Source organism: Nostoc sp. UHCC 0252 (assembly GCF_034931145.1).
In the GTDB taxonomy this organism is placed as follows: Bacteria; Cyanobacteriota; Cyanobacteriia; order Cyanobacteriales; family Nostocaceae; genus Nostoc.
This window is the reverse complement of sequence record NZ_JAYGHE010000048.1, coordinates 1-57,671: the sequence shown is the minus strand read 5'-3', so window position 1 is coordinate 57,671 and position 57,671 is coordinate 1. Positions and strand designations below refer to the sequence as shown.

The following is a 57,671-nucleotide window of genomic DNA, read 5'->3' as shown; positions in this document are numbered from 1 at the left end:
TGGAAAGATGATAAAGGTGCTGGCGGTACTAACTCCCATCATATTGTTATCTCTGGCAATAAAGTCAGTAATTTCCCGGGTGGAGGGATAGCATTTGGCAATACAGACTACATTACCGTTGAGAAAAATATTGTTTCTGGGAACGCTTGGTACTCGCCTTGGGGTTGTCAAGGAATCAGTGCTCTCCGTAGTTTTAATTACGATAGTAATACTACTGACTACAGAATGATTTTTCGAGACAACATTGTTTACGACAATCAAAGTCTAGTTCCGTGGCACGAAGCTGGCAAAATCACTGAAGGTCACGGTATTATGCTTGACACTACTATTAAGACTAATAATAGTACCGCTTATAGCGGTAAAGCTCTAATTACCAATAATACAGTCTATAACAATGGTGGCTCTGGCATCAATGCTTTCAAAGCGACGAATGTAGATATTGTCAACAACACGACTTATCAGAATGCTCGTGTTCTTACAACGAGTGGAGAGATTTCTACAACTTTCTCAGAAAATATACGTGTCTACAACAACATCATGTATGGGAGCGACGATAAAAGGGCCAACGTTATATACGATGCTAAAAATATAACTTACGATCGCAACCTTGTTTATAACTCTTCTGAATTCCAAGCCTCAGATAATTTAAAAGCCACATTACAGAATATTTTGGGTAAAGATCCCCAATTTGTTGATGCCGCCAAAGGAAATTTTGCACTCAAAACTGGAAGTCCTGCAATCGATGCTGGTTCCAATCTTTTCAATAGTAGTAATACAAATACTCCCCAGGATGGTGATGGCAATGGCAGTGCATTGATTGATATTGGTGCCCACGAAGCCCCTCGCATTACTAGCGCTCCCGAAATTCAACTTCTCAATGGCACAGTTGACATTGCAGATGGCAGCACTACAGCCATTAACTTTGGCAATGTCATTGCTGGTAGCACCTTGACCAAAACTTTTACTATCAAGAACACTGGTACAGCTGCACTCAACCTGAGTACTCTGAAACTTCCCGACGGATTTAGTTTGGTCGGAACTCTTCCGACGAGTGTGGCTGCGAATGCTTCCACTACCATCAAAGTGGCACTCAATACCACTACACCTGGAACTTATAGTGGCACTCTAATTTTAGGCAACAACGATAGTAACGAAAGCCCCTTTGACTTTGCCATTAGTGGTACAGTTCAAACCAAAACTCAAGTTATTAATGGCACAACCGGAAAGGACACCTTTGTTACTAAGCTAAACAATGGCAATGACATCATCACAGACTTTGGTGGTGTAGGTACTAACCCAAACCCTTCGGCGGAGGTGATTGCCAAAGTAGACACCTTACAATTTATTGGGGCTGGCTTGACCGCGAGGAATCTGCAATTAACTCAAAATGGCAACAATTTAGAAGTCACCTTTGAAAATGTGGCTAATACCCAAGTCACTCTACAAAACTTTCAGTTAGAAAACCTGGAAAACTTAGGCGCATCATCAACAAGAGCCGCCGTCGGTAATATCATATTTGACGGGCAAACCAGTCTTACTGACAGTTTTGATGTGATTAATGCTAACTCTACTCAAACTAGCATTTTCACTGCAAATACTGTCACCTTCCTGAATGACTTGAACAATAACATTGTTGGTTTTGACAACTCCAACGATGTGATTAATGGACAAGGAGGTAATGACACCATCAATGGTAAGAGTGGTGACGACCTACTGCGAGGTAATACTGGCAATGATCTTCTGATTGGTGGGAAAGGTAATGATACTCTTATGGGTGGAGAAGGCAATGACACTCTTATGGGTGGAGAAGGCAATGATCTTCTCATTGGTGGTCTGGGTGCTGATGCTTTCAGCTTCAACAGCAATGCTGCTTTTTCGAGCGATGGTGTGGGTATTGATACTATTGCTGACTTCAATCGTTCTCAAGGTGACAAGATTGTTTTAAGTAAGACTACCTTTAATGCCATTACTTCGGTTGTGGGAACTGGTTTTAGTAAGGCTAGTGATTTTGAAAGCACCAGTTTAGGGGCAGCTAGTAATGCTGTGATTGTCTATGACCCGATGACTGGGCAGTTACTATACAATCAAAATGGTAGCGCTGCTGGTTTCGGTACTGGTGGTCAATTTGCACAACTTACTGGTACGCCCACTCTAACCGCCTCCGACTTCATCATTCAAGCATAGTTGCGTCGGGTCAATTGAGTGGAAGTATAATCTAAAGATGAATCGATTTTCAAGGCGGTTTTCAATCAAATAGATCATACATATAGGGGCACAAAGAAATATATTGTGCCCCTATAATTTTGCAATTTAATGGCAATGGAATTTGTCGTTTCAGGGTAACTACTGCTGTGGTTCTGAGCGCAAGTCTTGTAATGCTCCCTGCAAAAACTTGCCCCATTGTGCCGCTAAAGGGATTTCCGTAAATGGAATACGTACTGAGTTAGTAGATTCGGAAAATAGAAATTCTAATTCTATAGAACGGCCTTTATCAGGTATATTTTCCATATCTACTGATTTATCATTTACTAAAAGGTGAATTTGTTCGACATCAAGCAAAGAGAATGTTTCTAGTTTAATAGGCCCTTTAGGTGTGGGTTTTCCCCAAGTTATATTGTTATTTTTTTGACCTAATACTGAATAGATATCGTACTTCGCCCTTTCAAATTGCTCTGCCCAAGCACGATAGGCTTCAACTTTTTGATACTCTTTCGAGCCTTGCCAAGCTAACCAGAAAAACATTACTAACAAAGGCAACCACAAAAGACCACGTTCCATTGTTTAAAAAATCCTGAGTCGTGAGTGAAACTTGTAACTAAAAGTGCAAAATCCACCAACAAGGGATGCAGATAAGTTATGGTAGTGAGCAAACTGGCAAAAAGCGGTGATGAGTTAATATGAGAAAACTTATATTATTGTGCTTGTTTGTCATTGGGTTGGGATCTGCCATATTTGGTTTCCTGAATTTCCAGGGACTGGCAGCTAGAGGAGAGTTTGAGACGATTTTGCTTGATTTTCGGGAAGATATTCCATCAGGTGTGGTAGAGGAGAATCTGCAAGCGATCGCCAAACAATACAACGTTACACCCCAATTAGACAACAAGTTTTCCAAAAAAGATAATGTGTATATTGTCAAAGGCGATCGCCAGCGACTCCAAGAACTGAAAAAATCTCAATTTGCCAAAGCTACAGAATTCATTGAACCAAATTATATCTACAGTAAGATTCCACAACCAGGCGAAGCTGCTTGGCTGGGTGAATTTTTGAGACCCCAAGAAGATGATGAAGCAAGTCCTTCATTGACTGGCCCCAATGACCAATATTACAGTAAACAGTGGAACTTGCACAAAATCGGTATTGAAGGCGCATGGAGTCAAACTAAAGGTAGTGGTATCACAGTCGCGGTAATTGACACCGGGATTACCAAGGTGCGTGACTTATATGAGACAAAATTTGTCAAAGGCTATGATTTCGTTAACGACCGAGAAGAAGCCACAGACGATAATGGTCATGGTACCCATGTTGCCGGAACTATTGCCCAAGCCACAAATAACAAATATGGCGTAGCTGGGATTGCTTATGAAGCCAGTCTGATGCCGTTAAAGGTACTCAGTTCTTATGGCGGCGGTACAGTTGCCGATATTGCCGAAGCGATTAAATTTGCTGCTGATAAAGGTGCAGATGTAATTAACATGAGCTTGGGCGGTAGTGGTGAAAGCAAGTTGATGAAAGAAGCGATCGACTACGCCCACAGAAAAGGTGTAGTTATTGTTGCCGCAGCTGGTAATGAAAACGCCAGTGGAGCAGGCTATCCAGCCCGCTATCCTTACGTCATCGGCGTTTCGGCAATTGGCCCAGATGGCGAAAGAGCGCCCTATTCTAACTTCGGCGCTGGGGTAGATATCTCGGCTCCTGGTGGTAGTGAAGCTGGTAAGATTCTCCAAGAAACTATCGATGAAAAGGGCGAAGGTGTCTTTCTGGGCTTCCAGGGTACAAGCATGGCTTCTCCCCACGTTGCTGGTGTTGCAGCATTAATCAAAGCTGCTGGTATCAAAGAACCAGATGAAGTTTTAAAAGTCCTCAAGCAGTCAGCGCGAGTTATCCAGGATGATGGTTTGAACTATTATGGCGCTGGACAACTCAATGCAGAAGCAGCAGTCAGATTAGCCTTTGGGGGGCAAATCAGTTTTCAAGATTTCTTTCGCTGGTTACGGGATAGCGGCTATCTTAACCCCGGTTTTTGGATTGATGGTGGTGCAGTGGCGCTGTTACCCAAGGTTCTAATGGTAGTTGGTTCCTATCTGCTGGCTTGGTTTTTACGGGTTTACTTCCCCTTCGCTTGGAGTTGGTCTTTATCCAGTGGACTAATTGCCGGCAGTTCTGGGTTATTTTTCCTCAAGGGAATCTATATTTTTGATATTCCCCAATGGCCTTTCCGGGTTTTAGGCAGTTCAATTCCCGAACTAGGTAATACCCTCCAAGGAACTGATGCGTTGAATCCCCTATTTGCTAGCGTACTGATTCCTATTGTATTAATGGCATTGCTGCTGGGACATCCTAGTTGGAAATGGTTTGCTGTTGGTTCAACATTAGGTGTAGCGGCGTGCTTGACAGTAAGTGCGTTTTTCGATCCAGCCGTTTGGGGTTTAGGAAATGGCAACTTAGCACGCCTATACCTCATAACCAATGCCCTAATTTGTTATGGACTTGTTCGTTTAGCATTGAAAAACGAGGAAAAAGTAGCATAAATGGGGAATGGGGAAGAATTCTTAATAACTCCCTACTCCCTACTCCCTACTCCCTACTCAGCACTCAGCACTCAGCACTTTTATGAGCATTACACTTACAGGCACAATCGAACATCGTGATATTGGCACAGGCGCATGGGCGTTAGTTACAGAAGAGGGCGTTACTTACGAAATCCTTAAAGGGGCTGACAAAGGCTTACTGAAAGCTGGACAAAAAGCAAAAGTTAAAGGACAGGTGCGTGAAGATATCATGACTATTGCCATGATTGGCCCTGCCCTAGAGGTCAAATCTTTTGAGGTACTTTAGTTCTGATCATCTGTGGAATTTAGAACCTCTTGAAGACGGCTTCTAAATTCCCCTTTGGGATGACCCCCTTTTACTTCACCCATAATCTGAAATTCCCCTTCTGGAGAATTGCAGATGATGTAAGTAGGCCATCCCATTTCTGATTTGTCAGGATACTGAGTCAATAAAATCTTGCGATACTTGCGGTAAGCAGCCGTATCTTGCATCTTCACATCAATAAATTCTAAACCCAGTTCTTCAGCCACTTTTTTGTCATAAAAGGACATTTTGTGGCAAATGCCGCACTCTTCAGAAGAGAACTTAATCACAGCTAAACTCATGGGTCGGTAACTCTTTGGTTTTAGGCAAAGTTTTTTAGCATAACGCCATGAAATACTATCATATAGCTGGCCATTAGTGTCAACTTCAGGCTGCAACCTTGATTTGACATCTTTTTTCTAGCAGAGATCCGCTTTGAGAGGCAGTAGCCTTTAGAATTGCAGCAAAAGTCAGGAAATTTCTTTAACGGGTGCAGCTAATGTCTAGCTACCTTCCGCTAGATGTTTGAGGAAAACTGGGTTGACAGCAGTGCAGGCGTTGCTTCTGCGGTAGTACTTACGACCTTAATGCGATCGCTTTCTCTCACGTATTTACGAATTTTGACCAATGTGTACTTAGCTACCTATATCATTACCATTGATTATTGATGTCAACTGTGACTCGACCGCATTTACATAACCTCGATCGTTCAAAACTTGTGCTGGTAACTTGTTAGCTTTGATAGCAGCCTGAACCACATCTTTCGCAGTCAGGTTTCCTACTTGAAATTCAAATATCAAAGTACCCGCGCTGGGAATACCTTGCTCTCTTAAAGCACCTTGATAAGCTAGAAAGGCAATATTGAAAGGTTGCAAGTAGCTGGCATTAGACGAATCTGTATTAATTTGTCCGTTACTATTATTAACTGTTTGAGCGTCAGCAATTACAGGTAGACAAGCAACAGAAGTAACGAGAAGTACAGAATTTATTAAGTTTGTAAGTTTCATGATTTTCTCCTCTAATGGATTAAGTTAAAATGATTTAATCTGCAATTCTAAATTGCAGAGGGAACTTAGATTATTCAAAATTACTCAGACCCATCATTTGATATGCAATAAAAGCAGGATCAAATGATTTGAGAGAATTTACGTTCGGGGCATAACTAGATATGTCAGATTTGACGGCTGTATTTATTGATGCGCCACTATTATGATCGTCGGCGATATGAACGCTAGTAATTTTAGAAATAGAATTAATCAAAGCAACAATATGTGCAGAATTTATCAATTTTGTAAGTTTCATAGAGTTATACTCAACTAAAATAAAGTACAATCAGTCAGTCTTTCCTAGTGATAGAGTCCACTGTTTTATAAGTTTAAAGATGCTCCGTTGAGTTGATTTGATAGATTTATTAATTACACAAGCGGCTAAGTCAAATTAACCCAACTATCAAAAATTGAAACTTCGCAAAATTTAAGTATTAAAAAACTCATAAAAAGCAAAAGGGCGCTAAGTAAAGTATTTTGATTTCTAGCATCTCTAAAAAAGGCGATCGCTCATATAGATGTAATGATGATCTTCTCTTTTAGATAGGTTTTACTTTCGCTATAAACATAAATTCAACTTTTATTAGCTCATTAACTTTCTATGTCAATATGCTAGAAAATGTTTATGATAGAAGCAAATACTTTTAATTTTCAATTTGATAAACAAAAGTGATGCCAGTATTAATTGGCATTGCAAAGTTTTCTATAAACCTTACTGAATATTCATTTGAGCTTGGATGCACCTGGTATAAGTTCGGCATTCAGCAAAATAAAATAAGCCGATCGTGTCAAAATGTTAAGTGTATAGTTTATTTGCAAGCTCACTTATGCCAAAAGCAATTTGGAATGGCGCAGTTTTAGCCGAAAGCGATCGCACCGTAGTTGTGGAAAACAACCATTATTTCCCTGCTGACTCCATTAACAAGGAGTACTTCACAGACAGTAATACCCACACTACTTGTCCTTGGAAAGGTATCGCTAGCTACTACAGTGTTGAAGTTGATGGACAAATCAACAAAGATGCTGCTTGGTATTATCCCAGTGCCAAGGAGAAGGCTAAGAATATTGAAGGTTATGTGGCTTTCTGGAAGGGTGTAAAAGTAGAGGCTTAAAAAAAGTTCCTAGAAGCATTTGATTTCCAGGGAATTGATTAAGTATTTACAGCCATCATCCAACTAAATTTTGTGGAGGTTGATATAAGCCAACCTCCACAGTCTTAAAATATTTGCTGATTTATTATTAACTGCTGCTACTTACTGAAGCGATCGCAGTTTTTCAATTACAGATTCAGAAGTATACCCTAATAGTCATTTAGAGGAAATCTCATTCAGAGCCTTTGCTAAATAAATACTTGCTTTCTCTTCACTAACCAAGCCAGACCACCAGCAAGTATAACACCAGCGATCGCACTGGGTTCGGGTACTCTTGTCAGTGTAATATTCCCGGCTGTAATACTTATACTACCTCCATTATTACTACCACCGTTGGTTTGCCCAGAATTGCCAACGATAATGCTGCCTCCTGCTCCTGAAATATTCCCGCCACCGTTGATTTGCCCAGAATTGCCAACGGTAATGCTGTCTCCTGTTACTGAAATATTGCCGCCAACGCTGATTTGCCCAGCAGTGCCAGTGCCGTTGTTAGTTGGAACCGTTACGTTAGCACCATTATTGATAGTCAGTCCACTAGCATTGATCTCTACACTATTGTTGCCGTTTATAGTGCTATTGATAAATGTTACGTTACCAGTACTGTTATTTATCTTCACATCTTCACTGCTAACAGTACTATTGATAAACGTTACGTTACTAGAATCGTAACCATTGATATTACCAGCGATCGCCAGCCCGGAAAGTGTAACATCGGCGGCGGTAATGTCAAAGACGGGAAATTGATTATTGGCATTAATGGTAAGTAAATTAGCACCTGGGCCATTAATTGTTAGGTTTTTAGCGATCGCAAGTGCCCCACTCGTCAGGGTAATTGTACTGGGATTACTACCCAATAAGAACTCTACCACGTCATTGCTACTTGCAATGTTGATAGCATCTCGCAAGGAGCCAACACCACTGTCGTCAAGATTGTTAACCGTCAAAATCGCAGCTTGGGCTGATTCCACTTGCATTATCACCAAACCCAAGGCAACGGCTGTGAAAATAGCTTGAGCAACAGCCTTTTTTGTATTGCTTTTTATCACCAAAAGCTCCTCGGATTAATTTGTCAAAATTCAAAAAGTCTGAAATATTAGTCTTATATCTTTTAACTGAATATTAATCATCTTTATAAACTATTTTTTTGGTTTTAGCCATGCAAAAATCTGTGTAACTGTTAAATTAAGTTGCAAAAATTCAGGTACAGGCAAGACTTCATCCCCAGTCATCTCAATAGGTTGCTGCCCTGGCAAAAATACTAATACTAAGCGCTCATTGGGATCGAGCAACCATCCTAATCGAGTACCGTGTTTTAGACAGTGAAGAATATTTATAATTACCTTGGTTGTATTCTGTTCTGGTGAAAGAATTTCAATTGTCCAATCAGGATAAATACCAAAGGTATTTTCAATTTCCCCATTAGCATCAAAAGGAATCCGTTCCCAAGCAAATACACTCACATCTGGTACAATGGAACGTCCGCCAAAAGTACAGCGTAATTCTGGAAAAGCCAAAGCAATTTCTTGTTCTTCAGCAACTTGGCTAATTGCGTTACAAAGTTTTAGTTGTAGCCGGGAATGTTTGCCTTGTGGCATTGGTTTCTGGTAGATACGACCATCGATAAATTCACTAGCAGGTTCTGTTTCTGGCAGTTTGAGGAACTCTGCCAAGGAGATTGATTTGTGCAGCGTGGTTGTCATAGCTGTGCAAATGCCATATTTGATTGGAATCTTAGCATTTTCTGTTCTTGGATTTTAGGATGCTAACGATCGCACAAGCGTTGTCACAAATAGATAAGCGTTCTTAACGAAACAACTTAATTGATAAGTTTTGTTTAAGCGTTGTGAACGAAGACATAAGTTTTGTCAAAAAAACACAAGCATTCTGGACAAAACAACTTGTGTTCTGGACAAACAAACAAGTTTTCTGTAACAACGGATAAGCATTCTGAACCAAACAACTTGTGTTGTGAACAAACGGACAAGTTTTCTGTAACAACGGATAAGCATTCTGAATCAAACAACTTGTGTTGTGAACGATCGCACAGGTTGTGGTAAAGAAAACAACTTTATTCTTAACGTCCGCTTCTGTCTGGCAAAGTGTATCGTCATCAACATCTTGGGAGTGCAGTAATTGCACCAATGCAGTGTGGTCAGCCAAACGTGACTGGGCCGTTAAATTGATTGCCTTGGAAGACATTCTGAATTTCATCTGCTAACTTTGCATTGTTGACAACTGACGGGTGCGAGTTGATTTGTTCTACTAATTTTTTAATTTCCTTAGCAGTCTCAGACTGGTCGTTGTTGACTGCTGTTTCTACTTCTACAACTGCTTGAGCAATTTCTGGGTCTGCGTCTGCTGCTGCTTTCAGTTCTAGCACTGCTTGACCATAATCTAAACGCTGCGGTTCATTTCCCTCTACAGCATTGGTGAGTAATGGCGATTTATTCTTTTGGCGGAGCTTTTCTATTAACTTGCCAGCTAGCGCCCATGTAGCATCACCAATATTTTCGCCGATTTTCTCCTGTGCTTTAGTCCAAAGCGTAGTTGCGATCGCAGTAGCTACAGCCGTCAGTGTTACAGTTACCATAAATTCACTACAAATTGAGTTTATGTAGAGATTATTTCAATTCACACAAATAGTATGACGCAAAAGCTAAGTCTTTTAACCCACGAAGGTGGGTTTTGTCTGTGTAGCCGCGATTTCTAATCGCCAAGGCACTATAAAACAAATGGCGCGTCAGCCTTTGGCGTAACGCACCCTACAAAAATATATGAAATCTAATTATGAATTATCAATTTTTAATTAGAAGCTGCTTTTTCTGCCACATTACGAATTATCTCTTCCAACGTTTGAAGTAACTCTTGCTCATTATAAGGTTTAGAAAAATAAGCCCGCGCCCCCAATTGCATAGCCAATTGCCGATGTTTATTGCTGCTACGAGAAGTCAGCATGGCAACCGGAATATTTTTTGTATCAACATCTGAATTAACCTTACCTAAAAAGCCATAACCATCAAGACGAGGCATTTCAATATCACAAATTACCGCCTCAACTCTCAATCCACTATGGAGTTTTTCTAAAGCATCTTGACCGTCTTTAGCTTGCTCTACTTGATAACCTCCCTTTTCAAGAGTCAAAGCTAAAAAGCGGCGAACATTAATTGAGTCATCTACGATTAAAATTGTGCCTTTCTGCTTAACAGATGCGGCTGACATTTTATTTTCATCAAATATTAAAAACGGTGTCTTTAACCTTGCTGATGGTAGTTGAGTACCTTTAGAAGTCCGCCGATTTGTAGCAATCCAATACAGCAATTCATTAACATTAACTAGTGGTACTACTCGACCATCACCGAGAATTGTGCAGTTGCTGAAGCCTTCTGGTAAAGGTATATTTCCCTCAACTTGGCGAATCGCAACTTCTTGTTCACCCCAGCAACGGTCGATTTGGATTGCTACTGACTGATTATTTCCTTTGACTACTAACACGCTGTTAGCATTAATAGCTGCTGGAGTCTCTAATTCTGAAGTATCGTAGCGCAGGCAATTAAACTCTAAATAACGAGTTAAGCGAATCAGTGGCAACATACTTCCTTGCCAACTTAGAACTTCGCTACCTGCCATTTCAAAAACTCGCTCGTCTTGAAGTAAAGATATTTCTGAAATGACATCTGTAGGAAATGCCAACAGCATTTTGTTGATTTCTACCAGCAGAACTCGTGCAACGGAAAGTGTAAATGGTAATGATAGGGTGAAGGTAGTCCCAACTCCTGGTTCCGTATCAACTTTCACATCTCCTCGAATCAGTTTCAGGTTGTTACGAACTACATCCATGCCGACACCGCGACCAGATAATGCTGTAACTTGCTCGGAGGTGGTAAAACCTGGTTCAAAAATTAGTGATAATAGTTCTTCGTCACTAGCATTTGCGAGTAGAGAAGCATCTAATCCCATAGCTAAAGCACGGGTGCGAATTTTCTCCAAAGAAATGCCCCAACCATCATCACGAATAGTAATGAGGGTGCGATTACTGCGGTGACTAGCTGTAATTTCAATCAATCCTTGTTCTGGTTTACCCAAAAGACGACGAGTGCCAGAGTCTTCGATGCCATGATCGAAAGCATTCCTTAAGAGATGCATTAAAGGTTCGTTTAATGCTTCTAAAATGCTGCGTTCAATTAAAGTATTGCCACCTTCAATTTTTAACTGGACATTTTTCCCATACTCTACATTTAAATCGCGCAATGCTCTAGGAAAACGTTCGGTTAAATCGGATAGCGGCCGCATCCTGATGTGATTTAGTTTTGTCTGTAATTGTTTGGATGTTTTATTTAGTTTACGAGCAATTTGATCTGTATCATCTACACTGAGTTGCACATCAGTTGTAACTTCCTGTACCTGAACAATGGTTTCCATAACTTCCTGCGATCGCAGGTTTAAATCGTTATAGCGATCCATTTCTAAAGCATCAAATTCTCTGTCTGTGCCTTGTGTTTGGTTGCCATTATCAGCTTGTACTCGCAGCCCGGCAGACGTAGCAGCTTGAGTAGAAATTTTGTCATAAGCTATCCGCAAATCCTGGTTTTCTCGGTCGAGAACTTGTACTCGCTGGTTCAGGTTACGAACCAGTTTGCGTAATCTTTCTAGTTGTGAGTTTAAGCCATTTCGCTGAACAATCAGTTCGCCAAATAAATCATTAATTTGCTCTAGTTGTTTGCTGGGAACTCGAACGCTATTTTCATGAATTTCCCGATCTTTAAAAACGCCATTTGACTCTCCTTTGCCTTCGCTAGACTTAGCATCGGGAGAATTATTTTCTCTAGCAAATATGGGATTTTGCTCTGTGACATTGATAGCATTAACATCATCTGCAAATTCTGCATCTACAAATGTAAAATTAGCAGCAATTGCTTCATGATTAGTCCAATTTTCGCTAGTGTTTTCTGGTTGCCAAACAGGTGCTGGCACTACTTCTGTGTCTGCGGTAGGAAGTTGTGGTATTACTTCTGCTGGTGGTAATAGTAACTGTGATTGTGTGGAATTACTATCAAGTTCTGTAGGTAAGTTATCTAGTTGATTTGTCAGCACCAAAGCTTGCGATCGCCGCCATGCTTGCAATGCTAACTGAGCAATTTCGGGAATGCGATCGCTGCTAACCGTTTCCAATTGCTGCGTTACCGACTCACAAAGCTTGCTAAAAGCTGGCAATTGGAGCATTTCACCCAAACCACCCAATTCAGCTGCCATAATCACAATTTCTTCATGCAAACCGGGCTGTTCCCTATCTGCCAATATAGATTCTAAACGCTGCAAACACTCTTCTACTTCTGTGGCAAATAGCAAGGGAATAACATCTTGCCCATCCTCTGGGGATAGCATAGATGAGGCATCTTCCGGGGTGGGGTCGCCCAAGCGATCGTGCAACTCATCAAAAACCGGGTAACAAAAGGTTGCTAACCACGCATCTTCGACAACATTTCCTTCTGCAAGCAATTCGACAATCTGACGCAGCCAATCAACTCCAGATAGCAATAAACTTTGTAACTGGGTGTCAATTTCTAGAGAATTTTTTTTAGTTTTTAAAACTTTAAAAGAATCTTCCAAACGGTGAGATAAATCACTTAGTGATTTAAATCCCATCATTCCCGCACCACCTTTAATAGAATGAGCGGCCCGGAGTGCAGCATTGATTTTCTCTAAATCGATGCGGTTACTAGTATCGATTTCTAGCAACACCCCTTCTAAGGTATTTAAGTAATCAGTTGCTTCTTCCAGAAACTGCATCTGAATTTCTAATTCTTTGTCTTGTAGCATAGTTTTTCTCCTTAGTTATTGGTCATTGGTCATTGGTCATTAGTTATTGGTCATTGGTCATTGGTCATTAGTCATTAGTAAAAGGACAAATGACAACGGACAAATGACAAATGACAACGGACAAAGGACAAATGACAAAATTAACTAACTTTGAAAGCTTCGACAGTCTCTTGCAACTGTTGGGAAATCTCCACAGTTTGTTGCAAAGATGCAGAAACTTGGTGAGAAGAATCGCTGGTGCGTTGTGATATGGCAGCGATATCTTTCATCAATTGGCTAACACTTTGCGATGTTTCAACCTGAGATGCAGTTGCAATGGAAATCGACTGCACTAAGGAGTCAATTTGGCACGACACATCCAAAATTTCATTCAGACTTTGTTTAGCCTCCTCTACAATTCGAGTTCCTTCCACCACTTGAGTTGTGCCTATTTCCATCGCTAGTACCACTTCACTGGTTTCTCGCTGGATATTTTCAACAATTTGTTCAATTTCTTGGGTTGCTGCGGCACTCCTGACTGCTAGTTCGCCGACTTCTTCAGCAACTACGGCAAAACCTTGACCTTCTTCACCTGCACGCGCTGCTTCAATGCCGGCGTTAATGGCTAGTAAGTTAGTTTGAATAGCGATTTGGTTAATCAAAGAAACTACGCGGGAAATTTGTTGCGAAGATTCTCCCAAACGTTTGACTTTTTTAGCAGTTTCACCCACGGTTTCCCGCAAAGATAGGATGTTTTGTACTGTTAAATCCATCGCGTGTCCACTCTTGGTAGCGGTGTGAGCCGCATGATTAGCCACAAAAGCAGCTTTTTCAGCACTTTCGGCTACGGCTTTCATGGATTGGGTCATTTGGTCAACAGCGTCAAGGGTGCGGTTGATTTCGGCAGCTTGGGTAAGCGCTTCTTCTGCTAAGTGGCGGATGGCTCCTTCGTTAGAGCCAATGGCAGTATTAACATGGGTGGCAGCTTGTTGAACTTGGGTAACAATATCGCGGAGGCTTTCGACAATTGAGTTGAAAAAGTCGGCAACAGTGCCTATTTCTCCCGCCGTTACGTCTGCACGCACTGTCAAGTCGCCTCTGGCTGCACCTTCTACATCGTTAAGCAGTTCTAAAAGTTGCTGTTGCAGCGTTTCTTTTTGATGCCGTTCATCGTCAGAATCGGTGACTGCAATATTCTTAACTCGTTCTATTTCTTCTAATAACTTAGCTTGTTCTAAGGCGTAACCAACTTGAATTGCTATCTGTTGAAACAAATCAATTTCCGGCTGTTGCCAAACACGAGGAGTTTCGCAATGATGAGCAATTAATAAACCTAAGAGTTTTTCTTGGGCAAGAATTGGTACGATCAAATTACCTTTGACAGCAAATTTATCCAAAAACTGGATGTAATCGTTGGCATTTTTCAAACTTTGGTCTTGATGAATATTTGCAACTGCTTGCACCTGTCCATCATGAGCAGTTTCTATATAACGTTGCCGAAAATAAGGAGCGTCGATTTTCACTCCGAGCATTTCTGGCCAATTACCAGTTACCGATTCAGCAACAACAACGCCATCCCGATTATTTTGATTCAAACTATAAATAATTACTCGGTCTGTTTTTAGCACTTGCTGAACTTCTTTCACTGCTGCATGATAAATATCTTCAGTTTTAAGGCTTTTCCGAATTCGGAGAGTAATATCTGCTAGTAATTTTGCCCCTTCAATGTCTATTTCTTGTTCTTTAACTAAAACCTGTAATTGTTCGGCCATCAGGTTGAGGTTTGCACTCAATACTCCTAATTCGTCTTCACTTTCGATTTGCACACGGGTATTGAATTTACCTTGGCCAAGTTTTGCTAATGCCGCAGTTGCAGTCAGAATTGGCTGTGTAGTCAGTTTAGCTAACCGAGATGCGATCGCACCCACAATTAACGCTGTCAGTGCTGTACCGATGGCTATAGTCCACAACAATTGTCTTTGCGGTTCAAATACAATTGCTGTATCTGTGGATAAAAGTACTTGCCAGTTCAAATCTGGTAAGCCATCTAGCTTACTAGCTGGTACGTAGCTGACTAATTCTTGTTTTTTGTCAGTTTTGGGAACATCTATAAAACTAGCTACCTTGTTTGCTGCCAGCAGTTTAGGTAAATTAGCATACTCTCCCTTGGCCTCTTTCCCCAATAATGCTTTTTGGGGACTTAAGAAAACTCTTCCCGCATCGAGCAAATAGTATTGTTGTCCATTGGCTACGTAGTTTTTGATGACTTCCTCTAAAGATTTTACGGGCATCCGCGCTCTTACCACGCCGATGGTTTGGCCTGTCCTTGTCTCTTTCACAGGTGCAGCTATATAAATACTCACTACACCAGTATTTTTTGCTGCTTCCGGTTTACTGATGACAGGAGTATCTTTTTGTAAAGCGTCTTGAAAGTAGGTAAAGTCTTTTTGGTTATCTAGAGGTTCACCTGTGGATTGGACAATCAAGTTACCTTGAGGATCAAAAACAGCAACGCTGTCATAAGCTTTGTAGGCTTCGACAACTCGATCTAGGACTGCTTGTTTTTGTGAATTGCTAGTACTACCTTGGGAACTTGTCAAAAAAGGCAAACTTGATATTACCTGAATATCACCGTAGCGTCCCAACATGAAGCGGTTAATTTTATCACTTAAGCCAGTGGCTTCAGCTTGTTGAGACTGGGTAATTTGCTTAGTAATGGACTTGTTGGCAAAAGTAAAAGCGATCGCACCGATGCCCAATACTGGTATTGTACCGATTGCGATCGCTAAAATAGTCGCTTTCTTAGCCAATCCGAGTTTTGTAAAAAAGGCAAAAGCTTTATTTAGGGAAGAATTATTAGCCGTTTCGTTACTATTCTTAGTTGGTAGCTTGATGACACTACCAGTTATTTGGGATGAAATCAATGAAGCTCGATTGTGAGCGCTACTACCTTGATTTCCGTTGGTTTTATTAAACATAAAATTAATTCTCCTAAGTATATGAATAAGAACACTAAAAATCCTTTTTAGTAGTACATTCTAATCACTGCGGAGAATAGAAGACTGACCAATTGCCTGTGCATCTAATACCAGCAAGATTTCTTCTTGTTGGACAACACACCCACATAAATAAGGAACTAAACTAGATGCCACTTGTCCTATAGGAGAATGAATTTCATCAGCAATGAACTTAGTTGTACCTTTTATTTCTTGCACAACTAAAGCCAACACCAATGATTCCACTTGGATAACGATCGCGCTGTATTGCCGCAACCGATAATCTAGAGATTCTAAATTGAGCATTCTTGGCAAATCGACTACCCAAATTATCCGACTCCGCCAGTTCATTAATCCTAATATACAGGTGGGCATATTAGGCATTGAAGTTACAGCTTCAATAGGTACAATAATTGCTTCTTGCGTATGTTTCATTGATAAAACAGCAGCAGTCTGTTGATTTAGTTGAAACTTCAAATAACTATCTGCTAAATTATTTTGATTCGGTTTTAAAGGAAGTGTAATATTTGTACTAGTCATTGATTTAAATTACCACTGATTTAATAGTACGCAGGAGATGCTCGCGGGTGTAAGGTTTAGTTATGTAGGCATCTGCACCTTGTCTCATCGCCCATAAACGATCAATTTCTTGATTTTTTGAACTACAAACTACAATCGGTACTTTTGCAGTAATCGGATTTCTTCTCAGAGAACGACACAATTCAAATCCGCTCATTTCTGGCATTACTACATCAGTAACGATCGCGTCTGGCTTTTGTAACACAGCTTTTTCTAAACCTTCTTTTGCACCACTTGCTTTAATTACGTTGTAACCACTCTCTTTGAGATAATGGCTCATTAATTCCAATTCGCTGGGAGAATCTTCTACAACCAGAATTGTGCCGAGTAAAGTGAGGCTCACTATTAAATCTCCTAAAAAAATAAATTAAACATATTAGAATTCAGGAGTCAGGAGTCAGAATTCAGAATGGAATTAGCATAGCTTGTTAGTAGCTTACTAACTTCCTCAAGTTTAAGTTTTAATTCTGAAGTCTCACCATATTCCAAATCATTTGAAAGAATTAGATAATAACGACATTCTTCTAAAGAACCTTGTGCAATATTTAAAAAGCGTCCTTTATCTGCTGATCCTTTTTTCTTAAATCCCTCTGCTATATTTGCTGGTATAGAAATTGCTGCTCGTCGGAATTGAGAGGTAAGCCCATATATTTCTGATTTAGGAAAGTTAGCAGTAAATGGGTACACTAATAAAATAAATTGATGTGCTTTCTGCCAAACTATCAAATCTTGAAATGTCTTAGCGGGCTGTCTCATTCTTTCTAACTCCTGAATTCTGAATTCTGACTCCTGACTCCTAAATTAACCAAGATGTTTAAAAACCATTTTTAGTAATTCTGATTGGGTAAAAGGCTTAGTCAAATATCCCGATGATCTGACCATCTTCGCCTTTGCTCTGTCAATAAATCCTGTTCTACCAGTCACCATAATGATAGGTGTATGTTTAAAAGCTGAATGTTTTCGTAATAAAGAACATAGCTCGTAGCCATCTAAACTTGGCATTTCAACATCTAGCAAAATCAGATCGGGCTTACTCCGTAGAATTTGCATAAGAGCTTTTACCGGATCGTTGATCATCACAACTGAAAATGTGTTTTCATCCAAAAAGTGTTTGATAGAATTCAAAACTGTTTGGCTATCATCAATGCAGGCAATTGTATATAGTTTTTTGCCAACATTTGGCTGATTATTTTTATTATTTTCAGGAATGTCAAAATTGATTGGTATTGGTAATTGCCCAAGTTTTATTTTTAGTTGTGGCTGAACTTGAGACGGTTGGATTTTAGATAAAACTTGCGAACCCGCACCAGCTGGAATTGATGACTGGATATTTTGCCGATTTCGCAACTGTTTTTGACAGTGTTCAACAAGTAACCGCAAATCCAGGCGACAGAACTTTGGTAGTTCATCCAAAGAACTTTCCGGGCTGAATTCATAGCTACCTTCTTTTAAACACAGAAATGATTCCAGTACATCTTTTGCCAATTCGTCTATCAGGCTTCCGGCTTGCACAGAAGTAATATAATTTTGATTTACTAACCAACAAATGGCTTGGTAATCCGCATTGGGTATTGATTGATGTTCATTCTTCGTCTCAAACATCAGCCGCATCTGCACGCGAGTAGCACTGTTGAGAGATGGGATTTGCTGGCTTAAGCGTCGCAAATGACTGTCAAGCCGCTCAAACAGTTTATCTGAATAGGAGGCATAAGTAAGTTTACCTTCCTCTAGATAAATTGACCAAGAAACTATTCCAGTAAATATGCTTAAGCACCCTGTAGCACGCCGGCTGGTTAATTGTGCCAACAGAGATAGCGGATGTAGTTTCTGGAACAACCTGTAGCTACCTATAGGAGTTATGCTCATTTTGCTTTTACTTCAGCTAAAATTCGATACGTGTAAACTAAATTCGTATAGAGTTATTCCACAATTTAAAGCAAGTAAAAAGCATCAAATTTTTGTATTTTAAAGTACATCAGCTTACTTCTAGGGTTTGTGGTAAAACTCAACGAAAACAGCGTCATTTTCAAACGATCAAATCTCAGTAAATTGGTAAATTATTATTAATTTACTTTCTGTTACTGAGATTTACAGACATCTTTCGAGAATAAGACATAAAAATGTCAAGACTAGATGAAGCCACTTTCCATTGAGTAACCCCAATCTGACCACAGAAATAATACTGATTTTCTTAAATCAATATATTTGAAGTCCTGTATATACACTTAAATTAAGCTCAGTCTTTAAGCATACAAGTACTAAATAAAGCCACTTTTCATCAAGCAACGGGGTTTCGACTACAGTGATAATACTGATTTGTTTGATAAAAATAAAACAAACTTTATAAGGATGATGACAATATCAAAAAAAGCTATGGAATTAATCAAGCGTCCAGGTGAATTTTTCTGGTTGTCCAAAAAATTTAGCGATCGCCCAGTGGTAGTTTCAGGTAAAAAGAGAATGCGATGCCTGTGACAGGCTACACCAACGCATTTATCAATTTAGCGATCGCAATTGTTATTTATGAATTCTGACTGCTGAATTCTGTTTTAATAAATTTGCTGCCTAGCCTATTGGCTCATGCAATTTTTGGCAATGCAATTATTATAAATGCGGATAAAAGGACTTGAACCTTCACTCCTTTCGGAACTAGAACCTAAATCTAGCGCGTCTGCCAATTTCGCCATATCCGCATCAGTTTTCTATCATAGCATAAGAAATTATTTTTAGGAATAGGGAATGAGGAAGAAGCAGGGGGCAGGGGTAGATGAAGAAGCAGTTCTTGCTGGGGCTAGTGGGGAAAATAAAAAACTACCTCTTTCCCCTCTGCTCCCTGCTCCCTGCCCCCCTGCCTCTTCCCCATTCCCAATTACATAACTGCAACACGAGGCAGACGATGCTTGAATCCACAGAGAATTTCCCACGAAATAGTATTTAATTGTTCTGCCCAATCGTCTGCTGAAATTTGTTCTTTTCCCTGTTCTCCTAGCAAGGTGACTACTTCCCCTTCTTGAATATTGGGTATTGCACTCACATCCAGCATCAACTGATCCATTGTAATTGTCCCAATTTGCGAAACTCGCTGACCGCGAATTAACGCCTGCATTTTATTGGAAAGACTGCGAGGTACACCGTCAGCATAGCCAATTCCCACTACAGCGAGGCGAAGTTCGCGCGGGGCAATAAATTTATGCCCGTAACTGACAGCAGTTCCGGCGGCAATAGTTTTAACTTGGGTAACTCGTGCTTTAAGTTGCAAAACGGGCTTGAGATTGATCGCATTTTGTAAATGCGGTGCTGGGTAAAGTCCGTAAACGGCTAAACCTACTCGCACAATGTCGTAGTGTAATGCCGGATCTGTAAGTGCAGCTGCTGAGTTTGCCAAGTGCAAGCAAGGCACTTCAATTTCCATTGCTTTGATTTGAGCGATCGCTTCCTCAAATCGTCTATGCTGTTGTTTCATTGCCGTGGTATCAGGATCGTCTGCTGTTGCAAAATGGGAATAAATACTAGCAATAGATAGATGTGGTAAGCGCTGCACTAATTGCACAAATTCACCAGCTTGCTGCCAATTAGTTCCCAACCTAGACATTCCCGTGTCTAATTTGATGTGTACGGGTACTGAAGAACCATAATTCAGGGATTCTAGAGTATCTGAAAATACCAAAGCTTGTTTAGGGCTACAGAGTGTGGGCTGAAGTTTCCAATGTGCGATCGCATGAATCTGCTCTGGTGTATGAATTGCCCCTAAAATTAAAATGGGTGCTTCAATCCCACCTTCTCGTAATTGAATAGCTTCTGGAACTGTAGCGACTCCCAGCCAACTAGCTCCCGATTGAATTACACTTTGGGCAACTGTCACCGCACCATGTCCATAAGCATCAGCTTTTACTACTGCCATCAACTGGGTACGCGGCGATAAAAACTGCACTAATTGCTGTACGTTGTACGACAATGCCCCTAAATCAATTTCTACCCAGGCTCGTTGCGAAAACCATGCGTATGTATCGCATTGCTGATTAGGAACTACACCAGAGATTTGTTTGCGACTTAACATTTGTACTGACTCCTATCCCACCACGGCTAAACTTCCAAGTTACCCATCTATACACGCTCACTAAAGCGAGATCAGATTAAATAGGAAGTTTAACCTTCATATTGCAATCGATACAAGATGTTGCAGGAGTAAACTAAAAGTTAAGATTTAAGAGCAAAGAATTGAAGAAGAATTCAGAAGTCAGAATGGGCTAAACGCCCCGCTACCGCTAACAGGAATCAGAATTAATGAGTGGGGGATTCAGACCCACCACTGTCTTATTGATCACTAAATCTCCGATTTATTGGGGGACTTAAACCTGTTTATTCAGACGCTTGTGGACTCGCTCTAAGCGTAGCCATGCCGCAGGCTTTACGCTACGCTATCCGCCACTCGCACAGAATTCAACTCTGTTAGCGGATAGCTAAGGTTTAGCCCATTCTGACTCATAACTCCTGAATTCTGTTCGTTAAAAGTAAATTTTATGGCTCGGTTTTTTACTGCGTTATTTACATAGTCTAAGTAACGATTTTAACGCTAAGTTATAAAATTTACATTTTGACTTTTAAGTACTAACTAATAACTTAATCTCAGAATTATTCCGAAAGTATAATTTATTCTCATTTCTCTAGCAGGATGTATTTGTGTTAACATTTATGTAAAGCTAATACCCTGAGCGCAGATACATGGGGAAGGTTTTAGTCTTAAACGCATCTTACGAACCTCTCAATATAACGAGTTGGCGTCGTGCTGTGGTTCTGTTAATCAAAGGCAAAGCGGAACGCGTAGAACACAACGGTAAATTCTTGTACTCGGATTTTCCGTTACCGACCGTGATCCGGTTACGTCATTACGTGCGTGTTCCTTATAAAGAAATTCCTCTGACTCGCCGAAATATATTGCACCGTGATGGTCATGCCTGTCAATACTGTGGTTACACAGGGGATGAATTGACTCTAGACCATGTAATACCGCGATCGCGCGGTGGGGGCGATACCTGGGAGAACATTGTGACAGCTTGTGTCCGTTGCAATGTTAAAAAAGGCAGTCGCACTCCCCATGAAGCTCACATGCCTTTACGTCATCCTCCCCGCCAACCTTATAGCAGCCTATATTTCGAGGTCAGCAAACATCTTAAGAGTGGACTGCATACAGAGTGGCAAAAGTATGTTATAGGTCTTTGAGCAATATAGAGGAGCAAAGAAGAAAGAAATACCTTCTTGTGGGATACACCCTACAACTAAAGTCGTTGAGTGTTGAGAGATTGGTGGCTATACGACCTCAAACGAAGCGATCGCGTTTCGTAGACGGGCACAATGGATCAACACTCAACCCTCTACACTTGTGTATGGGGTTTCCCTTTTGCTCCCCATCCTCTCTGAATCCTGAAACTTTTCAAAGGAGCTACAAACAGGCGTTGTTAAACAAAAATAATTGTTAATTGCTCAATAGTCATAATAATGAGATTATTGAGCATAAGAATATTTGAATATCAAAGACTAAGCCTAAAGTATAAGATAGAAAATAGACCCAAAGTTAGATAAAGATCCTGCTGGTTCAATTTACGGAAGATGAAAAAAGCTCCTCAAACAAATTTATGCTCCCAAATACAGCCAAATATACTAAACTTTCTTGTCTCCACCACTCATACACCCTTTAGTAGAATTTAGTTGATGTCAAGCGCTGTTACTGATGAAAAATATACTTAGATGTATAGTGCAATGTCTTTATATTTTTGCGAAGATCAAAACAATGTGGCTGAATTCAGTGAATAGCTGATCTTAGTATTTCTGAATTAAAGGAGCCTCACACTAAAAAAAAAGTTCCCTATGTACTTGAATTCTCCCGTTACTCAGTTTGAAAGTTTGTCATTGACCACAGCAGAGCCAAACCCAGAGGAACCTGAAATCGAGAAAGCGCCAGTGGAAGTTGCATTTAAAAGTCCATCATTACCGCCATCGGTAGGTGATGGAGCTATATTTCTTAGTCAACGTGGTAATTCTCTGGCACAACAAAAGTCAGAAGAATTGCAAAAAACCCTTTTGGCACATCGACACGATCGCCAACTGGTAATTTTGCAAGATTTTCCAGACCCTGATGCCCTTTCTTGTGCCTGGGCTTATCAGTTAATTGCCCAGCAATATGATATCAAATGTGAAATCATTTATGCTGGGGCATTGAGCCATCAAGAAAATATTGCCTTGGTAAGACTGACTAACTTACCTATTCAACGCTGGACAACGCAAACCTTGAAAACCAAGGATTTGTCATCTTATCAAGGTTTTGTATTAATTGATAACCAGGGAACCACTTCACAGCTACTATCAGCCGTGCAGCAGGCTGGAATTCCCCTAGTAGTCCTGATTGACCATCACAGTATCCAAGGCGATTTGCACTCAGAGTTTGAGGATATCCGCCCTTATGTAAGAGCGACGGCAACAATTTTTACTCAATATCTCCAAACGGGGTTATTGGCATTAGATACCAGCATAAATCAGCACGTTAAATGTGCCACTGCCTTAATGCACGGCTTGCGATCGGATACAAATCGGTTAATGCAAGCGCAAGAAGAAGACTTTATGGCAGCTGCGTATTTAAGCCGATTTTATGATGCCCAACTGCTGAATGCTATTTTACAGGCGAACCGTTCCAAACGGGTAATGGATGTGATCGAGCGATCGCTAAAAAATCGCATCGTCCAAAATAACTTTTCCATTGCCGGTGTTGGTTACTTACGCTACGACGACCGCGATGCCATCCCTCAAGCGGCTGATTTTCTCGTCACCGAAGAAAACGTCCACACTGCGGTAGTTTACGGCATTGTTCACGATGAAGACGATGAACTAGAAATAGTCATCGGTTCCCTGAGAACTAGCAAACTTACCCTTGACCCCGATGAATTCATCAAAGAAGCCTTTGGACAAGATAGCGCCGGGCGCTTTTTTGGCGGTGGAAGGACAAGCGCAGGCGGCTTTGAAATTCCGATGGGCTTCTTATCTGGCAGTAACGAAAATTCCGCTTATGCGAAAATGAAGTGGGAAGTATTTGACGCTCAAATTAAGCAAAAACTGTTGAGGTTAGTTAATCCTAGAGATAATCCGATTCAGTCGGAGTAGAGAGATATCAAGGAGACGCGGAGAACTCCTAACTAATGCAGCAGTCAAAGTGTTTGTTCAGATAGCATCCCTTCCCGATTTTTGATAAAAGTCGGGAATTTGGATTTTATGACGAATCCTAAACTAAATCAAAGTTAACTTGCGCCTACCAATTTATTTGTGAAGAAGGAGCGCCATGAAGTCTATAAAACTCCAAATCTTACAAACTCTCTATGAGCAAGATTTTTATGCTTGGGTAGAGCAGACAGCAGAGCTTTTGCGATCGCACCATTGGGACACGTTGGATTTAGAACACTTAATTGAGGAAGTGGTGGACTTGGGTAAGAGTCAACAGCGAGCGTTGCAAAGTGCATTACGGTTAGTTTTATCGCATTTGTTGAAATGGAAGTATCAACCAGAACGTCGCAGTCACAGTTGGCAAGTGACCATTACCCGTGAGCGACTGAATATAGATGAATTGCTGCAAGAAAGTCCTAGCTTGCGACGTTTTTTAAATGATGCTGAGTGGATTAATACTACTTATCAGCGATCGCGGCGAGAGGCAATGGTGGAAACAAGTTTATCAGAAGATAACTTTGCGATCGCTTGTCCGTTTTCTGTTGATGAGATTTTAGACTTAGACTTTTATCCTAACGATGACGAATAACCATGTAGAATTTTTGTATAAGTATAGATATGCTCAATATGATAAGGAGCCATCTGTGAAAATTGCTGTAAACTTGTTAACTAATTATCAAGATATGCACTTGGAATGCGAATAATACCTTTTGAATTTCTCATTCCCAGACGGCCTGTTTCATTACAGACAAAGAAAAGAGAAAATCTTCAGGCATGGAAGAATTTTGTGCGCGTTGAAGCCCAAAAGGTTTGGAAAGATAACACACTCATTAAAACAGGTGATCTACAGCTGACGCTTGTCTATCTTTGTGATGATTTTCCAGCTGATACCGATAATATTATCAAACCGATTCAGGATGCACTTGTAGGCTTAGTTTTTGAAGATGATAGTTTAGTATCAGATGTAGATAGCCATCGTAGGTTTATGTCTGACCCAATTGATAGAATAAATCTACCTTCGTTATTACAGCGTGCTGTTATCACAGGTAAAGAGTGTGTTTATGTAAAAATAAGTGAATCTCAACCATTGGAAAAATACTTATGACTAACAATACTGAAATTCTATACGATGAAAAAGTGAAATCTCTGGCACAGAAGTACGAAAGTCAAGGATTTCATGTTTTAACTGGACTCCAAACAGATGAATTACCATTTGATCTGGGTAACTACCAGCCAGATTTAATTGCAATTAAAGACGGTTCAGGTTTAGTAATTGAAGTAAAAAACAGCCTCAGCCGTCTGTCGGTTGATCGTTTACAAGTTTTAGCAGAGGAAGTGAGCAAACATCCAGGCTGGCGTTTTTTATTGGTAACGCTTGAAGACATAGAAGCTAAGTCATTACCTGGAATATCTGAAGAACTTCCTTCATGGCAAGAACTAGAGGAGCAGTTTGACCAAGCACATAAACTTACTGAAAATGAGGAAATTCAGTCTGCTTTTGTTTGTTTAGGGAATATTTTTGAGAATGCTTTAAGAAAGCGAGCAATCGATGTGTCAATTCCTATTGAACGTTTCCCAGTTATAGGTTTAATCAAACATCTGTACTCTTTAGGAGAGTTATCAATCTCTCAATTCGACCTTGCTCAAGCTTGTTTTGAAGTTAGTAATCGTCTTGCTCACGGATATATTGAAAACTTAAATTTGCCATTGGTACGTAATTTGGACAATTTGGTTGGTGAATTGTTAACTAAATGGAAAGTCGAATTCGATGTTAGTCAACTTTCATCAGAGGGTCTAGCTGCTTTTTATGCCTGGTTTGCGGAATTCGATGTAGCAGACCAGGATAAACGACAAGAATTAAGGCAAAAATTATTCAATCGAATCCTTGATTTATCACTAGGAAATGAGAAACTAAATAAGGAATTAAACGTAAACGACGAGCAGCTTATAAATGTCGAATTCGATGTTAGTAAACTTTCACCAGAGGCTCTGGCTACTTTTCGTGGCTGGTTTACGGAATTCTATCCAGTAGCCTGGGATAAACAGATTGAAAAAGATGTGACTCAACAAGAAACCCTATTGTCTATTACTGACAGTAAAACCTTAGAACCTTTAACTGACTCTGCCTCTCAGCTACCTGACATTGACTTGATAAATGATAACTTTATTGGGATGTGGAGCGATCGCCAAGATTTAGCTGATAGTACTGCTTGGATGCGCGGTGTTCGAGAAAATGAGTGGTCGAAATCACATGACTAACTCAACCATCGTTGATACTGATATTCTAATTGATACAGGTCGCGGTGTTCTCGAAGCAGTAAAGTGTTTACAAAATCTGAAAGCGAGTTCTGGCTTGGCAATTAGCATAATCACACAAATGGAACTAATGGTTGGTTGTGCTAACAAAGCAGAGCTACAAACACTAGAAAATTTCCTTAAGCAGTTTTACATTATTAAAATTGACCAGGCTGTATCTGACACAGCAGTTGATTTATTGCGGTCTTATCGGCTTAGTCATGGTTTACTTATTGCTGATAGTCTCATTGCAGCTACAGCAATAGTATGGAATTACCCATTTATCACAAAAAACCAACGGGATTACAGATTTATTCAAGGTTTAAACCTGTTGCCATATCCATAACATAGAATACCTAACCTCGCGTTGCACCAGACAGATGGCAGATCAACGAATAGGTAATAATGATTAAGATTAGGATAGGTTAATTGACAGCAGACGTAAATCCTAACTAAGCACGGGCTACGCCCCGCTACGCTAATAAAACTCAAATTATGGAACTCTACTTAATTCGTCATGGCATCGCCGAAGACAAGGGATTAGGCATCAAGGATGAGGAACGCAGCCTTACCAAAGAAGGAAGGCAAAAAACTGAGAAAGTTGCTCAGAAACTTGTTAAATTGGGTTTAAGCTTTGACTTGATTCTCACCAGCCCATTAGTGCGGGCCCGCCAAACGGCTGATATCCTGATAGCAGAAAAATTAAGCTCCCAGTTAGAGGAATCTAGCCACCTCGCCCATGATGGTCAAATTTCTAGTTGGCTAAAAGACTGGTTAGAGCCAAGAAATTATTCCCAAAATACCCAACTAGCACTGGTTGGACACGAACCTGATTTGACTAGTTGGGCAGAAATTCTTCTGTGGGGAGAAGTCAAAGAAAGCTTAGTCTTGAAAAAAGCAGGTATGATTGGGATAAAACTACCAGAAACAGGTTCTCCTTTGGGTCGTAGTCAGATGTTTTGGTTGACACCACCCAAGTACCTGCTATAACAGTTTTTCAACATTTTCGATTGTTGTTAGAACGGCTACTGTTATGGCGATAATAAATTTCTGGTAAGTTAGCTTGATCAGATATTTCACAAAGCGAATGGTGTTGCCATGATGGTGTGCGAATACAAGCCTGGTTTAGAAGGCATTCCCGCCGCTCAATCAAGTATCAGCTATGTTGATGGGCAAAAGGGAATACTAGAATATCGTGGCATTCGGATTGAAGAACTAGCAGAAAAAAGTACATTCCTAGAAACTGCTTATCTCTTAATCTGGGGCGAACTGCCAAGTAAGGAAGAACTAAAAACATTTGAGCATGAAGTTCGTTTCCACAGGCGAATAAAGTACCGCATTCGGGACATGATGAAATGCTTTCCAGAAAGCGGCCACCCAATGGATGCTTTACAAGCCTCTGCTGCGGCTTTAGGCTTATTTTATTCGCTCCGGGATTTACATAATCCTGAGTACATTCGAGAATCCGTGGTGCGCCTGATAGCAACTATTCCCACGATGGTGGCGGCATTCCAACTGATGCGAAAAGGGAATGACCCGGTACGTCCCCGTGATGACTTAGACTACTCCGCCAACTTTCTATACATGCTCGATGAGAAAGAACCCGATCCTCTGATGGCGCGGATTTTTGATATCTGCTTGATACTTCAAGTTGAGCATACAATGAATGCTTCTACTTTCAGTGCCAGGGTGACAGCTTCCACCTTGACCGACCCTTACGCTGTGGTTGCTAGTGCCGTAGGAACTTTGGGTGGGCCCTTGCATGGTGGAGCCAATGAAGAAGTAATTCAGATGTTGGAAAAAATTGGCTCTGTGGAAAATGTCCGTCCCTACATAGAGCATTGTCTACAAACTAAATCTAAAATTATGGGCTTTGGACATCGTGTCTATAAAGTCAAAGACCCACGAGCCATAATTTTGCAAGGACTAGCAGAGCAACTGTTTGAGAAGTTTGGGCATGACAAGTTCTATGACATTGCTCAAGAAATGGAACAAGTGGTAGGGGAAAAACTAGGTAGCAAAGGGATTTATCCTAATATTGACTTTTACTCAGGTTTGGTGTATAGGAAGATGGGGATTCCTACAGATTTGTTTACGCCAATATTTGCGATCGCTCGCGTTGCCGGTTGGCTAGCCCACTGGAAAGAACAACTAGCAGAAAACCGGATTTTCCGTCCTACCCAGGTTTACAACGGTTTGCACGAAGTTACTTATATCCCCATTGACCAACGGTAAATGGGCAGGGGGCAGGGGGGCAGGGGGCAAAAGGCAGAGGGAAATGAAGAAGGAGGAAAGTAGAGAGCAGGGGAAACGGGAAACTTTCTCCCCGCCAAAGAAAGCGCACCTTGCCCCAATTCCTCTTTTCCATCTCCCCTGCTCCCTGCTCCCTGCTCCCTGTTCCCTGCTCCCTGCTCCCTGCTCCCTGCTCCCTGTTCCCTGCTCCCTTGCTTCTTCCCCCGTCTCCTCAATAGCAATCTCAATGCCAACCATAAGTAGAAGTTCTCATATCGCTTCAGAGGGCTAAAACCATCCAAGGATATACTAGGCATGGGAATTAGCGACAAATCTTCAATCAAGCATCATCTGGGCAAAAATTAAAAATGGGTGAATTTACAGGTATTAATTTAACTAATAGTTGTAACTCACCATGACTCGATGTCTTAAAGAGTGGAAACATGAACTCAGGAATTGACCTCCAAGGAACTTTTATTGAATCCCTCCGGGATTTAGGTTTACCAGCAGGAACAGCCAAAGCGATTTGGATGCCCCTGCCAATGATACTGATGCTGATTGGGGCAACAGTGGGGGTATTAGTTGCTACTTGGCTAGAACGAAAAATTTCCGCCGCCGCACAGCAGCGAATTGGCCCAGAATATCAGGGGCCTTTTGGGTTGTTAGTGCCTGTAGCGGATGGTTTGAAGTTGGTATTTAAAGAAGACATAGTACCAGCCAAATCTGACCCTTGGCTGTTTACCCTTGGCCCAATTATTGTTGTAATTCCGGTATTTCTGTCGTTCCTGATCGTCCCCTTTGGGCAGAACATCGTAATTAGCAATGTGGGCATGGGCGTATTCTTGTGGATTGCCTTGTCAAGTATTCAACCCATTGGTTTGCTGATGGCTGGCTACGCATCTAATAACAAATACTCTCTCTTAGGGGGCTTGCGGGCAGCAGCGCAATCTATTAGTTATGAAATTCCTTTGGCGTTAGCGGTGTTAGCGATCGCTATGATGTCTAACAGCCTCGACACCGTTGATATTGTCAATCAGCAATCTGGCTACGGTATTCTAGGCTGGAACATTTGGCGACAACCAATCGGTTTTCTGATCTTTTGGATAGCCGCCCTCGCTGAATGCGAACGATTACCCTTTGACTTACCTGAAGCGGAAGAAGAAATCGTTGCAGGCTATCAGACTGAATATTCAGGCATGAAATTCGGTCTGTTCTACCTGGGTTCCTACGTTAACTTAATCCTTTCTTCCTTACTAGTAGCAATTCTCTACCTGGGCGGTTGGGACTTTCCCATTCCCCTCAACCTCATTGCTGGTTGGCTGGGAGTCAGTGAATTAAATCCCGTGTTCCAGATAGTAACTGCGGCTTTGGGCATCACGATGACTGTCTTTAAAGCCTATTTGCTAGTGTTTGTCGCCATCCTGTTGCGCTGGACAGTGCCACGGGTAAGGATTGACCAACTGTTAGATTTAGGATGGAAGTTTTTGTTGCCAGTTGGCTTGGTTAATCTTCTATTAACTGCCGCGCTGAAACTAGCCTTTCCCTTCGCCTTCGGGGGTTAGTCATTAGTCATTAGTCATTAGTCATTTGTACTAATGACCAAGGACAAAGGACAAGGGACAAGGGACAAATAAAAAGAGAGTGAAACACAATGCTAAAGTTCCTGAAACAAGTTGGCGATTACGCCAAAGAAACGGTACAAGCTGCGCGTTACATTGGTCAGGGGCTTTCTGTCACCTTCGACCACATGCGGCGACGGCCGATTACTGTACAGTACCCTTACGAGAAACTGATTCCTGGCGAACGGTTTCGCGGTAGGATTCACTTTGAATTTGATAAGTGTATCGCCTGCGAAGTTTGCGTTCGTGTTTGTCCAATTAACCTGCCTGTAGTAGATTGGGAATTCGACAAAGCCAGCAAAAAGAAAAAACTCAATCACTACAGCATTGACTTTGGAGTTTGTATCTTTTGCGGTAATTGTGTGGAATTTTGCCCAACTAACTGTCTATCCATGACAGAAGAGTATGAACTTTCCACTTACGATCGCCATGAATTAAATTATGACAGCGTAGCACTAGGTCGTTTGCCCTACAAGGTAACAGATGATCCAATGGTTACACCACTGCGCGAACTAGTTTATCTACCCAAAGGTGTCCTCGAACCCCACGGACTGCCCGCAGATGCGCCACGTGCAGGTGCGCGTCCAGAAGACCTGGTAGAACAAACGGAAAAATAAATGTCATTTGTCATTTGTCCATTGTCATTTGTCCTACCCTGCGGGAAGCCCTTCTCTACGAGAGGCTGCGCCAACGGGTTCAGCAGTCGCTCATGGGGAAACCCCCAAGACCGCGCTGCTTCACCGCAGAAGCGTCTATGTTATTTGACCAATGACCAATGACCAATGACTAATGACTAATGACTAATGACTAATGACCAATGACCAATGACTAAGGACAAAAAACAGTGAATCTAGCAGAGGGAGTACAGTTAGTATCGCTTGGCATATTAGGCGTGATGATGATTGGGGCAGCCATTGGTGTGGTGCTGTTCTCCAACATCGTTTATTCTGCCTTTTTGCTGGGGGGTGTGTTCATCAGCATATCGGGAATGTATCTGTTGCTAAATGCTGATTTTGTTGCCGCCGCACAAATATTAATTTACGTTGGGGCGGTTAACGTGCTGATTTTGTTTGCCATTATGTTGGTGAACAAGCGGCAGAATTTTGTCGCATTTCCCAATTCTTGGGTGCGGAAAGCACTAACAGGTGTAGTCAGTATTGGATTATTTGGTCTTTTAAGCACGATGGTGCTGGCTACTCCTTGGGCTTACTCAGCTGCTCCGGTGGCAGGTGGTGAGAGCTCTATAGTTTTAATTGGAGAACATTTCTTCACTGACTTTTTACTACCTTTTGAACTGGCTTCCATTTTGCTGCTGATGGCGATGGTAGGAGCAATTATTCTGGCACGTCGTGAATATTTGCCAGATCAACTCACACGATCCGACCTGCGGCAAACTGTTTTGACTTTGCAAGAACGCCCCAGAGAACTGATATCAACAACCAGCGAAACAAAAGAGTAATATTTGCGACTTCATTCGCAGATAAAAAGCCAGATTTTTCAGGAGGGATACCCAGATTCATGCAACTCCAATACTTTTTGTTACTAGCAGCAGCTTTATTTTGCATCGGCATCTACGGTTTAATTACCAGCCGCAACGCTGTAAGGGTGCTGATGTCAATTGAATTACTGCTCAATGCTGTTAATCTGAATTTAATGGCATTTTCCAACTTCCTCGACTCAACATTAATTAAGGGTCAGGTTTTCACAGTATTTGTGATTACCGTGGCCGCGGCCGAGGCGGCGGTGGGTTTAGCGATCGTGCTTGCCATTTATCGCAACCGCGATACCGTCGATATGGAGCAGTTTAATCTCCTGAAGTGGTAATTGTGCGTGCAACTAAAGCAGGTAATCATTGCTTATAAAGCGCGGGATGCCCGGAGTAAACAATGGGCAGAAATCTGTGCTAAACAACTAGAAAGCCGCGAGTGCCATGTGTTGATGGGGCCTAGCGGGCCGAAAGACAACCCCTATCCTGTCTTTTTGGCTTCGGCGGTTCAACCAATCGATCTCGCTTTGGTACTCGGTGGCGATGGTACTGTTTTAACTGGTGCCAGACATTTGGCCCCAGCTGGCATCCCGATTCTGGGAGTGAATGTGGGAGGTCATCTGGGGTTTTTAACTGAGTCGGTAGAAGAGTTTCAGGATACAGAGAAAGTTTGGGATCGGCTGTTTGAGGATCGCTATGCTATCCAACGGCGGATGATGTTACAAGCTGCGGTCTATGAGGGCCACGGGTCTAATTTGGAACCAGTGAGCGAACGTTACCTGGCTTTGAATGAATTCTGTGTCAAACCCGCCTCTGCTGACCGGATGATTACCTCAATTCTGGAAATGGAAATCGATGGTGAGGTAGTCGATCAATACGTCGGCGATGGGTTGATTATTTCCACTCCCACAGGTTCCACCGGTTACACCGTTTCTGCTAATGGCCCAATTATGCACGATGGTATGGAGGCACTTACCATTACTCCCATTTGTGCAATGAGCCTTTCTAGTCGTCCCCTCGTTTTACCCCCTGGTTCTGTGGTGAGTATTTGGCCTTTGGGGGATTACGATTTGAGTACCAAGCTGTGGACAGATGGAGTCTTGGGAACTTCAATTTGGCCGGGACATCGCGTTGATGTGCGGATGGCAGAGTGTCGGGCTAAATTTATTATTTTGCGCGAGAACAATTCCTACTATCAGACGCTACGAGAAAAGTTGCTGTGGGCAGGTACAAGGGTTCACTACAGCAATAATCACCGTAATTAATTAAGTATTTTAGAGTGCATCTACCACAGATTGCGATCGCAACGCCTAATACCGCAGGTATCGCAACCAATACCATCCAAGCCCCTGGATTCATCTAGGGGCTTTCTGCGCTGAATTTGATTTTTTTACCTGATTGGCAAAAAAAAGAATAACTAGGTAGGCATATTTAAATATCAAATGTCATTGCGAGCGAAGCGAAGCAATCGCAAAGTCTCTGGGATTGCTTCGCTTCGCTCGCAATGACGGAACATATTATATTTATTCACGCCCATCATACTTATAAGCTCCTAAATAAATTTAGGGGAATTATTAATTATTAATTTTTAATTCGGAGCAAAGCGACGCGACTTGCATTTATAGCTTATATCAAAGGAAAATTTTGTATCTTATTGCCAGATTTTTTTGGAATTAATGTCCATAATAAAAGCACTCTATCTCTAATCCAAAAGAGTAAGAAAGCTCTCTAGAGGTTATTTTATCAAATACCGTCTCAATCACGATTTGACACATTAATGCATAATGTGAACTATTTGTATAGTGCCTAAATCCTAGTAGAATATTTTCGCAAATCTAAGTAGGAAGATAGATGGAAGTTTCTGGACGCAACATCAATTATTTACTGAATCCTCCTCCGACTATTGAAGATTTTCCCGTCCTTCAAACTGAAAAATATACCCTACGGCTGGCTTCAACCGAAGAAGAATTAGAATCAATCTTTCGGTTGCGCTTCGAAGTTTTTAATCTGGAACTAGGTTTAGGATTTTCTACTTCTAAGTTTACCCAGATGGATATAGATAAGTTTGATGCCGTTTGCCATCATTTAATCCTGATTTCCAAACAAACGGGTCAAGCAATTGGAACTTATCGGATGCAAACCTATACAATGGCTTCTCAAAGACTAGGTTTTGATGCTGCTGATATATTCAATCTTAATGCAATTCCCAATTCTGTGCTTCAGGCATCAGTTGAAATTGGGCGTGCATGTATAGCTAAAGAATACCGCAACAGTCAGGCACTTTTATTATTATGGAAAGGGCTAGCAAATTATCTGATCTGGAGTGAAAATCAATATTTCTTTGGCTGTGCATCATTACTAACACAATGTCCTTTACAAGCTACTTGTACTTATGATTATTTTCAGCATAATGGTTTGATGCATCCGAGTATTTTGGTTTATCCAAATTCACAATCTTGTCTAGAACTGTCTCAAAATTGTTCAGATTCATATAAAGTTGAGATTCCAAAAATTTTGCAGGCATACTTGAATATTGGAGCTAAAATATGCAGCCTTCCAGCTATTGATCGGCAGTTCAAGACTATTGATTTTTTAACTATATCTAATATTGCAGACTTTGGTAGATGGCGTTATCCAAATCCTCTCAAGCAACCCTTACCACTGAGGATTCATAACGATTAATTCCACTGCTGCCGCGTTATCCAACGGATGCGAAAATAGATATCCTTGTCCACATTTACAGTTCAGCTTTTTAAGAAATTCTAGCTGCTCTTTTGTCTCTATGCCCTCAGCAGTCACATCCACACCTATTTTGTGTGCAAGTGTGATAATTGTCTCAACAATTTCTAAATTCTTACCATTAGCATCTATTGGGCTAACAAAGGAGCGGTCAATCTTCAACACGCTAATCGGAAAACTATGGAGGCGGCTTAACGAAGAGTAGCCTGTACCAAAATCATCAATTGATAACCCAATACCCATCTTCCGAAGTTCTAGGAGTGCGGCATTTGTCTCATCGCCATTTTCCATAATTACAGTTTCAGTAATTTCTAACATGAGACTGCCAGGATTAAGACCAGTCGAGTGCAAAATTTTCCCAATCTGCTCAATCAAATCCGGTTGAGAAAATTGCTTAACTGAGAGATTGACGCTGATTTTCTCTAAGGAATTTATTTGGTGGCTCACTCGCCAAGTTTGCATCTGGCGGCACGCCTCATGTAGCGCCCAGTAGCCAATCTCGATAATCAATCCGGTTTCTTCTGCCAGAGGGATAAAGTTTGTTGGACAAATGAGACCACGCTCTGGATGCTGCCAGCGTAACAGAGCCTCAAAGCCTAAGATGCGGCCAGTAGTAAGAGAAACAATCGGCTGGTAATAAACTTGAAACTCGTGGCGTTCGATCGCTCGGCGTAGATCGTTCTCTAACTGCAATCTCGCCAGAACATTAGTATACATCTCTGGGTTAAATAGTTCATAGCGTGCTTTGCCCAGCACCTTAGCTCGGTACATAGCCGTATCGGCGTCCCTTAGCAAGTTTTCTGGTTGGTCATAGTCTACTGTCGAACTCAGGGCGATGCCTATACTTGCCGTTGTAAATACTTCTTGCCCGTCAAGCTCAAGGGGTAATTTCAGTTCTTGTTGAATTTGTTCAGCTACTTTGATGGCATCTGACAAATTCTGAATTTCGTCAACCAGGATTGTAAATTCGTCTCCCCCAAGCCGTGCAGCTGTATCCTTTGAGCGGATGCATACTTGTAATTTATTGGCAATAGCAAGTAAAAATTGATCTCCTTTTAAGTGTCCGAGACTGTCATTGATCACCTTAAACCGATCCAGGTCGAGAAATATTACAGCAAATAAATAATTTTCCTGTCCTTTGGCTCGCTGGAGTGTCTGTTTTAAGCGCTCCATAAAGAAAGCTCGGTTGGGTAGTCCGGTGAGTGCATCGTGAAATGCATTATGTAGCAGCTGTTCTTCTGCGCGTTTGCGTTCAGTAATATCATGAGTGATTCCGAGAATCTGATGAATTTCCCCATGTTCATTTAAAAGCGGCACGTAGGTGGCTACTATGGTGAAAGGTTCAGAATCAGGCAAACTTATTTTGCATTCTCCGGTTTGCAAGGTACGTGTCTCGACAGTTTTTCGCAAGATTGGTAAATAGGTATCTACGACTGACGACGGGAATAATTCTTCGTCTGTGTTACCAAGAAGTGCTTCCTTAGAATAACCACTGCGCTTGACTCCGAAAGCATTGACAAACTGAAACCGTCGCTCGGCATCATAAATCACAAATGTATCCGGGATGTTTTCAATTGCCAATCGAAATCGCTCCTCGCTAAGACGCTGCCTCTTTTCTGCCTGCTTACGCTCGTTAATTTCAGTTTCTAACTGCCTGTTAGCCTGTAATAGTCCAGCAAATGACTCTTGTAATTGAGTAGCCATCTGATTATGAGCCTGAGCGAGGACTCTTAGTTCGTTGATACCCTCTACTGTAACGGTTTGGTCTAATTTCCCATTAGCAATTTCCTTAAAGGCAAAGCTCAAATGGAGAATTGGTTGAGTAATCCAATGAGAAGTAATCACTCCTATGACTGTAGCTAGTGTCAAGGCTCCTAAACACAGCAAAATAGTGGTTCGGGTGTTGGCTTCGATATGCTCCATAAAGTCGGCTTCTGGAACCACCACGATAATCAGCCAATTTAGCCCACAGTCGTCTGTGAAGGGCATCAACTGTACGAATTGCCGCTTATGATCGATTTCAAATTCTAGCTGCTGGCTAGAAGAAATGTTTCTAAAGTTACCAAATCGTGCCTGTAAATACTTTGTGGTCAGATGAGTGATCCGATCGCTGCTAGCGATCGCTCTAAGTCGTTTGTAAGTCTTTTTCCCTCCCTGATCGCTCACAATGAAGGGTTTCTGGGCCGTTGAAGTTGCTACCAAATCTCCAGAATGCTCGACAATAAATGTCTGTCCTGAGCGACCAATCTTTAAACTATGCAAAAACTCACTCAATTGCGAGAGAGATAACGTTGCATTCGTCACTCCAAGCAAAGTACCTGTCTGGTCATAAAGAGGTTGGGTTGCACTGAACGCTAGCCCTGATGAAGAGAAATACGAATAAATTTCTGTGCAAGTAGGTTTACCTGCTTTCACAGCATTAATGTACCAAGGGCGAGTGCGAGGATCAAAGATTTTGTTAACTTGAATTAACTTGACACGATTACCTTGATAGTCTGTGGCATAAGTATGGTAATTTTTACCTGTTGATTGATCTCGTTTTCGGATGACTAGTGAACCATCCTTAAGGCGATCAACTGAATGAATTTCTCCTTGTGTACTTGCAAAAGCGATCGGGTTTAAGGGCTTGAATAACTGTATTTGATGCCATAAATGGTATTCTAAAATTTTTCCATTTTTTAAACTTAACTCACCAACATGGACAGAATTGGCGTTAATCTGAGTGACGAGTTGGGGGATTTTTATGTAATCGGTGACGTGTTGATGAATCCGGGTTGTAACTTCATTCCGCATCTGAGTAGCAACATCATTAACAGCCTTCTGACCATTTTTTAAAGAGAAGAATGCTGTTAACCCTACAGCAGCAGAGATTTGCAGGATGAAAGGTACTACAAGAGCTACACGAAGTGGCACCCTCAATAATTCTTTTGGAATCAAACGCAAAAAATTCTGCTGTGGCATCTGCGCGATCTTAGCCTCAGATATGTTAAAAGCAAGAGTTGATCTTGCCAAGGGAGTATTTTCAATCTGCTGATACAGCTACTTTAAACTGCCACCTCGAATTCTTATCGGTTAACACCTGGCGTAGGCGTAACTTGTGCCCGTTCTACGCCATTGGAGAGAAGAAATAATTTTTGTCTCCAGTATCTGGGGAGAATTAAGAAGCATAACCTACAAAGCGATCGCCTACGTCATGGCCCAATGCACGATAGCTACTGGAGTTGCCCTACCACGGATGCATCTACACTTGGTATATTTTACACTCAATCGATGTCTTGGTTTCAAAACCAAATCCAGTTTTGCGGGATTTGATACAATCTTGCTCATTTATTTTCGTAGTTAATAAAGGGAGGTGTTGATTGCCAACCTTCCCTATTGAATGGCAATGTTTAACAAATAGGCGAAGGTTGTAGCTGCGACACCTCATCCAGCCCGATGAATTAGATGATTTGAAAAAACTTTTTAGGAAATCAACTTATGCACCATCTCAAATTTGCTCCGAGTTGGTTGCGATTTTTAATTATTTTCTTATTGATGATGGGTATATTGTTTCGCTTTTTTAACCTTGATAACAAGGTTTATTCCCATGACGAAACTTATACTTCATTGCGAATTTCTGGTTATACAAAAACTGAAGCACAAGAGAAACTATTTAATGGTCGTGTCATTGGTAAAGAAAGTTTCGCTCAGTTTCAAGGTGTAAATCAAAAAAGCTTAAATGACACAATTATGACTTTGGCTAAAGAAGATGCTTTGCATCCACCGCTTTATTACGTAATAGCCAGATTGTGGATGGAAGTTTTTGGTAATTCGGTGACGGCTATCAGAAGTTTATCTGCTTTGATCAGTTTGTTGGTTTTTCCTTGTGTTTATTGGCTATGTAGAGAATTATTTAATGTGTCGCTATCGGTTCCTGGTGTAGCGATCGCACTCATGGCAATTTCTCCAATTCAACTAGTATACGCTCAAGAAGCACAAGAATATATTCTCTGGTTAGTCACTATATTATTATCTAGCGCCTCTCTGCTGCGAGTAATGCGGCTGGAAGATGAGCTAACAAAAGAACAACAAAAACCAGATTTATTCGCTGCCTGGAGCATTTATGCAGTAACTTTGGCAATCAGCCTTTATACGTTTCTCTGGAGTGGATTTGTAGCAGTTGCTCACGGAATTTATGTGATTGCTACTGCTAAATTCCAACTGTCTTCAACTGTCAGAACTTATTTACTAGCATCATTGGTAGGTTTTTTAGCCTTCATGCCTTGGCTAATGATTATAATAGGTGACTTTTTCCAATTTCTTATTTCAGCAGATAAGACAACAACACAATCATCTTCGAGGTCTGTATTTGGATTTATTTTGATGCAATCAAGCCGAATATTTTTTGATATAAACCTTAGTCAAGAGAATGAATTTAGTTATTTAATTACATTATGCTTTTTAAGTTTTATAGGATATTCAATTTATTTTCTTTGCCTAAAAACTAGCTATAAAGTTTGGTTATTTGTCATTATATTAATTGTAGTACCGACACTGCCGATAAGACTACCAGATTTAATGGATGGGGGTATACAGTCATCTAGTCAAGCATATTTTATCCCATTTTATCTAGGGATTCAATTAGCTGTTGCTTACTTACTAGCTTGCAAAATATATAATGAGAGTGTGTCACGCCGGAGTATTTGGTATGGGGTTGTGGCATTTGTAATTATTTGTGGTCTGATTTCTTCTAGAGTGAATTATCAGGCAGAAACTTGGTGGAATAAGGGTATGAGTTATGACAATCCACAAGTTGCTAAAATCATCAATCAGGCTACGCGCCCACTTTTGATTAGTGATGCCTTGGGTACTAATTACGGAAATATATTTTCTCTAAGCTATCTTTTAGAGCCAAAGGTACGATTTCTGTTGGTTCAAAATCAGAAAGTTCCTCAAATTCCTGATAGGTTTGCTGATATTTTTTTATTCAATCCTTCAGAGACTTGGCGCGAAACGATAGAAAAAAATTATAATGTGAAGACAAAGCTTATTTGTAGTGACAAATATTATTCTGTTTGGAAATTAGCGAAAACTCGTAGTGCGGGTCAACCCCTTCCCTGCGGGATGCTACGCGAACGGTGAATTAAAAATTAATTCCAATACTCACATCTTGCACCTAGCCCTAGCGATTAGAAATCGCGGCTATACAAACGAAGTCCGCCTGCGCGGACTAACATTGGGTGGAATTTCACGACTTATGTGTACACCTTAGCCTTGCAGGAGAGAGATTTTCCAGATCCCGTGAAAAGTCAGCTTAGGCGATCGCATTTGTTGATTTGGAGTTCGCATTTATAGATTTAGGGTTCGCATTTGCTGATTGCACTTATTCTCAAACAACAATTTTATGAAAACGAGCGATCGCGGGAGCGTGTCGGAAAGACTTGCAACGTTTTCGTAACCGCTATTGTCAACTTTCAGGGCAAAAAAATTTTAATATTATATTTGTAAAGTTTAATTTATTACTAGCCCCGGTGAGTATAAGTCTTGACTACACAAGATAAAACCCGTAAAAGCTACTGCAAATATTCTATTGAGTTAGAAAAAATTATATTTTTTGTATGTTAGTAAGTAGTAGCACTCATGATATTATCGATATATTTAATCAATAAGATTATTAGACTTTTGGATAATAGTTTTAATTCTGGTGGATGAAAATTATGAAGCGCCGTAAGTTTGTCTATATAGTGGGACTAGCAACTGCTAGTGGGGGATTAGCGATCGCTTGTAATGCTAATCAAACTTCCACCGATACTGCCCAATCGCCATCAGGACAAGCTACACCGGCTACGGCTGCTAGCGGTACATTAGAAAAAGAGCTAGTAGTCTACTCAGGACGCAACGAAAAACTTATTGGCGGACTTATCAAACAATTTGAGCAACAAACTAATAGTAAAGTACAAGTCCGCTACGGCGATACTGCTGAGTTAGCATCAGCAATTTTGGAAGAAGGGGCAAATAGTCCCGCAGATGTCTTCTTTGCCCAAGATGCTAGCGCCCTCGGAGCTATGCAAAAAGCAAATCGAGCAGTACAGTTACCAACATCTCTTATCAATCAGGTAGATAGTACCTACCGTTCACCAGAGGGGAAATGGGTAGGTATTTCTGGGAGAGTACGTACAGTAGATTACAACACTAAATTAGTAAAACCAGGGGAATTACCATCATCAATTTTTGGCTTCATTGAACCGAAATGGAAAGGTAGAATTGGCTGGGCCCCTACAAATGGTTCCTTTCAATCTTTTGTCACCGCCTTGCGGGTTGCAGAAGGAGAAGACAAAGCTAGGCAATGGTTAGAAGGTATTAAAGCTAACAATGCTAAAGTTTATCCTAATAATAGTGCGATCGTAGAAGCCTTATCTCGCGGCGAAATTGCTGTGGGATTTGTCAACCATTATTATTTAGAACGAGTTAAGCAAGATAATCCTCAAGTTCCAGTGGAGCATCATTTTACCGATGATGTGGGTTCCTTGGTAAATGTTGCAGGCGTAGCAATTCTTAACAGCGCCAAACATCCCAATATTGCTCAAAAGTTTGTCGAATTCATGTTGAATGAAAATGCCCAAAACTACTTTGCTAATCAAACCTATGAATATCCTCTAACTTCGGCTGTTGCGCCTAAAGGGAAGCTGAAATCTCTCCAACAAATTAAAAAACAAACTCAAAAAATCGACTTGAGTAATCTTAACGATTTAGAGACAACACTCAAACTCATGCAGCAAGTACAGGTCATATAACTTGCTATGGACTGAAATGCATCTGGCAAAGGTAAGAAAAATTTAAATTTTTTGAGAGATTTTGTTGCTTACCAGTACACGTTAATGGTAAAGATTGAGAATACCAAGCAAGATTATTGCAAAAACTTCCTGGTAAGTATTAGGGTGGAGGATTGAAGATTGAAAACTTTAACATTGTTGAAAGCGTCAGCATTAGCTCTAGCTGTAACAGTCGGTTGGGGAATTGGGGTAGCTGTAGATGCTCAAACGAAAACCCTCGTGATTTATTCAGGCAGAGACGAGAAACTAATTGGCCCCTTAATTGAGAAAGCAAAAAAAGATTTAAATAAAGATATTCAAGTGCGTTATGGCGATACTGCTGAGTTAGCGATCGCACTTTTGGAAGAAGGCAAAAATAGCCGTGCAGACTTGTTTTTCGCTCAAGATGCTGGTGCTTTAGGCACTTTGGAGAAAAAACAGGTAACACAGCCGATTGCCTCGAAGTTGCTGAATAAAGTTGATTCTCGCTTTCGTTCTGCTAAAGGGCATTGGTTAGGAATCTCTGGACGCGCTCGTGTAATTGACTACAACACCAAGTTAGTGAAGCAAGGGGAACTACCGACATCAATTTCGCAATTAACAGAACCGAAATGGCGCGGTAAAGTCGGCTGGGCCCCAACTAACGGCTCATTTCAGTCATTTATCACCGCAATGCGAGTATTAGATGGAGATGAAAAGACTCTCCAATGGCTCAAAGCCATGAAAGCTAATGGTGTCAAAGATTACGGCAAAAACTCTGCGATCGTCGAAGCTATAGGAAGGGGAGAAGTTCATCTTGGTTTAGTGAATAATTACTACTTGTATCGCTTCAAAAAAGATGATCCTAACTTTCCTGTTGCCCACCATTACACAAGCAAAGATGCCGGATCAATGATTAACGTGGCAGGAGTAGCAATTACAAATACCACAGATCAAAAAGCTGATGTGGAGGCTTTAATTAATTATCTGCTCAACCAGAGTTCACAAAATTACTTTGCTAAAGAAACTAATGAGTATCCTTTAGTAAAAGGAATTCCAGCGCCATCAAAACAAATACCAATCAGTCAGCTTAATCCACCCAATGTTAACTTGACAGACTTAGACGATTTGCCGGCAACTTTGAATTTACTACAGCAGGCAGGAGTTTTGTAACAGTTGAAAGCGGTTCGCCCTCCATTATTTCTCACATTAGCGGCAGGGGTGGTGGCAGTTGCCATTGCCCTGCCATTACTATATTTAGTGATTCGCACCGCAGGTATTGGCGGGGAAGAGTTGCGAGAATTGCTTTCTCGTCCCCGCAATATCATGGTTTTTTTCAATAGTGCGGCAATGGCGGCAACGGTGACGTTATTTTCCACATTAATTGCCGTACCATTGGCATTTTTAACTGTGCGAACAGACTTACCGGGAAGACGTTTTTGGTTAGTGGCGACAACATTACCCTTAGCGGTTCCTAGCTACGTAGGCAGTTTTGCGCTGATTGCAACTTTGGCACCACGAGGTAGTTTTTTGCAACTGTTGCTTCAACCATTAGGAGTAGAAGAATTACCTTCCATTTATGGTTTTCCTGGGACAGTTTTGGCAATTACTTTGTTTACCTATCCTTATATGCTGCTGAGTGTGCGTTCTGGATTACAAGGTATTGATCCATCTCTAGAAGAAGCATCTCGCAGTTTGGGTTATGGCAGTAGAGAAACCTTTTTTAAAGTAGTTTTGCCACAGTTGAAACCATCATTAATTGCAGGTGGATTATTAGTAGCTTTGTATGCTTTGCGCGACTTTGGTACACCTTCGCTGATGCGTTTTGATGCCTTTACACGGGCAATTTTTTTACAATATAAAACTAGCTTTAATCGGAACTCAGCCGCAGCTTTATCTTTGATGTTGGTGATATTGGTGCTGCTGATTTTATGGTTAGAATATCGAATGCGATCGCGTGCAGCTTATTATAGTCGTGGTTCCGCTTCTCTACGTCCACCGAAAATTGCCAAGTTGGGTATTTGGAAATGGCCCGCTTTTGGCTTTTGTCTGCTAATTACTAGCTTTGGTGTAGTTTTGCCAGTAGGTATCACCTTATTTTGGCTAATTCGTGGACTTAACACTGGCTATACTTTCCCCAACTTATTCCCCACTATTCTCAACTCCATTAGCGCAGCTGGACTGGCAGCTTTAGCTACCACCATCTTTGCCCTGCCAGTAGCAATTTTAGCAGTCAGGTTTCCGAGTAAAATCACTGCCATAATTGAACGCTGTTCTTACATTGGTTTTGGAGTTCCCGGAATAGTTGTTGCTTTATCTTTAGTATTTTTTGGTGCTAACTATTTGCCAGCACTGTACCAAACTCTGCCGATGCTGATATTTGCTTATTTAGTTTTATTCTTACCGCAATCAGTGGGAACAGTCCGCAGTTCGCTTTTGCAAGTCAATCCCCAGCTAGAAGAATCAGCCCGTAGCTTAGGTAGGAATGCTTGGCAAACTTTAAGAGAAGTTACCCTACCTTTAGTACAATCAGGCGTGTTGAGTGGTGCAGTGCTGGTATTTTTGACAGCGATTAAAGAACTACCCGCCACCATGCTGTTAGCGCCTATTGGCTTTGGTACATTAGCAACGCAAATTTGGCAAGCTACAGAAAATGTAGATTTCGCCGACGCTGCGGCAGCTTCATTAGCTATGCTACTAGTTTCTATGGGTTCAACTTTATTGGTGCTATCTCAAGAGAACGTCAAAAAAGATAAAGTCATAAGTAACCCGCAAGTGCAAACAAAGTTCTAACCAGCCTTCTGTTATCTACCTTATGCAACAAGCAATTCTCCATTTACAAAATGTCACCAAGCGGTTTGCAGAAAGTGCCTTTCCTGCTGTAGATAACGTATCTTTGACGTTGCAACAAGGAGATATCTTGGGATTGCTCGGCCCATCTGGTTGTGGTAAAACTACGCTGTTGCGAATGATTGCTGGTTTTGAGCGATCGCAAGCAGGAGAAATTAAAATTGGTGGACAGGTAGTTTGCGATCGTTCTACTTCCATTCCAGCCGAACAGCGCGACATCGGTGTTGTTTTTCAAGATTATGCACTGTTTCCCCATTTAAATGTGGCAGAGAATGTGGGCTTCGGGTTGAAACATTTTAGTAAACAGCAAATCCAAAAACGGATAGCCGAAGTTATTGCTTTGGTGAGACTCGAAAGTTTAGAAAAACGTTACCCTTACGAACTCTCAGGTGGACAGCAGCAACGGGTTGCACTCGCCCGCGCTTTAGCACCTCAACCCCAACTTATGCTTTTAGATGAACCTTTGAGCAATCTTGATATTCAAGTTAGGTTAAGGTTGCGAGAAGAAATACGAGACATTCTCAAAGCGGCGGGAACTTCAGCAATTTTTGTTACCCACGATCAAGAAGAAGCATTAGCTATTTCAGATATAGTGGGTGTCATGCGCCAAGGATATTTAGAGCAACTAGGCACACCAGAAGAAATTTATACTCATCCAGCATCAAGATTCGTCGCCGAATTTGTTACTCAAGCTAATTTCCTTCCTGCGCGTCGTCAAGGTAATTTATGGAAAACAGAAATCGGCAGTTTTGAGTTAACAGCGAATCACACCGAAGATATTGGCGAAATCATGATCCGTCAAGAAGACTTTATCTTAAAGCCTAGTACCGATGCGCCTGTAGTCATCCGCACCCGACGGTTTTTAGGACGTGAGTATCAATATTGTTTACAAACTCCCTCTGGTAAAGAAATTCATGCGCGGACATTGAAAGATATGGCTTTACCTATAGGTACAAGGGTGGAGTTATCTATAGCCAGTGACACTGTAAAGGTTTTTCCACAGTAGATTTTTTGGTGCTACTAAATCAAAACATGAATTGAATTAGGCACAGACATAGCTCGTCGTAGATATCGCTCAGTAATTTCCAAGCGTACATTAACTATTTGTTATCTGCTTCATCTTCAAGCAAAATGGTATTGAGAAGATTTAATTCACTGGATGCCATGAAGTAGCGATCGCTAAAAACTGTTGATTCCTAATGAAATTTTAGGGATTTAATCCAGCTTGTTGAAAGATTGTATGAGGGGTAATTTCTAATTCTGGTAGTAAATCATTAGTAATTACTTGATGAGATCGATAAGTAATCGGCAAGGAAGATGGCGCAAATACAGTTACAGTTCTAGCTTTTGTATCGACCACCCAAACACAAGAAACCCCAGCTTTCACATAATCAGTCGCTTTTTCGGCAATTTCACCAAAAGTTTGACCAGGTGAAATGATTTCGATGATTAATTCAGGTGCGACAGGACAAGCTTCGTCTAATAGCCAATCAGCAGGAAGACGGTTATAAGAAATATAGGTCAGATCCGCTACAGGCATCCAATCTTGTTGATTTCGTGTTAGTTTAATTGCCCATTCAATCACAACCCGACCTTTTGCTTGTGCCCATGCAGACAATAGTAGAAATAAAGCACCAGTAGTCGAGCTATGAAAAAATTTTGGTGACATTTCATGATCTTTATATTTTGGTACAGCTTCACCATTAACAAACTCGTATGTAATATTTCCTTCGGGAAGTGCGAGAAATTCTTCTAGGGTTAGGCGTTGATTAGAAGACTGAACCATAGATTGTTATGTGGGTAAAAGATGCTTGCTTTTAGTTTATGCGATCGCAAATATGAGAGACTAAGCCTACTTAGCCCCTATTTCCAGCATTTTCGACAGTGCTGATGGGGGATGTAAGCATATAAATTACACGAGTCAATATTATTCCTCATGCTCTTGAAGTGAACCAAGGCTTATGCAAAACTTGAGATCCTTCGCTTCTAGCCTAATTTTAAGGAATTGATCAATGGCGCGTCTAGCCCTGCTGAGTGTATCTAACAAAACTGGTATAATTGACCTCGCCCGTAGCTTGGTTGAAGAATTTGACTTTGATTTAATCAGCAGTGGGGGAACAGCCCAAGCCCTCAAAGATGCGGGACTCCCTGTTACGAAGGTTGCAGATTACACAGGTTCACCAGAAATTTTAGGTGGTCGAGTCAAAACCCTACATCCCCGAATTCATGGCGGAATTTTGGCGCGGCGAGATGTTCCCGAAGATATTACAGATTTAGAAAATAACCAAATTCGCCCGATTGATTTAGTGGTGGTGAATCTTTATCCTTTTGAGGAAACGATCGCTAAACCAGGGGTAACATTAGCTGAGGCTGTTGAACAGATTGATATCGGTGGGCCAGCAATGCTGCGGGCATCATCGAAAAACTTTGCCCATCTCGCTGTATTATGCGATCCAGCACAGTATGACGAGTATTTGCAGGAATTGCGGCAAAATAACGGCGAAGCATCCCTAGAGTTTCGGCAAAAGGCGGCTTTAAAAGGATTTTCGCATACTGCTAGCTATGATCAAGCGATCGCATCTTACCTCGCAGAAGCACAGCAGTACAACCTTAGCGGTACACAATTGCAATCTCTGCGTTACGGCGAAAACCCTCATCAACCCGCCACTTGGTATCAAACTGGTACTACTCCAACGGGATGGACAGCCGCGACAAAACTGCAAGGCAAAGAACTTAGTTACAATAACTTAGTTGATTTAGAAGCTGCACGCCGAATCATTGCTGAATTCACTGATACTCCAGCAGCAACGATTATCAAACATACAAATCCCTGCGGTACGGCATTGGGAAGTACAATTTCTGAAGCTTACCAAAAAGCTTTTAACGCTGACTCTACTTCTGCCTTTGGTGGAATTGTTGCACTCAACCGTCCGATTGATGCGGCTACAGCTAGCGAGTTAACCAAAACATTTTTAGAATGTGTGGTTGCACCAAGTTGTGACGCAGAAGCCCAAGAAATCCTGGCCAAGAAATCTAACGTGCGGGTTTTGACTCTAGCTGATTTGAGCAGTGGCCCCAAGGATACAGTGAAAGCGATCGCAGGTGGTTTCCTTGTCCAAACCGCCGATGATATTGTTGCAGACACCAGTCAATGGCAAATAGTCACTCAACGTCAACCCACCGACAGCGAATTAGCCGAATTGCTGTTTGCGTGGAAAGTTTGCAAACACGTTAAATCGAATGCCATCGTTATCACAAGCGATCGCACTACACTAGGAGTAGGTGCTGGTCAAATGAACCGCGTCGGCTCAGTTAAAATAGCTCTAGAACAAGCTGGAGAAAAAGCCAAAGGTGCAGCTCTCGCCAGCGATGGATTCTTCCCCTTTGATGATTCTGTGAAAACAGCCGCAGCCGCAGGCATTACAGCCATCGTTCAACCAGGTGGAAGTTTGCGTGATAAGGATTCAATCAAAGCTGCTAACGAACTGGGTTTACTGATGGTCTTAACTGGTGTACGTCACTTTTTACACTAAATCATTGTTTATTGGGTGTGCAGTTTACAAAGTGTCACACTAAATACTTTCTTTATAATTGAAGCAATGATATTATTTAATCGTGTGTGAGGAGCAAGTTAAAAATAAAAAGCGTTTGGGGTGGAAACACGGCAACACTCCCAAGCGCTTTTTAATTTATCGAATAGAATTCAGGAGTCAGAATTCAGAATGAATTCTGTGCGAGTGGCAGATAGCGTAGCAGTAGCGTTCGCACAGCGTCTCGTAGAGAGGCACGAGCGTCTTGATTCTGACTCCTGAATTCTGACTTCTGAATTCTTCTTCAACAGAAATTGGATTGCTTATGCAGTTTTGAAAATGTCACTCAATATACTTGCCATTTAATAGAAGTAGTGATAAGGTCTATTTGTGTGTGAGGAGCAAGTTGAGAATAAAAAATGCCTGGGGTGGAAACACGGCAACACTCCCAGGCATTTTTTAATTTGCATATAAGAATTGGATTATTAGTGCAGTTTTGAAAGTGTCACTTGCTATAATCGCCTTTTAAGTGAACCAGTGATAGTATTTAGCTGTGTGAGGAGCAAGTTAAAAATAAAGAGCGTCTGGGGTGGAAACACGGCAACACTCCCAGGCGCTTTTTAATTGGTATGCAGAAAGACCTTGCAGATGCCCTGGAGTTCAAAATCGAAAATCCAGTAAAACTTATTTACAATCAGAAATTCAGGTGCAAATCAATCCACTGACTCAACAAATTCAATTCATCATCGAAATTGATCGATTGAAACAGGTGATGCGCCAAACCCTGCTTATGGATGGGTCACGCCGAGAAAATAGTGCAGAACACTCTTGGCATTTAGCTGTAATGGCGATCGCATTAGCAGATTATGCTCCAGAGGGTGTTGATATATTCCATGCTATCAAAATGCTGCTAATTCACGATTTGGTAGAAATTGATGCAGGTGACACCTTTTGTTACGATGTGCAGGGTAATGATAGCAAGGCAGAACGAGAAGCACAAGCAGCATTGCGCTTATTCGGACTTTTACCAACAGATCAAGGTAGCGAGTTGCGTTTACTCTGGGATGAGTTTGAAGCAGGAGAAACACCCACAGCCAAATTTGCCGCAGCCCTAGACCGTATACAACCCTTGCTGCACAATCAGCAAACTCAGGGCGGAACTTGGCGCATTCATGGCATTAGGCGCGATCAAGTGATGAAACGGGTAGCGCCAGTAGAAACAGGTGCGCCGGAACTGTGGCCCTTTGTTTTGCAATTAATTGATGATTGCGCGATCGCAGGATATTTAAAAGAGGCTTCTACTCTCAAGATTCAGGGCTGATGCGCCAAAATTTCCTCCCACTCAGAGGGTGAGAGAGGTTGTAACTCGATCTGCATATTAAAACAATCGCTAGCTGCAATAACTAAATCTGCAATAATCTTTTCTACACTCAAATTTTGAGGTAGTTGTACAGTCGTAAGAGATTCTGCACCAAATACTTGAGCAAACAGTTCAGCATCGGGTTGCAAACGGATGGAACCATGTTGCAAAATTGCGCCACTACGTCGCAGTTGAGCGCTACCAACGAGTTTAGCACCATCTGGCAAAACTAAATCTGCACTGGTTGCTGTACCAAAACAGTTAGGATTGTTGATGTAACCTCGCCCTTCTGTACCATAATGTAATTCTACGCCGAGCGATCGCCAGCCTTGAATCAAAAACTCACAAATTTTTTCGTACACCTGGAGGCGATTACCCGTAAGTCCAGATGTTATTACAGCGTAAGTTAAATCACCTTGATGTAACACCGCCCGCCCCCCAGTAGGACGGCGCACTAAATCCAGCTTTTGCCCTTGCCAAGTCAAATTTTGCCAATATTCAGGGTATTGACGTTGATGATAGCCAAGGGAAATGGCAGATGGCGACCAGGTATAAAAGCGCAGAGTTGACGGATGTCCAGACTGGTGTTGTTCTAGTAACCATCGGTCAATCGCCATCTGCACATTGCCGTCTGCCTCTAGCAAAGGAATTAGTCGCCACACTTTAGAATTCAAGAGTTAAGAAACGCGATTAATCGCGTCTGTACAGGAGTTAGAGTAGAGATGCGATTAATCGCGTCTGTTAAAAAGTTTATCAACTTACAACTCAGCACTTATAACTCATAACTAAAGCGAAGCGATTAGTCAAGTTGCACCAAATTCAGTTTGTAAGGCTTCATCGTTGTTATCTGCGATCGTTGCTACAACGGTAATCAGCCGAGAGACTTCGCCAGGAGATAATTCCGCTAAGGTGCGTGTTGAAATCACAACGACTCGGTTTTCAATAATACCAAAACGTGCTTCAAAAGTGCTAGAGCAGTTCAACTCCAACAGATACCGCATCAATTTTGGTTCATCTTTAGCAGGTAAATTTAGCACCGCAGACCAAACCGTTATGGTGTCTTCATCGGTTATCCCATTGAGTTGGACAAATACTTCTACACTTCCATACTTAAACTTCCAAAGATAACCACCCTCTGGAGTATGGCTAACCATTGCACTATCATCTTGTTCTAAAGAGTCGATGACATTTTCAATTACCTCCAGATGGTTAATGCTTGTCGTCTCGGCGATTAGCTCATTAACGGATTCGTTATTAGTTATAGTTTCTTGGTAGCTTGTCATACAGATTTCCTCAACATACTCGCTGTTTTATCTACACATACTTTATAACTTGTGGACGCAGTTAGTTTAAGCTTGCTTCTGCGGGATTCTATATCTGGCAGTAGTATTGACGTAAAGCCTTGTGTCGATACGGCTTCTAAACACTCTTTTAACCCAAAAAAGCCTGCTTAGGCAGGCTTTTTTTAGGTTGCCCCAGACTCTAGTCTGCGGACACTTTCATCTTTTTACAGAAGATGAAATGACTAATTTTAATCAACGTCTCTGACTGTTCTCTTTACTGCCTTGCCTGCATCTTCAGCTGTGCGCTGAACATTTTTACCAGCATCTTCAGCCCCACGCTGAACATTTTTACCAGCATCTTCAGCCCCACGCTGAACGTTTTCTGTCACATCTTCGGCAGCATTCTGGGTATTCCCTTTCAGATTTTCAATTCCTCGCTTAGTACCCTTAGCTACGCCTTCTCCTAATTCACTAGCGGAACTGCCGATATCTTCACCCAGGTTCTTGACTCTTTCACCCAAGGGTGTACCTTGTTTGTAATTGCGACCGTATTGCCCTGGGCTGTCAATTCCCTTCTGCTCAACATTTTTTTGAGAATTTTTCGCCAGCGCATCGGCTCTGTCATTCGCTGCCTTTTCATCTAATTTCCCTCTAGGATCTACATCACTAAAGTTATTCATTCCACCAGCAGGAGAAGAGAGAGGATAATCTTTAGTGGGATCGTATCGTTTGGAATAAGCTGATTGATCTTCAGGCTGTGGTGGCTGTGTTGCTATTCCCGGATCGCCACAAGCTTGTGTCAGAAATATAAACATTCCTGCCAAAAAAACAGTTAAAACTTTCAAGGGACGAATACTTTTGAGCCAATTCATTGATTTTTTCATAGTGCGAAACTCCTTGCATTTTTGTGACTAAGTTAAACTTCAACCAAGTGGCATTTGGAATTATTTTTGCATTCCAAAGTATTCAGACAAAATAAAGATTCTATCTGCCTACTGCTGGATTTTTTTGTAATTCAGGTCTGGCAGCCGCTTCATCTGCCTTATCTTTCAAAAAGCCAGAAGCTTCTTCAACATTCTCTTTTACAATCTCAATCCGATCTTGAACCCGATCTCCTACATTTGGTTCATCCTGAATCAAACCACCTGGTTCAGCTTCTCGGAAATCCTTGTCTGTGATAATTGGCAATTCTGCTTCTTTGTTAATTCTACCTGTTGGTGTCTCAGCACCAGGATAAAGTATTTTGGATTCTCTATCTGTTGTAGCAATCAACAATTCCGAACTTGGTTGTAAGCTAGCTTGGTCGCGTCCCTGATTGCCTTTTGGGTTTGCTAATTTCGGATCGGGAGACATTCTGTAGTTGCCATACTTATCTCCGCCGTTCTTATAGGGATTGTTTGCCCCACCTGCCTGCACAGCAGGATTTTGTGGATTTGCACCTTGAGCATTTGCCCCACTACAAGCAGTACTAACTATCAACAATAGTCCAGCTAAAAAGATAGTTAAAATCTGGCGCAATCTTACTTTTTTCAAGAATAGTCTCACAGCGTTCACGTAATCCTCCTTACCAAAATATTAATAAGTTAAGCTTTTGCTGAATCATTGAATTGGTCAGCAAGTTATTGTGCTTGTTTTGGTTGGCTTAGTTTCGATAACCTCTATTAAGGATATGAATAATAAAATGCTCTTTACCTCTAGCGCAAGCTACATTTTAAGTAGTACATAAATAATATTTTTATCTAACTCTAGAGAGATATAAAATAAAGTAATATATTTTTAGTAAAAAAAACTATATCAGCCTATTTGATACTTCAAAAGATTTGAATAGGTAGCTGATGTACTGTAATATTTGAGGCATTGGCCCCTTGTTACTCTACCTTGAAATTACTAAATTCATGAAGCGATTTTTACGCTGGCTAATTTTGGGCGGAACGCTGTTTTTTTTAGCGAAAGCCTTGAAGGATAATTGGAGTGGAGTGACTGCTATCCGCATTGATGGGGTAGGATGGGCAATTATAGCGATCGCTACAGGGGTAACTTTACTAGCACATACTTGGGCAGGCTGGATCTGGACTTGGATTCTGCAAGATTTAAATCAACCTGTATCATCTCCCCAATTCATCCAAGTTTACCTAAAAACGAACATAGCTAAGTATTTACCAGGTAATATCTGGCATTACTACGGGCGAATTGTGGCAGCCAAAAATGCTAATATTTCTCCTGGTGCAGCTACCTTAAGCGTTTTGCTAGAACCCCTACTTATGCTAGCGGCTGCTTTAATCATCATTGCCCTGTGCAGTAGCCAATTTGCACCAGCAAATACTACCCTTGCTCTGCAAATACTACAATTGCCGAGTTTAGCTGTAATTCTTTGTGCGATTCATCCTTGGGTTTTAAACCCAGTTATTCGCTTTTTGTACAAATTGAAAGCAAAAAAGTCTGCTGCTACAAAACCAACTGTTCCCTTCAATCTTAAAAACTATCCCCTACGCCCTTTGTTAGGAGAATTGGGCTTTATGGGGCTACGCGCCACTGGGTTTATATTAACGATGTTCGCCCTGGGTTCGTTGAACGTAAACCAAATTCCTTTGTTATTAGGGGCTTTTAGTTGCGCTTGGTTATTAGGGCTTGTTATTCCGGGTGCGCCTGGTGGGTTGGGTGTATTTGAAGCGACTGCATATCAACTTTTACAAAGTCACTTTCCAGCAGCCGTAGTATTTAGTGCGATCGCTCTCTATCGCCTCATTAGTATTGTAGCTGAAACTGCGGGCGCTGCTCTCGCTTACCTAGACGAACGCCTTGCTAAATCCTGAATTAGGGGACACCTATTTGTGTTTATATACCTTCATCTGTGAAAACACACGATAACCATCCAAATTCAATTGCGGATTACTGCTTTCTTCTTCCATCTTAATCAAGTTATACTCTACGTTTTCTGCATAAATGGCAAACGTGATATTAAAAATCTCCATAAAATTAATTACATTTTTACATTCATCTTCAGGATAGTTTTCGTAAAAACGAATCAGATGAGCAATTCGAGTTTCTAAATGACGACGAGAATTTTTACAAATTAGAATGATTTTTAAAAGTATAATTACCAATGTTAGAGCATGACCTTGAGTAATTAATAAGATAAATAATGACGAAGGTTCTTTTCCATTTTCTATCGTCAAAGAGTCAATCACTCGATTGCAGGTTCTCAGAAACAATTCTTTCGTGATAAATTCATGATTGTAATCCTTCTTCCATAATGATAAACTTTTTATAAACTGCTGCTTCCAACTTTCGACTGATTCCTGCTTGCCTACAGAAAGAAATAGATATTTTTCGAGGTTAACTTTAAATTCTTCCAAAGTCTGATTTTGAGTTTGCTTGATAAATATATGTGCAATATTCTCATGACTAAAAACACCTCTTTTTAAGACAATTGCTTTTATTAAACGCAGAGCTTGGTCTCCTAAAATACTAGGATTTTGATAGCGCGTTGTGCTGGAAACAGCAGATTGAGAACGAGCAATATACATTGCCAATTCAAACTTAAATTTTTCTTTTATCTGTTTAGAAAGCTTTCTAGCAGCCTCTTGTTGCTCTATGGGATTATTCTTATTAACAGATTGATCGATTAACAAATAGGAACTATAGCGATTAGCCCAATGACCTTTAGAGGATTCATCATATTTAGCAGCAAATAATTTCAATTCTTGGTAGCTTTTGCTGTTGACAAAATTCTCTAACCAAGTTTTACAAGTTTTTACTATGGGAGCATTATTTTCCTTTATTCTTAAATTTTCATCAACAAATAAATTAACTAGTTCTTGGATATATTTGTCTTTGCGCTTAGTTTTCCAATTATTAACTATAATGTAACAACACCGCTTTAATGTATTACATAATTCTTGTTCATTGTCATCCAAGAAAACACTATATATCCCAGGAATATAGTTTGAATCTTCTGAATCAAGACCGTCTATAAATAAACCTTTAAATTCTCGCAAAACATCGTCTGGCGACAAGTTTTTGACCATTTCCATGAAGAAGCTATAAACCTCTTCTTGTACAATTTGTACATTTATCTCTCTATTAGACGTAACACTATGGGTATTTTCCTGACTAATTGATAAACTATTAGCGTTCATTTCAGTTATCAGGACAAAAAGGCTTCCTGTTCATATTATTATCAGCTTAACCTTGGTAAACAGTAGCATCAATCTATTTTTCTGAAATTCAGTGATATTTTTACACAAATTTGATAAAATTCGACCATAAATAAAGTATTAAATCTAAATTGTTTAATACTTCATCAAAAATAGCAGTGAAATTACTTAGTCTTAAGAAGTAGGGGCACAAGGAGTTGCACATCTACCGTGTGGTCTATTTACCTGGAAATAGCTGTAAGTCCAATATAAAACTAGATGGACGAGTTGATTTACAATTAAATACAACTCGCCCATACCTTTTTTGGCGACCATAGTGATGTGATGGCCGCCCGGAGGACTGGGTTGGCTATGCTGTGTTCGGCTTCAGTGCAGGAGAGTCATGATTTTGCTTTAATTGCCTATGCAGCCACTTTAGAGGGTAGGGTTTCATTTCTGGATTATTTTTGATGGCTTCCGTACTTTCCATAAAGTGCAGAAAGTCGAACTATTATCAGATGATGATGTGCGATCGCTCTTTTAGCACTGGCGGTTCTGGATGAGGATTGGCGATCGTCGCCCAAGCAATCTGCTTGCCATACATTTTTAGTTTAACTGGGCTTAATATTCTGATCAACACCCTCGATATTTTCAACCTTGTTTTTACTTAGCGGTAAAGACTCTTGAGAAACGGATTCCAGTAATTTAACAGCCTTTACTAAAGTTTCTCCCGATAATTGTTCGAGTAGTTTTATTCCTCTTTGGCGAACTTCTTCAGGTGCAGTCATCGGCAACCTTTCCTCATTTACATCTAGCTCTAATTTTAGGCCAGGTTTTTTTTCATCCTGTATTTCTAAAGTCTTATTTTTGCCTGTTTCTCTTTGTTGTAAATCTGAGCTAGTTATGAGCAGTGGAGTCGTGGGGATTTCATAATCATCCGGCTCTAATAATAGTTGGAATGCTTGAAAGCATCGAGTCAGCGAGTATCGATCAACCTTGGTATTAGAGCTAAAAATCTTACATAGGGTATGAGAGTCTAAACCTGTCTGATCACTCAGATGATCAAGAGTAAATCGCTTGTTACCGTTTTCATTAAATTCTGTTTGTTGTTTTGCATCCTGAAGTTTATGCAATCCTTTTGGTGTAAGTATTGCACCACGTCTGCGTTGTTTTGTAAGCATGATGAAAACGTTGGATTTGATTTACACAAGCTGTAGGCAAACAAGGGCATTAGTTAGCCTAGAGGTAGCCTCATATTTTTATATCGTTTAAATTCAGGGATATTATGCAGCAGTAAATATTCTTTAATGAGAGTATATAGACATCAGCTTGAGATTTACGTGGTTAAACAGATTAATTTATCTGATTATAGGTTAATCTAAGAGTTTCTCAATTTATTTATGAAATTATAAGCACTCTACTTTGTAAGAATGGCGGCTTTGTAACACATTGTAATATTTGTGGGCGTTGCTGATTTTTAAGGGCTTGCAGAAAATAAATTATCCCAAATTATTTGCATATTTGTAGGAGCGTAATACCTTGTGCCCCTACAAAGGGATATTTTTTTAACTGGAAGTCCCTTATTCCGCGCATACTGGAAATAGCAATTGCAGAGTAGGCGCGAAAAGTCAATATTTCACTTTGCTCGAAACTCGCAATTCATCCCGCATTTGTGCAAGGCAATATTTTGCAATCTGATTTGCTCAATTTCTAAGTTATTGAAGATATTACGACTGGGATTTTATAGAGACGCTTGTAATAATTCTTAAGTTTCCTGTGCTTAAGTTGGCAAACTTCCATTGCTTTAGAGGGATTACACAGGTACATTGATTACCTAAAGCCTAATCAATGTACCTGTGTAATATTCACTTCTATAGACTCTATGAATAACATATCAAACGGAAATAGGTATCAATTTATCGAAACTTGGAGAAAGAGACGAGATTGCTTTTTTAAGAAATTAGGAAATTGTTATCAAGACAATATCAATCCTTGGCTAGAGGGACTTTGGTTTCTACGAATCCCTCTTTTTACCGTATTGTTATCATTGATATCTTTTGCTGTTATTGATCAGACAATTGAAGTTTATCGTGTTTTAGCTTTAAATGCACAAGGAAATCAAAAATATGCAGTTTTTCAAGCTGTGTTTTCTCTTGTGTCTATCCTAACACTTTCACTTTCTATTTGGTACTCTGCTAACATACTCATAACAAAATATGATAAAGCAGAAGATGAAATTGAAAAAGCAAATAAAATTAAAAAAATAAATTTCCTAGCTAACAAAGAAATAAATGAAATTGGAAAAATAGATGAGGCTGAAAAAATAAATAAAATTGAAAAAATAAATAAAACTAAAAATAAAAAAATAAATAAAATTCAAAAAGCAAATAAAAGTGAAAAAATAAATTTCCTAGCTAATATTTTGAGTATTTTGCCGATATTCTTTTTAATGATAGGATTATACAGGGCTACGAAGTTTTTGGATAACCCTAATATATTGAATCTGTGGATCGGCTTTATATTTATATTTATAATTATTTTGATTACAATTAAGATAAAATACGACTTTCCCAAATTTGAAGAACCTCAAACACTCAACATTATACTGTTATGTTCAATTCCAGTTCTATTTTTTTTGCTTTTTACTTTTATTCTGATAATTCCTGAAAACCCAATAAAGCCAATTTTGATACAGGTTATTAGTGGAGTTACTTTAGTTGTAATTTTGCTGCTTTTGTACCTAAGCTTGATAAATATCCTAAAATGGATAAAAATATTGCTAATAGGATTATTTCTAATAAGTTTAATAGGAGTTATAGTATTTACCCCTTACCTAAGTAAGCCAGAATTAGTTATATCTTTACTAGGCTCACTTAATATTATTACTATATCTTTTATTGGATTTGTCATTGGTGGTAGCATTCTCTCTTTTGTGGGATACAAATATAAATTTCCAATACTCGCAATTTTATTGATATTACTTACTTGCTTTAGCTGGCTTGACTTAAATGACAATCATCGCATCAGGCAGGTTGAAAATCATAAATCTCAAGAACTACTGACGCTAAAAACAAGCTTTAGTGAGTGGAAGGAAGCCCGAAAAGATGATATCAAAAAATTTACAACAGAGGAAAAGGAATACCCAATATATATAGTCTCGGCACAAGGAGGTGGAATTTTTGCGGCTTATCATGCAGCATCAACACTATCACGTTTACAAGATTTATGCCCTGAATTTGCCAGTCACGTTTTTGCTATTAGCGGTGTCTCTGGTGGTAGCCTTGGTGCTGCGGTCTTTTCTAGCTTAATTAATACTGAATCCCCTTCCTTCTCAGAAAAACCTTGCTCTCCATTAGATAAAGCGTTAGAACAAAAAGACCAAAAACGAGGAGTGTTAGAAACAAAAGCGCATAAATTGTTAGACCAAGACTTTCTATCTCCACTGCTTGCAGCCGGATTATTTCCTGATTCTCTTCAAGGTTTTCTTCCTGTTCCAATTAATAGTTTGGACAGAGCGAGAG

Annotated in this window: 49 protein-coding genes, 1 tRNA gene and 1 pseudogene (1 of these 51 running past the window's edge); 28 read left to right on the top strand and 23 right to left on the bottom strand. The window is 40.7% G+C overall.

From position 1 onward, the window contains the following. Positions 1-2,184 carry the 3' portion of a choice-of-anchor D domain-containing protein gene (locus VB732_RS23425; RefSeq protein ID WP_323233297.1) on the top strand. It extends 390 nt beyond the left edge of the window, so only the last 2,184 of its 2,574 coding nucleotides appear in the window; the start codon falls outside the window, past its left edge; the stop codon is at positions 2,182-2,184. Between the two features lie 159 nt (positions 2,185-2,343). On the opposite strand, the gene VB732_RS23420 is transcribed toward VB732_RS23425, so the two are convergent. Continuing rightward, a complete protein-coding gene (locus VB732_RS23420; RefSeq protein ID WP_323233296.1) occupies positions 2,344-2,778 on the bottom strand; it encodes a hypothetical protein in 435 nt (144 codons plus the stop codon). A gap of 119 nt (positions 2,779-2,897) precedes the next feature. On the opposite strand from VB732_RS23420, the gene VB732_RS23415 reads away from it, so the two are divergent. After that, on the top strand, positions 2,898-4,748 hold the full coding sequence (locus VB732_RS23415) for a S8 family peptidase (protein ID WP_323233295.1): 1,851 nt from the start codon (positions 2,898-2,900) through the stop codon (positions 4,746-4,748). An 82-nt stretch (positions 4,749-4,830) separates the two neighbouring features. After that, the gene (locus VB732_RS23410) at positions 4,831-5,055 is read left to right on the top strand and encodes a hypothetical protein (RefSeq protein WP_323233294.1); all 225 of its coding nucleotides are present in this window, start codon (positions 4,831-4,833) and stop codon (positions 5,053-5,055) included. On the opposite strand, the gene VB732_RS23405 is transcribed toward VB732_RS23410, so the two are convergent. Both VB732_RS23405 and VB732_RS23400 read right to left on the bottom strand, forming a co-directional pair. Continuing rightward, on the bottom strand, positions 5,052-5,375 hold the full coding sequence (locus VB732_RS23405; protein ID WP_323233293.1) for a thioredoxin family protein: 324 nt from the start codon (positions 5,373-5,375) through the stop codon (positions 5,052-5,054). The genes VB732_RS23410 and VB732_RS23405 overlap by 4 nt on opposite strands. Before the next feature lie 333 nt (positions 5,376-5,708). Then, positions 5,709-6,080, bottom strand: a complete 372-nt coding sequence (locus tag VB732_RS23400; protein ID WP_323233292.1) for a hypothetical protein — start codon at positions 6,078-6,080, stop codon at positions 5,709-5,711. A gap of 866 nt (positions 6,081-6,946) precedes the next feature. Between VB732_RS23400 and VB732_RS23395 the strand changes: the two genes are divergently transcribed. Next, entirely contained in the window at positions 6,947-7,231 is a 285-nt protein-coding gene (locus VB732_RS23395; protein WP_323233291.1) for a DUF427 domain-containing protein, read from the top strand. A gap of 227 nt (positions 7,232-7,458) precedes the next feature. On the opposite strand, the gene VB732_RS23390 is transcribed toward VB732_RS23395, so the two are convergent. The 12 genes from VB732_RS23390 to alr form a co-directional block, all read right to left on the bottom strand. Further along, positions 7,459-8,316, bottom strand: coding sequence for a PEP-CTERM sorting domain-containing protein (locus VB732_RS23390; protein ID WP_323233290.1), 858 nt, complete (start codon positions 8,314-8,316; stop codon positions 7,459-7,461). A gap of 90 nt (positions 8,317-8,406) precedes the next feature. Further along, positions 8,407-8,970 carry a Uma2 family endonuclease gene (locus VB732_RS23385; protein WP_323233288.1) on the bottom strand — a complete coding sequence of 188 codons (564 nt, stop codon included), beginning with the start codon at positions 8,968-8,970 and terminating at the stop codon, positions 8,407-8,409. Between the two features lie 103 nt (positions 8,971-9,073). Beyond that, on the bottom strand, positions 9,074-9,430 hold the full coding sequence (locus tag VB732_RS23380; RefSeq protein ID WP_323233287.1) for a hypothetical protein: 357 nt from the start codon (positions 9,428-9,430) through the stop codon (positions 9,074-9,076). Beyond that, the gene (locus VB732_RS23375) at positions 9,423-9,860 is read right to left on the bottom strand and encodes a hypothetical protein (RefSeq protein ID WP_323233286.1); all 438 of its coding nucleotides are present in this window, start codon (positions 9,858-9,860) and stop codon (positions 9,423-9,425) included. Before VB732_RS23375 ends, VB732_RS23380 begins: the two co-directional genes overlap by 8 nt. Before the next feature lie 212 nt (positions 9,861-10,072). Next, positions 10,073-13,087 carry a hybrid sensor histidine kinase/response regulator gene (locus tag VB732_RS23370; RefSeq protein WP_323233285.1) on the bottom strand — a complete coding sequence of 1,005 codons (3,015 nt, stop codon included), beginning with the start codon at positions 13,085-13,087 and terminating at the stop codon, positions 10,073-10,075. Positions 13,088-13,227: 140 nt separating this feature from the next. Next, positions 13,228-16,044 (bottom strand): methyl-accepting chemotaxis protein, encoded by a 2,817-nt coding sequence (locus VB732_RS23365; RefSeq protein WP_323233284.1) that lies wholly within the window; start codon positions 16,042-16,044, stop codon positions 13,228-13,230. 60 nt (positions 16,045-16,104) lie between these two features. Beyond that, positions 16,105-16,602, bottom strand: coding sequence for a chemotaxis protein CheW (locus VB732_RS23360; protein WP_323233283.1), 498 nt, complete (start codon positions 16,600-16,602; stop codon positions 16,105-16,107). Positions 16,603-16,606: 4 nt separating this feature from the next. Then, positions 16,607-16,984: a response regulator gene (locus VB732_RS23355; protein WP_323233282.1), complete on the bottom strand. Its 378-nt coding sequence runs from the start codon at positions 16,982-16,984 to the stop codon at positions 16,607-16,609. A 47-nt stretch (positions 16,985-17,031) separates the two neighbouring features. Beyond that, positions 17,032-17,397: a four helix bundle protein gene (locus VB732_RS23350; RefSeq protein ID WP_323233281.1), complete on the bottom strand. Its 366-nt coding sequence runs from the start codon at positions 17,395-17,397 to the stop codon at positions 17,032-17,034. Between the two features lie 45 nt (positions 17,398-17,442). Next, on the bottom strand, positions 17,443-18,507 hold the full coding sequence (locus VB732_RS23345; protein WP_323233280.1) for a response regulator: 1,065 nt from the start codon (positions 18,505-18,507) through the stop codon (positions 17,443-17,445). A 745-nt stretch (positions 18,508-19,252) separates the two neighbouring features. Continuing rightward, a tRNA-Leu gene (locus VB732_RS23340) sits at positions 19,253-19,334 on the bottom strand. A 176-nt stretch (positions 19,335-19,510) separates the two neighbouring features. Continuing rightward, entirely contained in the window at positions 19,511-20,698 is a 1,188-nt protein-coding gene (gene alr, locus VB732_RS23335; RefSeq protein ID WP_323233279.1) for an alanine racemase, read from the bottom strand. 665 nt (positions 20,699-21,363) lie between these two features. On the opposite strand from alr, the gene VB732_RS23330 reads away from it, so the two are divergent. From VB732_RS23330 to VB732_RS23265, 14 genes are all read left to right on the top strand, one after another. Beyond that, positions 21,364-21,861: an HNH endonuclease gene (locus tag VB732_RS23330; protein WP_069070622.1), complete on the top strand. Its 498-nt coding sequence runs from the start codon at positions 21,364-21,366 to the stop codon at positions 21,859-21,861. Positions 21,862-22,506: 645 nt separating this feature from the next. Continuing rightward, positions 22,507-23,793 (top strand): bifunctional oligoribonuclease/PAP phosphatase NrnA, encoded by a 1,287-nt coding sequence (locus VB732_RS23325; protein ID WP_323233277.1) that lies wholly within the window; start codon positions 22,507-22,509, stop codon positions 23,791-23,793. A gap of 175 nt (positions 23,794-23,968) precedes the next feature. Then, a complete protein-coding gene (locus tag VB732_RS23320) occupies positions 23,969-24,439 on the top strand; it encodes a DUF29 domain-containing protein (protein WP_323233276.1) in 471 nt (156 codons plus the stop codon). A gap of 105 nt (positions 24,440-24,544) precedes the next feature. After that, entirely contained in the window at positions 24,545-24,955 is a 411-nt protein-coding gene (locus VB732_RS23315) for a RusA family crossover junction endodeoxyribonuclease (RefSeq protein WP_323233274.1), read from the top strand. Then, positions 24,952-26,109: a hypothetical protein gene (locus VB732_RS23310; RefSeq protein ID WP_323233273.1), complete on the top strand. Its 1,158-nt coding sequence runs from the start codon at positions 24,952-24,954 to the stop codon at positions 26,107-26,109. The genes VB732_RS23315 and VB732_RS23310 overlap by 4 nt, the downstream gene beginning before the upstream one ends. Next, positions 26,102-26,491 carry a type II toxin-antitoxin system VapC family toxin gene (locus VB732_RS23305; RefSeq protein ID WP_323233272.1) on the top strand — a complete coding sequence of 130 codons (390 nt, stop codon included), beginning with the start codon at positions 26,102-26,104 and terminating at the stop codon, positions 26,489-26,491. Before VB732_RS23310 ends, VB732_RS23305 begins: the two co-directional genes overlap by 8 nt. Positions 26,492-26,640: 149 nt before the next feature. Further along, positions 26,641-27,135, top strand: a complete 495-nt coding sequence (sixA, locus tag VB732_RS23300; protein ID WP_323233271.1) for a phosphohistidine phosphatase SixA — start codon at positions 26,641-26,643, stop codon at positions 27,133-27,135. Positions 27,136-27,243: 108 nt separating this feature from the next. Further along, a complete protein-coding gene (locus VB732_RS23295) occupies positions 27,244-28,380 on the top strand; it encodes a citrate synthase (protein ID WP_323233270.1) in 1,137 nt (378 codons plus the stop codon). 440 nt (positions 28,381-28,820) lie between these two features. Continuing rightward, the gene (gene nuoH, locus VB732_RS23290) at positions 28,821-29,939 is read left to right on the top strand and encodes an NADH-quinone oxidoreductase subunit NuoH (RefSeq protein WP_118168008.1); all 1,119 of its coding nucleotides are present in this window, start codon (positions 28,821-28,823) and stop codon (positions 29,937-29,939) included. A gap of 89 nt (positions 29,940-30,028) precedes the next feature. Then, the gene (gene ndhI, locus VB732_RS23285; RefSeq protein WP_190890175.1) at positions 30,029-30,613 is read left to right on the top strand and encodes an NAD(P)H-quinone oxidoreductase subunit I; all 585 of its coding nucleotides are present in this window, start codon (positions 30,029-30,031) and stop codon (positions 30,611-30,613) included. A 227-nt stretch (positions 30,614-30,840) separates the two neighbouring features. Next, positions 30,841-31,455, top strand: a complete 615-nt coding sequence (locus VB732_RS23280) for an NADH-quinone oxidoreductase subunit J (protein WP_323233269.1) — start codon at positions 30,841-30,843, stop codon at positions 31,453-31,455. Between the two features lie 59 nt (positions 31,456-31,514). Further along, complete coding sequence (gene nuoK, locus VB732_RS23275) at positions 31,515-31,820, top strand: NADH-quinone oxidoreductase subunit NuoK (protein WP_006199065.1); 306 nt, start codon at positions 31,515-31,517, stop codon at positions 31,818-31,820. Between the two features lie 6 nt (positions 31,821-31,826). Next, on the top strand, positions 31,827-32,747 hold the full coding sequence (locus tag VB732_RS23270; RefSeq protein ID WP_323233268.1) for an NAD(+) kinase: 921 nt from the start codon (positions 31,827-31,829) through the stop codon (positions 32,745-32,747). 586 nt (positions 32,748-33,333) lie between these two features. Next, a complete protein-coding gene (locus VB732_RS23265) occupies positions 33,334-34,164 on the top strand; it encodes a GNAT family N-acetyltransferase (RefSeq protein WP_323233267.1) in 831 nt (276 codons plus the stop codon). On the opposite strand, the gene VB732_RS23260 is transcribed toward VB732_RS23265, so the two are convergent. Continuing rightward, positions 34,138-37,182: an EAL domain-containing protein gene (locus VB732_RS23260; RefSeq protein ID WP_323233266.1), complete on the bottom strand. Its 3,045-nt coding sequence runs from the start codon at positions 37,180-37,182 to the stop codon at positions 34,138-34,140. The genes VB732_RS23265 and VB732_RS23260 overlap by 27 nt on opposite strands. A gap of 516 nt (positions 37,183-37,698) precedes the next feature. On the opposite strand from VB732_RS23260, the gene VB732_RS23255 reads away from it, so the two are divergent. The 5 genes from VB732_RS23255 (at position 37,699) to VB732_RS23235 (ending at position 44,847) form a co-directional block, all read left to right on the top strand. Next, on the top strand, positions 37,699-39,342 hold the full coding sequence (locus VB732_RS23255; protein ID WP_323233265.1) for a glycosyltransferase family 39 protein: 1,644 nt from the start codon (positions 37,699-37,701) through the stop codon (positions 39,340-39,342). 575 nt (positions 39,343-39,917) lie between these two features. Continuing rightward, positions 39,918-40,994: an iron ABC transporter substrate-binding protein gene (locus tag VB732_RS23250; protein WP_323233264.1), complete on the top strand. Its 1,077-nt coding sequence runs from the start codon at positions 39,918-39,920 to the stop codon at positions 40,992-40,994. Between the two features lie 159 nt (positions 40,995-41,153). After that, positions 41,154-42,164 (top strand): iron ABC transporter substrate-binding protein, encoded by a 1,011-nt coding sequence (locus tag VB732_RS23245; protein WP_323233263.1) that lies wholly within the window; start codon positions 41,154-41,156, stop codon positions 42,162-42,164. A 3-nt stretch (positions 42,165-42,167) separates the two neighbouring features. Then, entirely contained in the window at positions 42,168-43,784 is a 1,617-nt protein-coding gene (locus tag VB732_RS23240; RefSeq protein ID WP_323233261.1) for an iron ABC transporter permease, read from the top strand. A 22-nt stretch (positions 43,785-43,806) separates the two neighbouring features. Next, positions 43,807-44,847: an ABC transporter ATP-binding protein gene (locus tag VB732_RS23235; protein WP_323233260.1), complete on the top strand. Its 1,041-nt coding sequence runs from the start codon at positions 43,807-43,809 to the stop codon at positions 44,845-44,847. Between the two features lie 201 nt (positions 44,848-45,048). On the opposite strand, the gene VB732_RS23230 is transcribed toward VB732_RS23235, so the two are convergent. Then, a complete protein-coding gene (locus VB732_RS23230; RefSeq protein WP_323233259.1) occupies positions 45,049-45,627 on the bottom strand; it encodes a Uma2 family endonuclease in 579 nt (192 codons plus the stop codon). Positions 45,628-45,853: 226 nt separating this feature from the next. Here VB732_RS23230 and purH point away from each other — a divergent pair, with 226 nt between their 5' ends. Both purH and VB732_RS23220 read left to right on the top strand, forming a co-directional pair. Beyond that, a complete protein-coding gene (gene purH / locus VB732_RS23225; RefSeq protein ID WP_323233257.1) occupies positions 45,854-47,374 on the top strand; it encodes a bifunctional phosphoribosylaminoimidazolecarboxamide formyltransferase/IMP cyclohydrolase in 1,521 nt (506 codons plus the stop codon). Positions 47,375-48,077: 703 nt separating this feature from the next. Then, positions 48,078-48,692, top strand: coding sequence for an HD domain-containing protein (locus tag VB732_RS23220; protein WP_323233256.1), 615 nt, complete (start codon positions 48,078-48,080; stop codon positions 48,690-48,692). On the opposite strand, the gene VB732_RS23215 is transcribed toward VB732_RS23220, so the two are convergent. The 4 genes from VB732_RS23215 to VB732_RS23200 all read right to left on the bottom strand — a co-directional run bounded on the left by VB732_RS23215 (position 48,683) and on the right by VB732_RS23200 (position 51,568). Beyond that, the gene (locus VB732_RS23215; protein WP_323233301.1) at positions 48,683-49,348 is read right to left on the bottom strand and encodes a biotin/lipoate A/B protein ligase family protein; all 666 of its coding nucleotides are present in this window, start codon (positions 49,346-49,348) and stop codon (positions 48,683-48,685) included. The genes VB732_RS23220 and VB732_RS23215 overlap by 10 nt on opposite strands. A 186-nt stretch (positions 49,349-49,534) precedes the next feature. After that, positions 49,535-50,014: a YbjN domain-containing protein gene (locus VB732_RS23210; RefSeq protein WP_323233254.1), complete on the bottom strand. Its 480-nt coding sequence runs from the start codon at positions 50,012-50,014 to the stop codon at positions 49,535-49,537. Positions 50,015-50,262: 248 nt separating this feature from the next. Further along, entirely contained in the window at positions 50,263-50,898 is a 636-nt protein-coding gene (locus VB732_RS23205; RefSeq protein ID WP_323233253.1) for a hypothetical protein, read from the bottom strand. A gap of 100 nt (positions 50,899-50,998) precedes the next feature. Beyond that, a complete protein-coding gene (locus tag VB732_RS23200; protein WP_323233252.1) occupies positions 50,999-51,568 on the bottom strand; it encodes a DUF6658 family protein in 570 nt (189 codons plus the stop codon). 341 nt (positions 51,569-51,909) lie between these two features. On the opposite strand from VB732_RS23200, the gene VB732_RS23195 reads away from it, so the two are divergent. Next, positions 51,910-52,827 carry a YbhN family protein gene (locus VB732_RS23195; RefSeq protein ID WP_323233251.1) on the top strand — a complete coding sequence of 306 codons (918 nt, stop codon included), beginning with the start codon at positions 51,910-51,912 and terminating at the stop codon, positions 52,825-52,827. A 12-nt stretch (positions 52,828-52,839) separates the two neighbouring features. Here the strand turns inward: VB732_RS23195 and VB732_RS23190 are convergent, their stop codons facing one another. Continuing rightward, positions 52,840-54,153 (bottom strand): hypothetical protein, encoded by a 1,314-nt coding sequence (locus VB732_RS23190; RefSeq protein ID WP_323233250.1) that lies wholly within the window; start codon positions 54,151-54,153, stop codon positions 52,840-52,842. A 309-nt stretch (positions 54,154-54,462) separates the two neighbouring features. On the opposite strand from VB732_RS23190, the pseudogene VB732_RS23185 reads away from it, so the two are divergent. Further along, a pseudogene (locus VB732_RS23185) lies at positions 54,463-54,688 on the top strand (pyruvate synthase); the annotation flags it as partial. 73 nt (positions 54,689-54,761) lie between these two features. Here the strand turns inward: VB732_RS23185 and VB732_RS23180 are convergent. Continuing rightward, positions 54,762-55,331 (bottom strand): hypothetical protein, encoded by a 570-nt coding sequence (locus VB732_RS23180; RefSeq protein ID WP_323233249.1) that lies wholly within the window; start codon positions 55,329-55,331, stop codon positions 54,762-54,764. A 701-nt stretch (positions 55,332-56,032) separates the two neighbouring features. On the opposite strand from VB732_RS23180, the gene VB732_RS23175 reads away from it, so the two are divergent. Then, positions 56,033-57,671: hypothetical protein (locus tag VB732_RS23175; RefSeq protein WP_323233248.1), on the top strand; the 1,639-nt coding region annotated here is incomplete at its 3' end.

Coding starts and splice junctions, on each gene's coding strand:
- VB732_RS23420 (WP_323233296.1), bottom strand. CDS start 2,778: ATGGAACGTGGTCTTTTGTGGTTGCCTTTGTTAGTAATGTTTTTCTGG.
- VB732_RS23415 (WP_323233295.1), top strand. CDS start 2,898: ATGAGAAAACTTATATTATTGTGCTTGTTTGTCATTGGGTTGGGATCT.
- VB732_RS23410 (WP_323233294.1), top strand. CDS start 4,831: ATGAGCATTACACTTACAGGCACAATCGAACATCGTGATATTGGCACA.
- VB732_RS23405 (WP_323233293.1), bottom strand. CDS start 5,375: ATGAGTTTAGCTGTGATTAAGTTCTCTTCTGAAGAGTGCGGCATTTGC.
- VB732_RS23400 (WP_323233292.1), bottom strand. CDS start 6,080: ATGAAACTTACAAACTTAATAAATTCTGTACTTCTCGTTACTTCTGTT.
- VB732_RS23395 (WP_323233291.1), top strand. CDS start 6,947: ATGCCAAAAGCAATTTGGAATGGCGCAGTTTTAGCCGAAAGCGATCGC.
- VB732_RS23385 (WP_323233288.1), bottom strand. CDS start 8,970: ATGACAACCACGCTGCACAAATCAATCTCCTTGGCAGAGTTCCTCAAA.
- VB732_RS23375 (WP_323233286.1), bottom strand. CDS start 9,860: ATGGTAACTGTAACACTGACGGCTGTAGCTACTGCGATCGCAACTACG.
- VB732_RS23370 (WP_323233285.1), bottom strand. CDS start 13,087: ATGCTACAAGACAAAGAATTAGAAATTCAGATGCAGTTTCTGGAAGAA.
- VB732_RS23365 (WP_323233284.1), bottom strand. CDS start 16,044: ATGTTTAATAAAACCAACGGAAATCAAGGTAGTAGCGCTCACAATCGA.
- VB732_RS23360 (WP_323233283.1), bottom strand. CDS start 16,602: ATGACTAGTACAAATATTACACTTCCTTTAAAACCGAATCAAAATAAT.
- VB732_RS23350 (WP_323233281.1), bottom strand. CDS start 17,397: ATGAGACAGCCCGCTAAGACATTTCAAGATTTGATAGTTTGGCAGAAA.
- VB732_RS23345 (WP_323233280.1), bottom strand. CDS start 18,507: ATGAGCATAACTCCTATAGGTAGCTACAGGTTGTTCCAGAAACTACAT.
- alr (WP_323233279.1), bottom strand. CDS start 20,698: ATGTTAAGTCGCAAACAAATCTCTGGTGTAGTTCCTAATCAGCAATGC.
- VB732_RS23330 (WP_069070622.1), top strand. CDS start 21,364: ATGGGGAAGGTTTTAGTCTTAAACGCATCTTACGAACCTCTCAATATA.
- VB732_RS23325 (WP_323233277.1), top strand. CDS start 22,507: ATGTACTTGAATTCTCCCGTTACTCAGTTTGAAAGTTTGTCATTGACC.
- VB732_RS23320 (WP_323233276.1), top strand. CDS start 23,969: ATGAAGTCTATAAAACTCCAAATCTTACAAACTCTCTATGAGCAAGAT.
- VB732_RS23315 (WP_323233274.1), top strand. CDS start 24,545: ATGCGAATAATACCTTTTGAATTTCTCATTCCCAGACGGCCTGTTTCA.
- VB732_RS23310 (WP_323233273.1), top strand. CDS start 24,952: ATGACTAACAATACTGAAATTCTATACGATGAAAAAGTGAAATCTCTG.
- VB732_RS23305 (WP_323233272.1), top strand. CDS start 26,102: ATGACTAACTCAACCATCGTTGATACTGATATTCTAATTGATACAGGT.
- sixA (WP_323233271.1), top strand. CDS start 26,641: ATGGAACTCTACTTAATTCGTCATGGCATCGCCGAAGACAAGGGATTA.
- VB732_RS23295 (WP_323233270.1), top strand. CDS start 27,244: ATGATGGTGTGCGAATACAAGCCTGGTTTAGAAGGCATTCCCGCCGCT.
- nuoH (WP_118168008.1), top strand. CDS start 28,821: ATGAACTCAGGAATTGACCTCCAAGGAACTTTTATTGAATCCCTCCGG.
- ndhI (WP_190890175.1), top strand. CDS start 30,029: ATGCTAAAGTTCCTGAAACAAGTTGGCGATTACGCCAAAGAAACGGTA.
- nuoK (WP_006199065.1), top strand. CDS start 31,515: ATGCAACTCCAATACTTTTTGTTACTAGCAGCAGCTTTATTTTGCATC.
- VB732_RS23265 (WP_323233267.1), top strand. CDS start 33,334: ATGGAAGTTTCTGGACGCAACATCAATTATTTACTGAATCCTCCTCCG.
- VB732_RS23260 (WP_323233266.1), bottom strand. CDS start 37,182: ATGCCACAGCAGAATTTTTTGCGTTTGATTCCAAAAGAATTATTGAGG.
- VB732_RS23255 (WP_323233265.1), top strand. CDS start 37,699: ATGCACCATCTCAAATTTGCTCCGAGTTGGTTGCGATTTTTAATTATT.
- VB732_RS23250 (WP_323233264.1), top strand. CDS start 39,918: ATGAAGCGCCGTAAGTTTGTCTATATAGTGGGACTAGCAACTGCTAGT.
- VB732_RS23235 (WP_323233260.1), top strand. CDS start 43,807: ATGCAACAAGCAATTCTCCATTTACAAAATGTCACCAAGCGGTTTGCA.
- VB732_RS23230 (WP_323233259.1), bottom strand. CDS start 45,627: ATGGTTCAGTCTTCTAATCAACGCCTAACCCTAGAAGAATTTCTCGCA.
- purH (WP_323233257.1), top strand. CDS start 45,854: ATGGCGCGTCTAGCCCTGCTGAGTGTATCTAACAAAACTGGTATAATT.
- VB732_RS23215 (WP_323233301.1), bottom strand. CDS start 49,348: ATGGCGATTGACCGATGGTTACTAGAACAACACCAGTCTGGACATCCG.
- VB732_RS23210 (WP_323233254.1), bottom strand. CDS start 50,014: ATGACAAGCTACCAAGAAACTATAACTAATAACGAATCCGTTAATGAG.
- VB732_RS23205 (WP_323233253.1), bottom strand. CDS start 50,898: ATGAAAAAATCAATGAATTGGCTCAAAAGTATTCGTCCCTTGAAAGTT.
- VB732_RS23195 (WP_323233251.1), top strand. CDS start 51,910: ATGAAGCGATTTTTACGCTGGCTAATTTTGGGCGGAACGCTGTTTTTT.
- VB732_RS23190 (WP_323233250.1), bottom strand. CDS start 54,153: ATGAACGCTAATAGTTTATCAATTAGTCAGGAAAATACCCATAGTGTT.
- VB732_RS23180 (WP_323233249.1), bottom strand. CDS start 55,331: ATGCTTACAAAACAACGCAGACGTGGTGCAATACTTACACCAAAAGGA.